59 protein-coding genes, 1 tRNA gene and 1 pseudogene (2 of these 61 only partly in view) are annotated in these 56,388 nt (G+C 50.5%); 30 read left to right on the forward strand and 31 right to left on the reverse strand.

All coding sequences use genetic code 11. The features are described from left to right. The 10 genes from atpD to DBY95_RS06745 form a co-directional block, all read right to left on the reverse strand. Positions 1–339, reverse strand: partial view of a F0F1 ATP synthase subunit beta gene (gene atpD, locus DBY95_RS06700; RefSeq protein WP_003683789.1) — the beginning only. The gene continues 1,059 nt to the left of window position 1, outside the view; the window shows 339 of its 1,398 coding nt (coding positions 1–339); it begins with the start codon at positions 337–339; the stop codon falls past the left edge of the window. A gap of 38 nt (positions 340–377) precedes the next feature. Next, positions 378–1,253, reverse strand: coding sequence for a F0F1 ATP synthase subunit gamma (atpG, locus tag DBY95_RS06705; protein WP_004519003.1), 876 nt, complete (start codon positions 1,251–1,253; stop codon positions 378–380). 24 nt (positions 1,254–1,277) lie between these two features. After that, positions 1,278–2,825: a F0F1 ATP synthase subunit alpha gene (atpA, locus tag DBY95_RS06710; protein ID WP_107723812.1), complete on the reverse strand. Its 1,548-nt coding sequence runs from the start codon at positions 2,823–2,825 to the stop codon at positions 1,278–1,280. 10 nt (positions 2,826–2,835) lie between these two features. Continuing rightward, positions 2,836–3,369, reverse strand: coding sequence for a F0F1 ATP synthase subunit delta (locus DBY95_RS06715; protein WP_107723813.1), 534 nt, complete (start codon positions 3,367–3,369; stop codon positions 2,836–2,838). A 4-nt stretch (positions 3,370–3,373) separates the two neighbouring features. Next, entirely contained in the window at positions 3,374–3,844 is a 471-nt protein-coding gene (locus DBY95_RS06720) for a F0F1 ATP synthase subunit B (protein WP_003708446.1), read from the reverse strand. Positions 3,845–3,917: 73 nt separating this feature from the next. After that, positions 3,918–4,154: a F0F1 ATP synthase subunit C gene (gene atpE / locus DBY95_RS06725; protein ID WP_004519005.1), complete on the reverse strand. Its 237-nt coding sequence runs from the start codon at positions 4,152–4,154 to the stop codon at positions 3,918–3,920. A gap of 50 nt (positions 4,155–4,204) precedes the next feature. Then, positions 4,205–5,071 carry a F0F1 ATP synthase subunit A gene (gene atpB / locus DBY95_RS06730; protein WP_003748099.1) on the reverse strand — a complete coding sequence of 289 codons (867 nt, stop codon included), beginning with the start codon at positions 5,069–5,071 and terminating at the stop codon, positions 4,205–4,207. Beyond that, positions 5,061–5,414 carry an ATP synthase subunit I gene (locus DBY95_RS06735; RefSeq protein WP_049331704.1) on the reverse strand — a complete coding sequence of 118 codons (354 nt, stop codon included), beginning with the start codon at positions 5,412–5,414 and terminating at the stop codon, positions 5,061–5,063. The genes atpB and DBY95_RS06735 overlap by 11 nt, the downstream gene beginning before the upstream one ends. Positions 5,415–5,694: 280 nt before the next feature. Further along, positions 5,695–6,555 carry a ParB/RepB/Spo0J family partition protein gene (locus tag DBY95_RS06740; RefSeq protein WP_049323106.1) on the reverse strand — a complete coding sequence of 287 codons (861 nt, stop codon included), beginning with the start codon at positions 6,553–6,555 and terminating at the stop codon, positions 5,695–5,697. 101 nt (positions 6,556–6,656) lie between these two features. Next, entirely contained in the window at positions 6,657–8,441 is a 1,785-nt protein-coding gene (locus tag DBY95_RS06745; RefSeq protein ID WP_107723814.1) for a bifunctional chorismate-binding protein/class IV aminotransferase, read from the reverse strand. 166 nt (positions 8,442–8,607) lie between these two features. Between DBY95_RS06745 and ppk2 the strand changes: the two genes are divergently transcribed. Then, on the forward strand, positions 8,608–9,537 hold the full coding sequence (gene ppk2 / locus DBY95_RS06750; protein ID WP_004519010.1) for a polyphosphate kinase 2: 930 nt from the start codon (positions 8,608–8,610) through the stop codon (positions 9,535–9,537). 53 nt (positions 9,538–9,590) lie between these two features. Here ppk2 and DBY95_RS06755 read toward each other — a convergent pair whose 3' ends face one another. The 5 genes from DBY95_RS06755 to tpiA all read right to left on the reverse strand — a co-directional run bounded on the left by DBY95_RS06755 (position 9,591) and on the right by tpiA (position 11,969). Further along, positions 9,591–10,025: a pyridoxamine 5'-phosphate oxidase family protein gene (locus DBY95_RS06755; protein ID WP_101755788.1), complete on the reverse strand. Its 435-nt coding sequence runs from the start codon at positions 10,023–10,025 to the stop codon at positions 9,591–9,593. A gap of 54 nt (positions 10,026–10,079) precedes the next feature. After that, positions 10,080–10,637 (reverse strand): UbiX family flavin prenyltransferase, encoded by a 558-nt coding sequence (locus DBY95_RS06760; protein WP_107723815.1) that lies wholly within the window; start codon positions 10,635–10,637, stop codon positions 10,080–10,082. Between the two features lie 90 nt (positions 10,638–10,727). Next, positions 10,728–10,813 (reverse strand) — tRNA-Leu (locus DBY95_RS06765). 15 nt (positions 10,814–10,828) lie between these two features. Continuing rightward, entirely contained in the window at positions 10,829–11,188 is a 360-nt protein-coding gene (secG, locus tag DBY95_RS06770) for a preprotein translocase subunit SecG (protein WP_036492092.1), read from the reverse strand. A 7-nt stretch (positions 11,189–11,195) separates the two neighbouring features. Further along, positions 11,196–11,969: a triose-phosphate isomerase gene (gene tpiA / locus DBY95_RS06775; RefSeq protein WP_004519014.1), complete on the reverse strand. Its 774-nt coding sequence runs from the start codon at positions 11,967–11,969 to the stop codon at positions 11,196–11,198. A 184-nt stretch (positions 11,970–12,153) separates the two neighbouring features. Between tpiA and DBY95_RS06780 the strand changes: the two genes are divergently transcribed. Together DBY95_RS06780 and DBY95_RS06785 are read left to right on the forward strand one after the other, a co-directional pair. After that, positions 12,154–12,810: a protein-L-isoaspartate O-methyltransferase family protein gene (locus DBY95_RS06780; protein WP_101755786.1), complete on the forward strand. Its 657-nt coding sequence runs from the start codon at positions 12,154–12,156 to the stop codon at positions 12,808–12,810. A gap of 50 nt (positions 12,811–12,860) precedes the next feature. Next, on the forward strand, positions 12,861–13,190 hold the full coding sequence (locus DBY95_RS06785) for a rhodanese-like domain-containing protein (RefSeq protein ID WP_107723816.1): 330 nt from the start codon (positions 12,861–12,863) through the stop codon (positions 13,188–13,190). Between the two features lie 66 nt (positions 13,191–13,256). Here DBY95_RS06785 and DBY95_RS06790 read toward each other — a convergent pair whose 3' ends face one another. From DBY95_RS06790 to acpP, 5 genes are all read right to left on the reverse strand, one after another. Next, complete coding sequence (locus tag DBY95_RS06790) at positions 13,257–14,687, reverse strand: basic amino acid/polyamine antiporter (RefSeq protein ID WP_107723817.1); 1,431 nt, start codon at positions 14,685–14,687, stop codon at positions 13,257–13,259. A gap of 98 nt (positions 14,688–14,785) precedes the next feature. Next, positions 14,786–15,673 (reverse strand): homocysteine S-methyltransferase family protein, encoded by an 888-nt coding sequence (locus tag DBY95_RS06795; protein ID WP_107723958.1) that lies wholly within the window; start codon positions 15,671–15,673, stop codon positions 14,786–14,788. A 141-nt stretch (positions 15,674–15,814) separates the two neighbouring features. Next, positions 15,815–16,507 (reverse strand): hypothetical protein, encoded by a 693-nt coding sequence (locus tag DBY95_RS06800; protein ID WP_107723818.1) that lies wholly within the window; start codon positions 16,505–16,507, stop codon positions 15,815–15,817. Positions 16,508–16,689: 182 nt separating this feature from the next. Continuing rightward, positions 16,690–17,937 carry a beta-ketoacyl-ACP synthase II gene (gene fabF, locus DBY95_RS06805; protein WP_039861923.1) on the reverse strand — a complete coding sequence of 416 codons (1,248 nt, stop codon included), beginning with the start codon at positions 17,935–17,937 and terminating at the stop codon, positions 16,690–16,692. 162 nt (positions 17,938–18,099) lie between these two features. Further along, positions 18,100–18,336, reverse strand: coding sequence for an acyl carrier protein (acpP, locus tag DBY95_RS06810; RefSeq protein ID WP_003679644.1), 237 nt, complete (start codon positions 18,334–18,336; stop codon positions 18,100–18,102). Between the two features lie 584 nt (positions 18,337–18,920). Here acpP and DBY95_RS06820 point away from each other — a divergent pair. Continuing rightward, positions 18,921–20,378 (forward strand): DUF389 domain-containing protein, encoded by a 1,458-nt coding sequence (locus tag DBY95_RS06820; RefSeq protein WP_107723819.1) that lies wholly within the window; start codon positions 18,921–18,923, stop codon positions 20,376–20,378. 44 nt (positions 20,379–20,422) lie between these two features. Here DBY95_RS06820 and DBY95_RS06825 read toward each other — a convergent pair. The 3 genes and pseudogenes from DBY95_RS06825 to ppk1 form a co-directional block, all read right to left on the reverse strand. After that, positions 20,423–20,614: pseudogene (locus DBY95_RS06825) on the reverse strand (aminotransferase class IV); the annotation flags it as partial. Between the two features lie 444 nt (positions 20,615–21,058). After that, positions 21,059–23,074, reverse strand: a complete 2,016-nt coding sequence (locus tag DBY95_RS06835; protein WP_107723821.1) for a prolyl oligopeptidase family serine peptidase — start codon at positions 23,072–23,074, stop codon at positions 21,059–21,061. Positions 23,075–23,174: 100 nt separating this feature from the next. Beyond that, positions 23,175–25,232, reverse strand: coding sequence for a polyphosphate kinase 1 (gene ppk1, locus DBY95_RS06840; RefSeq protein WP_107723822.1), 2,058 nt, complete (start codon positions 25,230–25,232; stop codon positions 23,175–23,177). 208 nt (positions 25,233–25,440) lie between these two features. Between ppk1 and fabI the strand changes: the two genes are divergently transcribed. Both fabI and mscL read left to right on the forward strand, forming a co-directional pair. Next, positions 25,441–26,229, forward strand: a complete 789-nt coding sequence (gene fabI, locus DBY95_RS06850) for an enoyl-ACP reductase FabI (RefSeq protein ID WP_003748060.1) — start codon at positions 25,441–25,443, stop codon at positions 26,227–26,229. A 448-nt stretch (positions 26,230–26,677) separates the two neighbouring features. Further along, positions 26,678–27,121, forward strand: a complete 444-nt coding sequence (gene mscL, locus DBY95_RS06855) for a large conductance mechanosensitive channel protein MscL (RefSeq protein ID WP_107723824.1) — start codon at positions 26,678–26,680, stop codon at positions 27,119–27,121. A 259-nt stretch (positions 27,122–27,380) separates the two neighbouring features. Here the strand turns inward: mscL and DBY95_RS06860 are convergent, their stop codons facing one another. Then, positions 27,381–30,266 carry an Rne/Rng family ribonuclease gene (locus DBY95_RS06860; protein ID WP_107723825.1) on the reverse strand — a complete coding sequence of 962 codons (2,886 nt, stop codon included), beginning with the start codon at positions 30,264–30,266 and terminating at the stop codon, positions 27,381–27,383. Positions 30,267–30,781: 515 nt separating this feature from the next. Between DBY95_RS06860 and DBY95_RS06870 the strand changes: the two genes are divergently transcribed. From DBY95_RS06870 to DBY95_RS06905, 8 genes are all read left to right on the forward strand, one after another. Next, positions 30,782–31,768, forward strand: coding sequence for an RluA family pseudouridine synthase (locus DBY95_RS06870; RefSeq protein ID WP_107723826.1), 987 nt, complete (start codon positions 30,782–30,784; stop codon positions 31,766–31,768). 10 nt (positions 31,769–31,778) lie between these two features. Continuing rightward, positions 31,779–32,429 carry an HAD-IA family hydrolase gene (locus tag DBY95_RS06875; protein WP_107723827.1) on the forward strand — a complete coding sequence of 217 codons (651 nt, stop codon included), beginning with the start codon at positions 31,779–31,781 and terminating at the stop codon, positions 32,427–32,429. A 55-nt stretch (positions 32,430–32,484) separates the two neighbouring features. Beyond that, the gene (locus DBY95_RS06880) at positions 32,485–33,012 is read left to right on the forward strand and encodes a DUF4189 domain-containing protein (protein ID WP_107723828.1); all 528 of its coding nucleotides are present in this window, start codon (positions 32,485–32,487) and stop codon (positions 33,010–33,012) included. 70 nt (positions 33,013–33,082) lie between these two features. After that, a complete protein-coding gene (locus tag DBY95_RS06885; RefSeq protein WP_107723829.1) occupies positions 33,083–33,721 on the forward strand; it encodes an MBL fold metallo-hydrolase in 639 nt (212 codons plus the stop codon). A 459-nt stretch (positions 33,722–34,180) separates the two neighbouring features. Further along, the gene (locus DBY95_RS06890) at positions 34,181–34,696 is read left to right on the forward strand and encodes an outer membrane protein assembly factor BamE (protein ID WP_070587953.1); all 516 of its coding nucleotides are present in this window, start codon (positions 34,181–34,183) and stop codon (positions 34,694–34,696) included. 8 nt (positions 34,697–34,704) lie between these two features. Beyond that, entirely contained in the window at positions 34,705–35,133 is a 429-nt protein-coding gene (locus tag DBY95_RS06895) for a L,D-transpeptidase (protein WP_107723830.1), read from the forward strand. 301 nt (positions 35,134–35,434) lie between these two features. Beyond that, positions 35,435–36,652 (forward strand): MFS transporter, encoded by a 1,218-nt coding sequence (locus DBY95_RS06900; protein WP_107723831.1) that lies wholly within the window; start codon positions 35,435–35,437, stop codon positions 36,650–36,652. 150 nt (positions 36,653–36,802) lie between these two features. Then, positions 36,803–37,267 (forward strand): four-helix bundle copper-binding protein, encoded by a 465-nt coding sequence (locus DBY95_RS06905; protein WP_107723832.1) that lies wholly within the window; start codon positions 36,803–36,805, stop codon positions 37,265–37,267. Between the two features lie 61 nt (positions 37,268–37,328). On the opposite strand, the gene DBY95_RS06910 is transcribed toward DBY95_RS06905, so the two are convergent. Then, positions 37,329–37,862 carry an acyltransferase gene (locus DBY95_RS06910; RefSeq protein WP_107723833.1) on the reverse strand — a complete coding sequence of 178 codons (534 nt, stop codon included), beginning with the start codon at positions 37,860–37,862 and terminating at the stop codon, positions 37,329–37,331. Between the two features lie 281 nt (positions 37,863–38,143). Here DBY95_RS06910 and rpmE point away from each other — a divergent pair, with 281 nt between their 5' ends. The 15 genes from rpmE (at position 38,144) to cysS (ending at position 50,257) form a co-directional block, all read left to right on the forward strand. Beyond that, a complete protein-coding gene (gene rpmE, locus DBY95_RS06915; protein ID WP_003681847.1) occupies positions 38,144–38,359 on the forward strand; it encodes a 50S ribosomal protein L31 in 216 nt (71 codons plus the stop codon). Positions 38,360–38,594: 235 nt separating this feature from the next. Continuing rightward, positions 38,595–40,253 (forward strand): ArnT family glycosyltransferase, encoded by a 1,659-nt coding sequence (locus DBY95_RS06920; RefSeq protein ID WP_107723834.1) that lies wholly within the window; start codon positions 38,595–38,597, stop codon positions 40,251–40,253. Between the two features lie 138 nt (positions 40,254–40,391). Further along, positions 40,392–41,279 carry a hypothetical protein gene (locus DBY95_RS06925; protein WP_234394601.1) on the forward strand — a complete coding sequence of 296 codons (888 nt, stop codon included), beginning with the start codon at positions 40,392–40,394 and terminating at the stop codon, positions 41,277–41,279. Between the two features lie 222 nt (positions 41,280–41,501). Next, complete coding sequence (locus DBY95_RS06930; RefSeq protein ID WP_049329453.1) at positions 41,502–42,302, forward strand: ABC transporter ATP-binding protein; 801 nt, start codon at positions 41,502–41,504, stop codon at positions 42,300–42,302. A 65-nt stretch (positions 42,303–42,367) separates the two neighbouring features. Beyond that, complete coding sequence (gene mlaE, locus DBY95_RS06935) at positions 42,368–43,144, forward strand: lipid asymmetry maintenance ABC transporter permease subunit MlaE (protein WP_070606268.1); 777 nt, start codon at positions 42,368–42,370, stop codon at positions 43,142–43,144. Positions 43,145–43,193: 49 nt separating this feature from the next. Beyond that, positions 43,194–43,688 carry an outer membrane lipid asymmetry maintenance protein MlaD gene (gene mlaD, locus DBY95_RS06940; protein WP_003681819.1) on the forward strand — a complete coding sequence of 165 codons (495 nt, stop codon included), beginning with the start codon at positions 43,194–43,196 and terminating at the stop codon, positions 43,686–43,688. Positions 43,689–43,720: 32 nt separating this feature from the next. Further along, complete coding sequence (locus tag DBY95_RS06945) at positions 43,721–44,311, forward strand: MlaC/ttg2D family ABC transporter substrate-binding protein (RefSeq protein ID WP_003681817.1); 591 nt, start codon at positions 43,721–43,723, stop codon at positions 44,309–44,311. A 63-nt stretch (positions 44,312–44,374) separates the two neighbouring features. Continuing rightward, positions 44,375–44,653: an STAS domain-containing protein gene (locus DBY95_RS06950; protein ID WP_159068472.1), complete on the forward strand. Its 279-nt coding sequence runs from the start codon at positions 44,375–44,377 to the stop codon at positions 44,651–44,653. Beyond that, complete coding sequence (locus DBY95_RS06955; protein WP_049335811.1) at positions 44,650–45,477, forward strand: MlaA family lipoprotein; 828 nt, start codon at positions 44,650–44,652, stop codon at positions 45,475–45,477. Before DBY95_RS06950 ends, DBY95_RS06955 begins: the two co-directional genes overlap by 4 nt. Before the next feature lie 114 nt (positions 45,478–45,591). Beyond that, a complete protein-coding gene (locus tag DBY95_RS06960) occupies positions 45,592–45,954 on the forward strand; it encodes a hypothetical protein (RefSeq protein ID WP_003681812.1) in 363 nt (120 codons plus the stop codon). Then, positions 45,954–46,337, forward strand: a complete 384-nt coding sequence (locus DBY95_RS06965) for an acyl-CoA thioesterase (RefSeq protein WP_049335809.1) — start codon at positions 45,954–45,956, stop codon at positions 46,335–46,337. The genes DBY95_RS06960 and DBY95_RS06965 overlap by 1 nt, the downstream gene beginning before the upstream one ends. Then, a complete protein-coding gene (locus DBY95_RS06970) occupies positions 46,334–46,822 on the forward strand; it encodes a peroxiredoxin family protein (RefSeq protein ID WP_107723837.1) in 489 nt (162 codons plus the stop codon). The genes DBY95_RS06965 and DBY95_RS06970 overlap by 4 nt, the downstream gene beginning before the upstream one ends. Before the next feature lie 143 nt (positions 46,823–46,965). Then, on the forward strand, positions 46,966–48,120 hold the full coding sequence (gene obgE / locus DBY95_RS06975; protein ID WP_107723838.1) for a GTPase ObgE: 1,155 nt from the start codon (positions 46,966–46,968) through the stop codon (positions 48,118–48,120). A 145-nt stretch (positions 48,121–48,265) separates the two neighbouring features. Beyond that, positions 48,266–48,757 carry a hypothetical protein gene (locus DBY95_RS06980; protein ID WP_107723839.1) on the forward strand — a complete coding sequence of 164 codons (492 nt, stop codon included), beginning with the start codon at positions 48,266–48,268 and terminating at the stop codon, positions 48,755–48,757. A 78-nt stretch (positions 48,758–48,835) separates the two neighbouring features. Beyond that, positions 48,836–50,257 (forward strand): cysteine--tRNA ligase, encoded by a 1,422-nt coding sequence (gene cysS / locus DBY95_RS06985; protein ID WP_107723840.1) that lies wholly within the window; start codon positions 48,836–48,838, stop codon positions 50,255–50,257. A 113-nt stretch (positions 50,258–50,370) separates the two neighbouring features. On the opposite strand, the gene DBY95_RS06990 is transcribed toward cysS, so the two are convergent. Further along, entirely contained in the window at positions 50,371–50,976 is a 606-nt protein-coding gene (locus DBY95_RS06990) for a nitroreductase family protein (protein ID WP_107723841.1), read from the reverse strand. Between the two features lie 15 nt (positions 50,977–50,991). Continuing rightward, positions 50,992–51,387 carry a DoxX family protein gene (locus DBY95_RS06995; RefSeq protein WP_036492177.1) on the reverse strand — a complete coding sequence of 132 codons (396 nt, stop codon included), beginning with the start codon at positions 51,385–51,387 and terminating at the stop codon, positions 50,992–50,994. A 129-nt stretch (positions 51,388–51,516) separates the two neighbouring features. On the opposite strand from DBY95_RS06995, the gene DBY95_RS07000 reads away from it, so the two are divergent. Next, positions 51,517–52,407 (forward strand): LysR family transcriptional regulator, encoded by an 891-nt coding sequence (locus DBY95_RS07000; RefSeq protein ID WP_036492180.1) that lies wholly within the window; start codon positions 51,517–51,519, stop codon positions 52,405–52,407. 57 nt (positions 52,408–52,464) lie between these two features. On the opposite strand, the gene DBY95_RS07005 is transcribed toward DBY95_RS07000, so the two are convergent. The 4 genes from DBY95_RS07005 to DBY95_RS07020 all read right to left on the reverse strand — a co-directional run. Then, entirely contained in the window at positions 52,465–52,806 is a 342-nt protein-coding gene (locus DBY95_RS07005; protein ID WP_036492182.1) for a hypothetical protein, read from the reverse strand. Between the two features lie 200 nt (positions 52,807–53,006). Then, a complete protein-coding gene (locus tag DBY95_RS07010) occupies positions 53,007–55,280 on the reverse strand; it encodes a Tex family protein (RefSeq protein WP_107723842.1) in 2,274 nt (757 codons plus the stop codon). A gap of 63 nt (positions 55,281–55,343) precedes the next feature. Then, positions 55,344–55,994 (reverse strand): ABC transporter ATP-binding protein, encoded by a 651-nt coding sequence (locus DBY95_RS07015; RefSeq protein ID WP_003747991.1) that lies wholly within the window; start codon positions 55,992–55,994, stop codon positions 55,344–55,346. Beyond that, positions 55,991–56,388, reverse strand: the end of a protein-coding gene (locus DBY95_RS07020; protein WP_049323612.1) for an ABC transporter permease. Its footprint extends 400 nt past the window's final position; the window shows 398 of its 798 coding nt (coding positions 401–798); its start codon lies beyond the right edge, outside the window; its stop codon occupies positions 55,991–55,993. Before DBY95_RS07020 ends, DBY95_RS07015 begins: the two co-directional genes overlap by 4 nt.

Genomic DNA, 56,388 nt, shown 5'->3' on the forward strand with positions numbered 1-56,388 from the left:
CGGAGCAGTTTGGTGAATGGCGCGGCTCTTGTCGGTATCGATCGGACCTGCTTCATCAACAGGCGTACCCAATACGTCGACAATACGACCCAATGTACCTTTACCTACCGGCACAGTGATTGGCGCACCAGTATTGCTTACAGACATGCCACGTTTCAGGCCGTCTGAACTACCCATTGCAATAGTACGGACAACGCCGTCACCCAGAAGCTGTTGAACTTCCAGAGTCAGACCGTTCTCGTCCAATTTCAGGGCATCGTAAACATGCGGGATAGCGTCGCGTGGAAATTCCACGTCAACCACCGCACCAATAACTTGTACGATTTTGCCTTGGCTCATTATCGTATCCTAATTTCCTGTTCAGGCTTCAGACGGCATTAAACTGCCGCTGCACCTGCTACAATTTCTGACAATTCTGTGGTAATCGCGGCTTGACGCGATTTGTTGTACACCAAGCGCAATTCTTTGATGGCATTGCCTGCGTTGTCGGTTGCGGCTTTCATCGCTACCATACGCGCGGCTTGTTCAGATGCCATGTTGTCGCTCAATGCCTGATAAACCACAGACTCTAAATAGCGGCGAACCAAATATTCCAATACGGCGATAGGACTCGGCTCATAGAGGTATTCCCAAGTAAATGAAGAATGACCTGTTCCGTCGTCAATAACGTTTTCACCGATAGGCAGCAAAACTTCCATACGCGGCTCTTGGCGCATTGTATTGACGAAACGTGAGTAAACCATATGGATACGGTCTAATTCATGCTTCTCATAACGTTGGAAGATTTCGGTCAGAGGGCCGAGCAGCAATTCCATTTTTGGGGTATCACCCAAATTGGTTGCGCTAGCAATAACATTCAAACCGATGCTTTGGCATGCAGCCAAACCTTTACTACCCAGGCACACGACTTCGACTTCGATACCTTGTTCCTGATACTCTTGAACTTGCGCCAAAAACTTTTTCAGTACGTTTGCGTTCAAGCCACCGCACAAACCTTTATCCGAGGTAATCAAAATGAAACCGGCACGACGCACTTCGCGGTGCGGCTCCAACAATTTGATACCATGATCGGCATTAGTCTGTGCAAGATGGCTCATCACTGTACGCACTTTTTCGGCGTACGGACGCGCTAAGCGCATCCGGTCTTGAGTCTTCCGCATTTTAGAGGTCGACACCATTTGCATCGCTTTAGTGATCTTTTGGGTATTTTGAACACTACGGATTTTGGTGAGAATCTCTTTTCCGACTGCCATTTCAGACTCCTTTCATCTCAATACTTATGCTTGATAAGCGTAAGAAGATTTGAAAGATTTCATGGCTTCGGTCAATGCTTTTTCGCTTTCGTCAGACATTGCGCCTGATGCATTAATCGCTTCCAGAACCTCAGGATGTTGCGTACGTACGAAACTCAAGAATTCTGCTTCGAAAGCCAAGGCTTTGGATACCAGAACATCTGCGTAAGAACCGTTGTTGATCGCCCACAAAGTCAATGCCATTTCGGCAGTGTTCAATGTGCTGAATTGTTTTTGTTTCATCAATTCAGTAACCACTTCACCGTGTTGCAGCTGTTTGCGTGTTGCTTCGTCCAAATCGGAAGCAAATTGCGAGAACGCCGCTAATTCACGGTACTGTGCCAACGCCAAACGGATACCGCCACCCAGTTTTTTGATGACTTTGGTTTGTGCTGCACCACCTACGCGCGATACGGAAATACCGGCATTGATTGCAGGACGGATACCGGCGTTGAACAAGTCGGTTTCCAAGAAGATTTGTCCGTCTGTAATCGAAATTACGTTGGTTGGTACGAATGCTGATACGTCACCGGCCTGGGTTTCAATAATTGGCAACGCAGTCAGAGAACCAGTTTTGCCTTTTACTTCGCCATTAGTCAGTTTTTCAACTTCGTTTTCGCTGACGCGGGCTGCACGTTCCAACAGACGGGAGTGCAGGTAGAATACGTCGCCAGGATAGGCTTCACGGCCAGGAGGACGGCGCAACAGCAGGGAAATTTGACGATATGCAACGGCTTGTTTAGATAAGTCATCGTATACAATCAACGCATCTTCACCACGGTCACGGAAGAATTCACCCATGGTACAACCGGAGTAAGGAGCGATGTATTGCAGTGCAGCGGCTTCAGAAGCAGTCGCAGCAACCACGATAGTATGCTCCATCGCGCCATGCTCTTCCAATTTGCGTACTACGTTGGCAATAGAAGATGCTTTTTGACCGATAGCCACATAAATACAGATTACGCCTGTACCTTTTTGGTTAACGATGGCATCCAGTGCTACGGCAGTTTTACCGGTTTGACGGTCACCAATGATCAACTCACGTTGGCCACGACCAACCGGAACCATAGAGTCAATAGCTTTCAGGCCGGTTTGCATTGGTTGGTCAACCGATTTACGCGCAATCACACCTGGTGCAATTTTCTCGATTGGAGCAGTCAATGTTGTGTTGATTGGACCTTTACCATCGATAGGACGACCCAATGCATCAACCACGCGGCCAACCAGTTCGCGACCAATCGGCACTTCCAAAATACGGCCGGTACAGGTAACTGTATCGCCTTCTTTAATGTGTTCGTACTCACCCAACACTACGGCACCGACGGAGTCGCGCTCCAAGTTCATGGCTAGACCGAAAGTGTTACCGGGGAATTCGAGCATCTCACCTTGCATCGCGTCTGACAAGCCATGAATGCGCACAATGCCGTCTGTAACAGAAACAACGGTACCACGGGTACGCACTTCTGCATTGACGGACAGATTTTCGATTTTGGCTTTAATCAAATCGCTAATTTCAGCAGGATTAAGCTGCATGAAAACTCTCCTAATTTGTCATAGTCGCATACAAAGCATTCAGTTTGCCTTGTACGGACAAATCCAAGACCTGATCACCCACTTCTACTTTGATGCCGCCGATTAATTCAGGGGCAACTTTAGCTACCACATCCAATTTGCTGTTAAAGCGTTTTGTCAGGATATCGGCAACATCGGCCAGCTGCTGAGAACTGAGCTCATACGCGCTGTAAATTACTGCCGATTTCGTATTGTTGTGTATCAAGGTCAAATCTTGATATTGGGCATAAATTTCCGGCAATACCAGCAAACGCTTTTGCTCGGCCAAAACGGTAATGAAATTTGCCAATTCGACATTTTTGATACCGACAAGACCTTTGAGCGTTTCTGCTTTTTCGGAAGCTCCCGTTTCCGGTTGCTCGATGAAAGCAATGACTTTCTCATCTTGAACAACCGCTGCGAGTTCTTTCAGTTCGCCCAACCAAGACTCGATTTGGTTTTTTTCCTGAGCCAGACTAAACAATGCTTTCGCATAAGGTCTGGCAATCGTTGCGAACTCTGCCATAAGATTACAGCTCCTGTTTTAAGGCACTGAGCAGATCTGCATGTTTGGAAGCATCGACTTCTTTACGCAGGATAGATTCCGCACCTTTAACAGCCAATGAAGCGACCTGTTCGCGCAACACTTCGCGTGCACGGTTAACTTCTTGCTCTACATCAGCTTTTGCTTGGGCTGCAATGCGTGCTGCTTCATGAGAAGCTTGCTCTTTGGCTTCTTCTACAATTTTTGCAGCACGTTTTTCGGCGTTGGCAACCATTTCGGTTACCTGATTACGCCCTTCGGCCATAAGTTCTGCAACTTTTTTCTCTGCCTGCTCAAAATCGCTCTTACCGCGCTCGGCAGCAGCCAAGCCTTCGGCGATTTTTGCGGCACGCTCATCCAATGCTTTGGCGATCGGAGGCCATACGAATTTCATCGTAAACCATACCAAGCCAAAGAAAACTAGGATTTGCGCAAATAAGGTTGCATTAATATTCACGTTACTTAACCTTCGTATCTGGGTTAATCAAACAGACGGCAAGCCTGTATCTGAACGGATCGCTCCGTCTTGATTACGCACCACTAAACGGGTTAACGAAGGCGAACAACAGGGCAATAGCCACACCGATCAAGAAAGCCGCGTCGATCAGACCAGCGATCAAGAACAGTTTGGTTTGCAGAGGACCGATCAGCTCAGGTTGGCGAGCAGAAGATTCCAAGTATTTAGAACCAACCATTGCGATACCGATAGAGGCACCCAATGCGCCCAAGGCAACGATCAAACCACATGCGATAGCAATCAAACCCATTTTTAAACTCCTTAAAATAGTAAAGGTTAAACTACAAAAAAACTACTTGATTAGTGTGCATCATGCGCCTGTCCGATATATACGAACGCCAACGCCATGAAAATAAATGCCTGCAAGGTGATGACCAAAATGTGGAAAATCGCCCAAGCCAAACCGGCAATCAGGTGGAACACAAATAAAATCGGATCCAAAGTTTCGACACTGCCGGTTGACGCCCATGCACCGCCCAACAGAGCGATCAACAGGAACACCAGCTCGCCGGCATACATATTACCAAACAACCGCATACCGTGGGATACGGTTTTGGACAAAAACTCTACCAAGTTCAGCAGGAAGTTGGCCGGAGCAAGCCACGGACCGAAAGGTGCGCAGAACAACTCGTGAATCCAACCGCCAAGGCCTTTGATTTTGACATTGTAGTAAATACAGATCAGCAATACGCCAATCGCCAGAGCCAAAGTCGTATTCAAGTCAGCTGTCGGCACGACGCGCAACAGGGCATGATGATTACCGGTAATGCCTTGCCATGCCATCGGCAGCAAATCAACCGGCAGCATATCCATGGCGTTCATCAAGAGAATCCAGACAAACAAGGTCAGACCCAATGGGGCAACGGCTTTACGCGATTGTTCGTTATGGATAATGCTCTTACACATGTCATCCACGAATTCGAACAGAATTTCAACAGCCGCTTGGAAACGACCGGGAACACCGGCCGTCGCTTTTTTGGCACCGCGCCACAAAAGGAAGCTGCCGATTACGCCCAACAGAACAGCAAAAAAGATTGCATCAAGGTTAATGAACGAAAAATCAGCAATGTTTTTCAGTCCTTGACCCTGAGTAACATCCGACATACTGGTCAAGCTTTGCAAGTGGTGCTTGATGTAGTCGGCAGCGGTCATAGTTTCACCTGCCATAGTGTTTTACTCTCAACAATACTAAAAAAACCAAATGACTGACGCCAAGAAACGCCAATAAAAATGGGTAAAATACCAGTGATCGATGCCATATCGCAAAAACGACCAACATAGATACCAGCGACAGCACTACTTTTAAAACCTCTCCGCCGATAAACATCGAACTTTGCAGATCGGGATTTCGTCGGGAAAACTTTAAAAGTAAAACTGCAACTAGGGTAGGCAAAATGTACGAAAATCCTCCCGCCAAAGCAGAGAGGAAGCCGGGCAATCCGGAAAATAACGCACAAACAACTGAAATTATTAATAATACAATCACTTGCAATGGGACTATCTGATTCATTGTACTTTGTACCCCAAAAAGCAAGGCAGGCTAATATAATCAAGAAGTTTGTTAACGTCAAGCAATATGTTAATCTTTGTGAACCTTTCACAAATAAATGATTAACACATATAAAACAAATCTTTGCTGGAACGGAGTTTAACACAAATTACATGTTGTTACATAGATTTTACAGAAGATTTTGATTTGTATTGTAAACATTTATACGCTCTACGCTTTTTCAAAAATTCAGGCCGTCTGAAAAACTTTTTTCAGACGGCCCGTTCTGTTTATAAAGCCGTTAGAACGCTTGATTGATGCCCAACTGCTTCAGCAAATATTCGAATGTTTCCGGCGTATCAAAATGCAGCACGATTTTGCCTTTTTTCTGATTACTGGTTTTGACTTCGGCATTAACGCCCAAATGCTCGGTCAATGCATCATTGATGCGGCGGATATCCGGGCTGATGGTTTTGGCTGCTTCGGGCTTGGCTTTTTGATGCGCCAATTGGCTGCGACGTTCTACCTCACGCACTGACCAACCGTTTTTTACAGCTTTCTGCGCCAACTCCAATTGGTCAACCACATGCAAGGTCAACAACGCACGGGCATGACCCATTTCCAGACGGCGTTGGTAAAGCATTTCCTGAACTGGCTCAGGCAGGCTCAACAGGCGCAGGCTGTTGGAGATGGCACTACGGCTTTTACCGACGGCTTTTGCGATGGTTTCATGAGTCAGGCCGAATTCGTCGGCAAGGCGTTTCAAACCTTGCGCTTCTTCAATCGGATTCAGGTTTTCACGTTGCAAGTTTTCAATCAAACCCATGGCCAACGCAGTTTCGTCGCTGATGGTTTTAATGACGACGGGAATTTCGGTCAAACCGGCCAACTGGGAAGCGCGCCAACGGCGTTCGCCGGCAATCAATTCATATTGAGACAGACCACGTTCGCGTACGATAACCGGCTGGATAATGCCTTGCGCTTTAATGGAGTCAGCCAGTTCCTGCAAGGCTTCGTCATCCATTTGCACGCGCGCCTGATAACGGCCGGGCTGAATATCGGCGATGGCAACCGTTGTCAGGCGGTCGCTACTGCTGCTGTCCACTGCATTGGAAATCAGCGAATCCAAACCGCGCCCCAATCCACCTTTTGCTTTTGCCATATTGTTTTCCCTTTCAGACGGCCTCATTGTTGAAATGACGTATTCTATCGGATATTGCCGCTTTACGACAATTTGAATCACTATGATTTGACTATTGCCATTTATTTACGGAGCGAAACCGCAAACATGCCCCTTAAAGCGTTACTCAAACGGATTTCTTCCGCATTTTCCAACATCGCGCGCGTGATGTGGGTTTCCTTGATTGTATCCACACCTAAATATAGCTGCGGCTGCTTCAATACCGCTTGGCGCATTACCCCGTTCAAAATATCCAAATCCAAAGACGGCGTGAGCCATTGTCCTTGATATTTGACAAACACATTGCTTCTTCCACCCTCTAACAAAAGGCCGTCTGAATTGAAAAACAGGCTGTCAAATGCACCCTGCCCTTCTGCCGTTTTCCATGCTTGGTCAAAAATTTCACGGCGCGTGGTTTTGAAGCGGCGCAGATAATCGCGTTGACTTAATGTGTGCTCACTCAAGATGACGTATTGCTGCCCATCCAATTCAGAAACAGCCCCATGGCTCAATGAAAGGCCGTCTGAAAACAAAGCTGCTTTGACTCTAAATAACCCACTTGGCAACGTATCTATATAGTGTTGAATTTGCTCTATTGTATTTTCAGGCCAAGTCAGATTGAGCGCTTGTGCCGAGCTATTCAGACGGCCTAAGTGCAAATCAAGCAAACGACATTGTTTGTCTTGCACGCGCATGGTTTCAAAAATACCGAAATCAGGCCGCAAGTCATTCAGAAAACGCGCCTTCCAACCGCACTCGCGATATTCGGCTTCAGGGTCGCTATCAATCACAATCCCCGAACCCACGCCATAAACACCTTGATAAAGGCCGTCTGAAACGGGCTTCAGGGATAAGGTGCGGATCACAACATTAAACACACCTTCAAACCCCAAACCTGTATCGCACGGATGCAAAAAGCCAATGCTGCCTGTGTACAAACCACGCGGTTCGGACTCAAGAGACTCAATAATGTGCATACTCATGCGTTTGGGCGCACCAGTAATACTGCCGCACGGGAAGGCTGCGCGGAGAATATCGGCAACCGAAACATCAGGCAGCGCCTGCGCTTCGATGGCACTGGTCATCTGCCAAACACTGCCGAAACGGGAAACTTTAAACGGTTCAGGCACGCGTACTTTGCCTGTTTGCGCGATTTTACCGAGGTCATTGCGCAACAAATCGACAATCATCACATTTTCGGCGCGGTTTTTCGGGTCGTTTTGCAATTCAACGGCGCGGCGTTCATCTTTCCCATCGTGAAGAATCGGCGCAGTGCCCTTCATCGGCTCGGTTGTAATCAGGCCGTTTGAATCGATTTTGAGGAAAAGTTCGGGAGAAAAACACAAAGTCCACGCTTCCTGCCCTGCCCCGTCGGGCAGACAAGACAAAACAGCATACGGCACAGGCTGGCGCAAACGGCGGTAAAGCTGAATCGGATTGCCGTAAGTTTGCAGGTGCAGGCGTGCGGTGTAATTGATTTGATAGGTATCGCCACGGCGGATGGCCTCGTGGATTTGGCGGATATGCTCGAGATAATCGGCTTCGGATATGGAGAATCGGGGAGTGGAGATGCCTGCCGCCAGGCCGTCTAAATGATTGGCCAGCCAGCTTTCGGCATCGATTTCGGAACAATCGGCAAACCAGTGCAAACGCAAATTGCCACTGTGCGCGGATGAAATATCCATCAGTGGCAATCCGAATTCGTAGTCTGCAAACAACACTGCATGCAAACCCTTTTTCCAGCCGGCTTGCAAAATACTTGTTAACGAATCCAGTTCGTTATGATAAAACCGATGGCTTTCTACATGATTTTGATAGAGTTTTGCTCGGCCGCTCACGGCATCGTCAAACAGGGCGAAATAAGGCATGATTGCTGTACAAATAGGCTGATTATACGCTGCTTTTACATAAGTTAGCAGACAAATTCAAAAAAAGCACTCGAATGTAATTTTATGTAGTCGAACGAAGTATAAAAGGGTAGAATCAAACCATACCACACCATATCATTTAAAACTTAATCGATAAGGAGACTTTATGGCAGACCACCAATTAGAACCGTTCGAGAATGTTGAACTGGGCGAGAAACAAGACCAGCTGCAAGTATTCGAAAAGGCTGTTTTGGAACACGAAGGACGCGGCACTGACGAAGATTCCAGCAGCGCACCGCTTCCTGCCAACTACCCATACAAACAACGTATGCGCCGCTCTGTTTACGAAAAAGAAAAACAGAAGCTGCAAATCGAATTGTTGAAAGTACAAAGCTGGGTTAAAGATTCCGGTCAGCGTATTGTCAGCCTGTTTGAAGGCCGCGACGCAGCCGGTAAAGGCGGTACCATCAAACGCTTCATGGAACACCTGAATCCGCGTGGCGCGCGCGTGGTTGCTTTGGAAAAACCAACCACTACCGAACGCGGCCAATGGTATTTCCAACGCTACATCCAAAACCTGCCGACCGCAGGCGAAATGGTATTCTTCGACCGCTCATGGTACAACCGTGCCGGCGTAGAACGCGTAATGGGCTTCTGCGAACCTAACGAATACCTGCTCTTCATGCGTCAAACCCCTGAATTGGAACGTATGCTTGTTGCCAGCGGCATCCATCTGTTCAAATTCTGGTTCTCCGTATCCCGTGAAGAACAACTCCGTCGCTTCATCTCTCGCCGTGACGATCCACTGAAACACTGGAAACTGTCCCCTGTGGACATCCAGTCGCTCGACCGCTGGGACGACTACACCGAAGCCAAAAACGCCATGTTCTTCCACACCCATACCGGCGACGCGCCTTGGGTCATCATCCGCTCCGACGACAAAAAACGTGCACGTTTGAACTGTATCCGCTACTTCCTGCACCAGCTGGACTATCCGGGCAAAGACGTGAAAGCCATCGGCAAAGTGGACGAGAAAATCGTTTTGGTTCCTGATACACGTTACAAAGACAAAACTGTCGAGCTCGGACACGATTAATTTGTAACATTACCAAAGGCCGTCTGAAATTTCATCTTTCAGACGGCCTTTTCTTAATCCTCGCGATTCCAGTACGTTTTTTGTGCGAATACCAATTTATTGTCAGTGAATTTTACATTATCTAAATTCAACGCCCAGACATCACTTTTCATCACTCGAGCAGCAGGATGCGCTTTGTAAAATAAAGACTGCGCCGCCTTCAAATCCGCTTCATCTTCAATCAAAGCGGCAGTCGCCGCAAACTGAACACCGTTGATTTTCGTGATACTGTCAGGCTGACCGGCGATGGTGCCGGCTACTTTGGCAGAACGGCTCATCAGTCCGCCATGCTTTGTTTTCAAAGAAGTCAGCACAATTAGGCGGGCATTGGCTTCATCAAACACATAAAAACAGCAAGCCGCCCAAACTTCGCCGTCTGCCGCAGCGGCAATACTGACGACATGATGATTGCTCAAAAATTTAACGATATTGGCAGGAATCGCTTGCATGATTTTTATCCTCTTTCTCAGTGTATTAAATTTATTTTCAGGCCGTCTGAAACATCAGCCCTGCCAGCGCGGCGCATCGGTTTGAAAAATACCGAACAAGTCCAAAGCATGAGAGACGCTGTGTGTAATCATATCTTCGATGGATTCAGGCTTCTGATATAAAGCCGGAACGGGAGGAAACACAATACCGCCCATCTCTGTTACACGGCGCATATTGTCGATGTGTGCCAAGTTTAACGGCGCTTCACGCACCATCAACACCAGCCTGCGCCGCTCTTTCAACGTTACATCCGCCGCACGGCTGAGCAAATTATCGGCAAACCCGTGAGCAACCGAAGCCAAAGTTTTCATTGAACACGGCGCAATCAACATTCCATCCGTCAAAAACGAACCGCTGGCAATACTTGCCCCGACATTACGGATAGAATGCACGACATCCGCCAAAGCATAAACGTCTTCTTTAGTGTAATCCGTTTCCAAAGCACGGGTCATCTCCGCCCCTTGCGAAACCACCAAATGCGTTTCTACCTGATGCTCACGCAAAAGCTGCAAAGCCTTCACGCCATACTGAAAACCGCTGGCACCGCTGATGCCGACAACCAAACGCTTCATTGTATTTCCCTGTCTCGGCCTAAAAATAAAGGAAAAGCAGATTCTCAAGACGAAAAAATAACCGCTAAAAAGCGGTTAGATTTTCTAATGTGGTGCCGACAGCGAGATTTGAACTCGCACAGCCTACGGCCACTACCCCCTCAAGATAGCGTGTCTACCAATTCCACCATGTCGGCATAAATCAAATTGTCTTACTGCTGCTGAGGATTCGGAGCAACAGGAGTTGTATTGTTTTGTGCAGGCGTTGCAGGCTTAGGAGCTTGCTGGGTCTGCTTCACATCGCTGAAGTCTAAACCGTGCTTATTGGAGTGGGTGTGAATATACACCATTGCCATGCAGGTCGCAAAGAAAAATGTTGCAGCAACGGCAGTCGAGCGGCTGAGGAAGTTGGCATTACCGGCAGAACCGAATACGCCTTGCGCGCTACCGCTGCCGGAACCGAATGTTGCGCCGGCATCCGCACCTTTACCGTGTTGCAGCAATACTAACACGATTACAAATAGAGCGGAAATAATATTAATAATCCAGATAAGGGTTTTAAAGGCTTCCATATGTTTTCTACGAGGCTTGTGCTGCGTTGATGATGGCGGTAAAGGAGTCATATGATAATGACGCGCCCCCAACCAATGCGCCGTCTACATGAGGTACTGCGAAGATGTCGGCCGCGTTATCCGCTTTCACACTTCCGCCGTAAAGAACGCGGATTTTAACATCGCTTCCGCACAAAGACAAGATTTCTTTGTAGATAAATGCGTGCATGTCGGCGATTTGTTCGACGGTGGCGACTTTGCCTGTACCGATCGCCCAAACCGGCTCGTAGGCAACGGCGATGTTTTTGGTGTTCAAACCTTGCAGGATGGAAAGCTGGTGGGCAATGACTTCGTGTTCTTTACCGGCTTCGCGTTCTTCCAAGCTTTCGCCGACGCACAACAATGGAATCAGGCCGACGTTGAGGACGTTTTCCATTTTGCGGCGTTGGATTTCGTTTTTCTCGCCGAAATAAAGGCTGCGCTCGGAGTGGCCGATGAGGACGATGTCTGTACCGATGTCGGCAAGCATTTCGGCGGACACTTCGCCGGTGTATGCGCCGTTATTCGGGAAACGGCTCACGTCTTGCGCACAGGTCAAGATGCGGTTGTTCAAAACAATCTGCATGGCGTTGTGCAGTTGCAACAGATAAACGGTCGGAGCGGCCAGGCCGATTAACACGCGTTCTGCGGTTGGCATGACACGGAAGCGGTGCATAAGTGCATTGTTGTTTTGGAGTCGGCCGTTCATTTTCCAGTTGCCGATAACCCATTTTTGGTCCCACATTCCGATTTGGTGATACATCTTTATTGCTCCGTGTGTTGGTTGTTGCTTGCTTGTAGCGTCGTGTAATGTGAAAGTTTAGTGGATATATGTGCGCTTGGCAATTATTAACGGGCCTCCGGGGCCGTCTGAAAGATGGCACACTCTCCGACAAGGATTTATAATGTATGCTTCGATAAAATTAAGAATTGAACGGAGCACAAATATGGACTTTGAAAAAGCGCGTTTCAATATGGTTGAACAGCAGATTCGTCCGTGGGATGTCTTGGACTTCGACATTTTGGATGCTTTGGAGGAGATCGAGCGCGAACATTTCGTCGGCGAGGCTTTTCAAGGCTTAGCCTATGCGGATATGGGGCTGCCGCTGGCCAACGGCCATAAGATGTTGGAACCCAAAGTCGTTGCCCGCCTGGCTCAAGGCTTGAAACTGAAAAAAGATGAAACCGTCTTAGAAATCGGTACAGGCTCAGGCTATGCAACCGCCCTGCTGTCCAAACTGGCCGGCACAGTCGTGACCGACGACATCGACGCCGAGCAGCAGCAACGCGCCAAAAAAGTTTTGGACGAATTGGGCTTTACCAACGTCGATTATGTGCAAAACAACGGCCTGACCGAAGCATCGCAAGGCGCTCCTTTTGATGCGATTTATGTGGGCGGCGCAGTAGACAGTGTACCTGAAATTCTGAAAGAGCAACTGAAAGACGGCGGCCGTATGGTGGTCATCATCGGCCGCAAACCGGTACAACACGCGCTTTTGCTTACGCGCAACGGCAACGAGTTTTCCGAAAAGGTATTGTTCGACACCGTCGTGGCACACTTGGAAGACAAATCGGCCAATCCGTTCGGCGATTTCGATTTTTAAACAACAGGCCGTCTGAAAGTTCAGACGGCCTCATACTTTTACCCAACCCTATGACCGACATCATCCAACTCTCGCCCACCGAATTGAAACAATGGCAGGACGAAGGCCGCACATTTCATCTGCTCGACGTCCGCACCGATGAAGAACGTGCCATCTGCACCCTACCCGCCGCCATTCATATCCCGATGAACCTCATCCCCCTGCGTCAAAATGAGCTGCCCGACGATGATTTACCCATCGTCGTTTACTGCCACCATGGCATCCGCAGCCTGCACACGGCAATGTATTTGGAAGACGCCGGATTTGAAAACCTTTACAACCTGCAAGGCGGGATTGATGCTTGGGCAATGCAGGTGGACAACAAAATGATGCGGTATTGAATCGGTTTTATCAATAAAAGGCCGTCTGAAACTGGATTTCAGACGGCCTTTTTCAAACCTTTCTGTTTACGCTTGTAAGCTAGCGACAAACTGCTGTACGGCCGGCACAGCCAAAATCAACAGCAATACCAATACGGCTTTTTCCATACGGTTGAACTGACAACTTCCGTAGTGTTTCTTTTGCGAATAGAGAAACAGCAATACGCCGGGCAAATAGAGCAAGACTGACAGCAGCAAATATTCCGTGCCTGCCGCATAGACAATCCAAGCCGCATAAAGCGTTGCTGCCGCGCCGATAAGACGGTATTTTGCTGCAGCCTTTTGTGTCAGCGATAATTTGAGCAGATATGCACCAATTAACAGATACGGTATCAAAATCATGGAAGTCGATACCATCAGCAAAGCAGAATAATCCTCGCCTTTTAACCACACCAGCAATAGGCAAAACTGCACGGTCAAGGTGGTAAACATCAACGAACCCTGCGGCACTTCGTTTTTATTCAACGGGATAAACGATTTTGGAAATGCGCCGTTTCTCGCACCCATGTGCGGAATCTCGGTCGCATACAGCGTCCAGCTTAAATAAGACGACAGCACAGACACAATCAGGCAGGAAGAAATCAACACTTTACCCCAAGAGCCCACCATGTGCGCCAACACGCCCGCCATAGACGGATTAGCCATTGCAGCAATATCCGCACGAGGTAAAATGCCTTGAGCCAAGACGGTAATTGCCACATACATTGCCAGCGTCAAGCTGACTCCGATAATGGTCGCTCGACCAACATCAGCACGACTTCGCGCATGCTTGGACAAAACCGCCGCACCCTCAATACCGGTAAACACCCACAGCGTAATCAGCATTGTGTTTTTCACCTGCGTCATCAGGCTGACATCAGGATTTTCAGGCGTAGCAAGGCTCGCCCCTGTCCAATCGGACATAAACACTTCGGTTTGAAAGAAATAGGCTGCCATACCAATAAATAAAATCAGCGGAAATACTTTGACTGCCGTCGCAATCAGGTTCACTCCTGCCGCTTCTTTAATACCGCGCACTACCAACCAGTAAATCAGCCACACAATTACTGATTCTCCAACAAAAGCAGCAAATGTGTTGCCTTTGCCGAAAATCACGTTGTCCGGCGTATCGACAAATCCGCCTACTGCTTCAAACGCAACCACCAAATAGCCGACAATACCGACCGTGGTGCAAAGCCAATAGCCCCACGCCGAGAAAAAACCCATCAAATCGCCGAAGCCGTTGCGGGCGTACGTATAAATACCACCGTCCAATTCGGGCTTAAGTTTGGACAAGGCCGAAAATGATAGGCCGAGAAAGATAATGCCCACACCGGTAATCAGCCAACCCAACAGCAAAGCCTGCGAACCTGCAACGGCAGCCATATTCTGCGGCAGGCTGAAAATACCCGAACCAATCATGGAACTGATAACCAAGGCCGTCAGTGCAACCAAGCCGATTTGAGATTTTTGCGACATGTTTATTCCTGATTTTTATAATTATGTGTTTGTGAAGCGACGGCATTACCGGCTTTTTTAGCCTGTTCTAACCGTATCAAAATATTATGCAGCCGCTTTCAGACGGCCTTAAATCCTTGCGCCAACGCACGGATATGTTCAGGTGCGATACCGCAGCACCCGCCGATGATTTCCGCGCCCAAATCCGCCCATTGTCTCGCCCACGCCAAATAATTTTCCGGAGTGGCATCGGCGCGAATCGGGTCCAAACCGTCGTTGGCCTCGTTCATCTGTCCTTTTACCGGTTCAAATGCATTGGCGTAAACACCCAGTTTCAGACGGCCTTGGGCTTCATGTGCCACTTTCAAAGCTTCCGCCATCACTTCAGGCTGACTGCAATTGAACAACATTGCCGCCGCACCTATTTCTACCGCGAAATCCGCCGCCTCGTGCACGTTTTCCCCCGAACGCAACACCGGTACATCATGCGGCATCGTATCTTCCAAAGTAAACGATACCCAAAACGGCTTACCGTCATCAGGCAGACTGCTGCGCCAGAAACGCGCTTCTTCCAAGCTGGATACGGTTTCTGCCAACCAAATATCAGCAAACGGCATCAAACCCGATATTAAAGGGCGAGCCAAAGCAGGTGCGACTTGTTTGTCAAACAAGTCAGGACGGTAAGAACCGAATAATGGCGGCAGGCTTGCGGCTACTTTTGCAGTAGTCCCGCTTTGTTCCACCGCTTCACGCGCCAAACGGCCGGCCTGCCTTGCCCATTCGGCAGCTTGAGCATCAAAGCGCTCCTGCCCGATATGAAATGGAACAAGCGCATAGCTGTTGGTCGTAATCACCTGTGCGCCTGCGCGAAGAAAGTCCAAATGCGTTTCGCGTACAATATCCGGCGCTTCCATCAAAGCCAAAGCAGACCATTCCGGCTGACGAAACGGTGCGCCGCGCCGATGCAGTTCACGCCCCATTCCACCGTCTAAAATCGTTACCGTCATGATCGACCTCCAATGATGAATTTTTAAAATCGCCATTCTACGCTTTTTTAACTCCTTACCTTTAATTTATACAGAACTAAACTTATGCAGTTTCGTTATATAAAAGGCCGTCTGAAACTGGATTTCAGACGGCCTTTACGATTATTTCACAAACCGTGCATCTGCCATAAACGGCCGTGTAGCGGCTGGTTTAGCGGAATAGAAGCGGGAGAAAGTGCTGTCGATTTTAGTCTGTATCGGCTTACCGTCCAATGTTGCTGATGCTTCCAATTTCACACCACCGCCACTGGTTTCGCCCAATTTCATATTTGGCAACGTCAGTTTGGCAATATTGAGTTTCGCATTTTCCACTTTGGTATCCGGAGACATCAGCTGTTTGCCGACCGGACGGATTTTTTCACCCTCATCATGAGGCGCAGCACCACCGTTATCGTCAACCACGCCGATATTAATCAATCTGGCAGACGCCAAATCCATCTTAGCGTTTTTGACCGGAATACCGACAAACAGTTTTACGCCGCGATGAATGAACGTATTGTCCCGCCACTGAGTTTGGCCCTCTTTCGGCGGTTTGGTTTCTGCCGCCACCGAATAAGTGCGGCCCATAATCATCAATTTATAACCTGGAATTTTTTTCGAACCGAATCCATCAGTGATATCTTCGACCAGTTGCGGCGCAGTCAGGGTTTCGTTTGCCAAAATACGGGCTGAAGTTTCTGCCAAATGGGCAGGCTTGCCGTCTATGGTCAATGCCTGTTCATGGCCGAAATCAGATGCAAATGCAGGCACGGCGGCCAGCGCGGCGGCCAATGCCAGAATACGGATGGTTTTCATTGCAGACTCCTGATAAAAATGTAATTGGGTTGATTACCCGATAAAATCCGGGCAATATTAATAGGAATCGGTATTTTCATACAAATGATACAGATTATCAAGAATATTTGGCCTTTAAAATAAAAAAGGCCGTCTGAAAACCAAGTTTCAGACGGCCTTTCAAATTTGCTTAAAACCTTCTATCAGTCTTTGAAGCGTTTGAATACCAATGTGCCGTTGGTACCGCCAAAGCCAAAGGAATTGGAGATGGCAACGTCGATTTTCGCGTCACGCGCTTCGTTGGCACAGTAGTCCAAATCGCAACCGGCTTCAACGTCTTGTTCAAAGATGTTGATGGTTGGTGGAGATTTTTGCTCATGTACTGCCAATACACTGTACAACGCTTCCACACCGCCGGCCGCGCCGAGCAAGTGGCCGGTCATGGATTTGGTAGAGTTAACGATGACTTTGCGCGCATGATCGCCTAAAGCGCGTTTGATGGCTTTGGTTTCGTTGGCATCGCCCAAAGGAGTCGATGTACCGTGTGCGTTGACGTAATCAACGTCTTCAGGATTCAGGCCGGCATCTTTCAGGGCGCGGGTAACGGCCAATGCAGGGCCTTCTTCGTTAGGCGCGGTAATGTGGTAGGCATCAGAGCTCATACCGAAGCCGACGATTTCGGCGTAAATTTTCGCACCGCGTTTTTTCGCATGTTCCAATTCTTCCAACACCAGCACGCCAGCGCCTTCGCCGATAACGAAACCGTCACGGCCTTTGTCCCACGGACGGGAAGCGGTAGCAGGATCATCGTTGCGGGTGGAAAGTGCCTTCATGGCGGCAAAACCGCCAACGCCCAAAGTGCTGATCGCGCCTTCTGCACCGCCGGCAATCATCACGTCTGCGTCGCCGTATTTAATCAGTCGCGCAGAGTCGCCGATGGAGTGTGCGCCGGTTGTACAGGCAGAAACCATGCCGTAGCTCGGGCCGCGGTAGCCTTTGAGAATGGTGACGTGGCCAGAAATCAGGTTGATCAGCGAGCCTGGGATAAAGAAAGGATTGATTTTGCGCGCGCCGCCTTCGATAACGGCTTTGCCGGTCGCTTCGATGCTGGGCAGGCCGCCGATACCGGAGCCGATGTTGACACCGACGCGGTCTTTGTCGAGGGTTTCCAAATCGTCCAAGCCTGAATCATTGATGGCTTGCAGGGCGGCGGCGATACCGTAATGGATAAACACGTCCATGCGGCGCGCTTCTTTCGCGCTGATGTATTGGCCGATGTCGAAATCACGCACTTCGCCGGCGATTTGGCTGTTGATGTCGGATGCGTCAAAGCGGGTAATCCGTCCGATGCCGCTTTTGCCTGCGAGCAGATTGCTCCATGCGGTGGCGACGTCGTTGCCGACCGGTGATACTTGGCCAAGACCTGTGATGACTACTCTTCTCTGACTCATGATAATCTCGCTGTTGGTTGTCGGGATTTTCGCGGCAGCCTTGCTCTTTTTCTTCGTGAAAACGGGCAAAACTCATGCCGTCTGAAATTTCAGGGGTTTAATAATAAGGTAAAAGCCTCTATTGCGATGGCGCAGCAGAGGCTGGATGTTTGGTGCGACCGATTAGCCTTGGTGGGCGTTGATGTAGTCGATAGCCAATTGTACGGTAGTGATTTTTTCAGCGTCTTCGTCAGGGATTTCGCAGCCGAAAGCTTCTTCCAAAGCCATCACCAGTTCTACGGTGTCCAGAGAGTCAGCACCCAAATCGTCTTGGAAAGAAGATTCGTTTTTCACTTCGGCTTCGTTTACGCCCAGTTGTTCAGCAACAATTTTTTTAACTTGTTGTTCGATGTTTGACATGTCAGTCGTTCCTTTTCGCCTTGCGGCAGGTTGTTTAAGGGAAATAATTCGTCGGTATTGTACCGAATTCGGATAGAGTTTTCCATCTAATCCTGCATTTTAGCACAGATTATTCTGGAAAAACCTGTTGTTGCGCATATTAGCATATGCTGATTTTAACCTACAAGCGGGAATTTGTTTTTCCTTGGTATCAATAAGTTAATAAGCGGAAAGGTCGTCTGAAAACTGATTTCCCCGTTTTCAGACGACCTTTTATTCAATCAAGGCAGATTTGGGATAACCCAAGTAGCGTGGGCTTTCCCCACGAAATCCACCATCCAACAACTAAATCCGACAACAGTCACATAGACTTTCATTTTGGCATTCATCTCGTGGGTAAAGCCCACATTACGGCTTGCTGTAACGGCAACTTTGCCCTTCCTTCATCTAACGGAGGGAAAGTTTGCGGACGTATGCTAATATAGTATATTGCGGGAAGTGTGCCTGTCAGATTTAGCCGTAATGGCAAGGCATTATTTCATTACTCAAAAATTCTTTATGAATTAGATGCTTAAAATAAACTATTAAAACTTTAGGATACGCATATGCAAGATCAGGAAGAAAGTAAAAATCAGGAAATACAAGAAAAGCAGAAACAAGAAGACAATGGTGCCATGACCAAGTTGCAAGATGTGTTCAATCTTGCGCATGACCAAGCTCATCCCGATAAGATCGATGCCACCATCCGCGCCAATACTCGGGTGACCGGAACCAGTATGTGGGTATTGATGTTTGCCATTGCCGTGTCGAGTATCGGTCTGAATGTAAACAGCACGGCAGTAGTGATCGGAGCGATGTTGATTTCGCCGTTGATGGGGCCGATAGTCGGTATGGGTTACGGTTTGGCGGTAGGGGATACTGCGCTGATCCGTCAAGCCGTGCGCAATATTATTATATTCGTCGTCATCAGCTTGATTACCGCTACGTTGTATTTCCTGTTAACCCCGCTTAAAGAGGCGCAAAGCGAGATTTTGGCGCGTACTCAGCCGACCCTTTGGGATGTGTTGATTGCCTTCTTCGGCGGTAGTGCGGGTATTGTGGCGCTGACCCGAAAAGAGGGAGGCAATGCCATACCGGGTGTGGCGATTGCTACCGCATTGATGCCGCCCCTGTGTACTGCGGGCTACGGACTGGCACATGGCAACTGGCACTACTTTCTCGGTGCTTCATATCTTTTTGCCATCAACTGCGTGTTCATCGCTTTTGCGACCTTGTTGTTTTCCAAGCTGCTCAAGCTGCCGCGCAGGGGGTTGGTAAAGGAATCCAAACGCCGGTTGCACAGCATCATTATTACTGCCGTCGTACTTGCTGTCATGATTCCGAGCGGCTATATGGCATCAGGACTGGTGCGTCAGGAAATCTTCAACACCAGAGCCAATGCTGCCATTGCCACTGCGAAGCAACAGGAAGGTTTTTTCGTGCTGCGTAAGATGTTGAACCATAGAGAAAATAAAGTCAGTCTGGTTGTCAATGGAACGGGCAATGCCGAGAAAATTTCCGCCTTGCTGGTGAAAAGCCTTGAAGCGTCAGGTGTGAAAGAGCCGAAGGTCAACGTGGTCTATGCGGGAGGGGACAATGCCAAAATCGAAGAATTGCTGGCAAGCCAAAACAACCCGGTTCAGCAGCAAAATGAGCTGAAAGAGCAACAGGCCTATATCGATACCGTACTGGCAGGCAAAGCCTCCGATATCGACGATGCAGCGGTACTTAAGGAATTAAAAGCCCAATATCCGGAAGCGGAAAAAATCGTTGTCGGACGCGGCTTGGCTTGGGATAAAGCGCAAACAATGCCTGTTTCCGAACAGTCTGAAAGCCAAAAAAACGCAGAACCGAAGACAGATACATATGACGATATCGTCGTTGTCTCTCTCGAATTGGAGCAGCCACTACCTGCCAAAGATCACGAGCGGATACAGGCGTGGTTAAACCAGCGTTATGAGGGTAAGGTAGTGCGCATATTGCAAACGCACAAGTCTCAGACAGATAAACCGTCTAACGAATAATCGCCTTCAGGCTTTATCCATTTCCGAGAGATCATTGATTGTTCCTAGTACACCAAATCCGCCTCAAACACGCCTCTCAAGGCGTTGGAGAGGCGGATTTTTTCTGTGCGTTCGAGCATATCGCGGGTGATGTGTGTTTCGATGATGGTGTCCGCGCCCAAGTAGGTTTGCAGCTGCTGCAACACGGCTTGGCGCATGATGCCGTTGAGGATATCCAAATCCAGAGACGGGGTGAGACGGGTGTTTTTGTGCATGTTCATGTTTCAGTATTCTCCTGGAAATACTGTAAACAACGCTACTAGTTTCTACAGCATCGAGTTGATAACGTTCGCCCACACCGGCAAGGTTTTCTGCGCCAAGGACGAGTTTGAGTTTCTCAAAGTCGATTTGGTCTTCGCAAAAGACTTCGGGAAAGATTTGTTTGAGTTTTAATATATTGTTTTGTTTGAAATTATTTTCTAAATCGTGTATAATTTTTCAGTTCGGTTGCCATAATTGCGTCTTCCATCAATGATTACTTACAAAGTGTCCATTTTATCGGGATATGTTGAAAGTTAAAAGAAAAGAAGGCCGTCTGAAAAACTTTAATATTCGTTTTTCAGACGGCCTTCTTTTCACTTGCCGAAACAAGAGTATTTTGTTTCTCAACTTTACAAAACGGTCAGTCCTGCTGCTTACTTCTACCCTAAAAACTCTTTCAAAAACAGCAAGACGCAGGTAAGTTCGTCGGCGGATTCGCGTTGCGTGCCGTTGCCGGTATGGCCGCCGCCGTCAGGCGAGTAGAGCCAAGATTGCGGCGAGGTTTCACGCAGTTTGGCGTAGAACTTGAGCGCGTGGGCGGGATGGACGCGATCGTCGCTGAGGCTGGTGGTGATGAGCGCTGGCGGATAATCGATGCCGTCTGAAAGATTGTGATACGGCGACAATTCGCCCAGCCAGCGTTTGCAGACTTCGTATTTTTGCGGATTGCCGTATTCGTCCGTCCAGCTTGAACCGGCGGACAGCAGCGGATAACGGATCATGTCGGTCAGCGGTACTTCGCACACCAGCGCGCCTATGCTTTGCGGCTCGCGCACGAAGGCGGCGGCGGTAATCAAACCGCCGTTGCTGCCGCCCTGCAAACCGATGTGTTTGGGCGAACTCATGCCGCGTTCGGACAAATCGCGCACGACTGCCAATAAATCATCAACGCTTTTGTGTTTACTGATTCCCTGCGCCGCCTGATGCCAGCGTGGGCCGAATTCGCCGCCGCCGCGGATGTTTGCCAATACAAAGGCATTGCCCTCTTTCAGCCAATATTTGCCGACGCTGCCCAGATAATGCGGCAATTCGGGAATGCCGAAACCGCCGTAGGCATAAACCAAGGTCGGCGTGTCGGGCGTGGCGTTTTTGCCGACGTGGAAATAAGGAATGCGCTCGCCATCGGCCGAAATCGTCCAAAACTGCTGCACGTTGATGCCGTCTGAATCAAACTGCTGCGGCTGACGGCGCATGACGGTCAGTTCCATCACGTTCAAATCTAGCGCAAACAGCGTCAGCGGCGTAGTGAAATCGCTGGCGGCAAGGTAAACCACGTCGCCGCCCCACGGTTGGTCGGTCATTTCCAACGCACCCGAAGGCAGGCGCGGCAATTCGACTTCCTGCCATTTGCCATCGCTAAAGCGCCATGCTTTCAGACGGCCTTGTACGTTCTCCAGCAGGCTCGCTACGACAAAACGCTTGGTCGTTTCCACGCTTTCCAATGCCTGCGTTTCATCGGGCGCAAACAAAAGCTGCGCCGCACCCAATTCACCGCGGTTTAATTTTACTGCCACCAATGCGCCGCTCGGATAGCTCTGGTTCGCGCGATTCCAGTCTTTGCGCAGCGTCAGCAAAAGATGTCCCGCCAGATAGCCGACCACGTCGCAATCATTAGGCAGGTTTAACGGTTTCGCCTCGCCTTCGGCCGACACCTGCAAATAGGTTTTGGTATAAAAACCGTCCGACGCTTCAATCAAATCAATCGGCGAACCCTGCGGGTCAAGGTAACGCCACGCGTTCACCATCATTGCGCCTTTATCGATTTGATACACCGACAGGCTTTCCTCGAAACTCTTGCCGCGCTCCACCAGCCACACTTCGCGCGGATAGCCCGATTCGGTCAACTGGCGTTCGTCCCAGGCCGGACATACCCACACGCTGTTTTCATCGCGCCACGACACATGGTTCTTACCTGCAGGAAAGTGAAAGCCGCCTTCTACCAATTCCCCTGCTTCCAAATCCACTTCCAGCGTGTACGCCGTATCGCCGCCCGATTTGCTCAAGGTCAACAGCGCGCGGTTGGGCTTTTCCACCAAGTGCGACACCCCGCCCAAATACACATCGTCGCCGAGCAACTCGTCGAAATCCGCCACTGAAAACAGGATTTTCCACTCGGGATAGCCGGAACGGTAAGTCGCCGCGGTACACACGCGGTACACACCCTTCGGATATTCCGCGTCCTGATGGAAATGGTACATCCGCGCGCGGTGTTCCTGACAAAACGGAATCTGCCGCGTGTCCTGCAACTGCGCCAAAATGCCGTCAGACAATTCGCGCGCCTTGTCGTTTTCTAAAAAACGCGCACGCGTTTCGGCATGCGCCGCGGCGGCGAAATTTTGCGTTTCGGGAGATTCGAGGTTTTCAAAATGGAGATAGGAATCGGGGTAGGATTTCATAGAAAAGGCCGTCTGAAAGATTGGGAAATGGGATTATAACGGCAAAATCAAAAAAGGCCGTCTGAAACCTGCGTTTCAGACGGCTTAAGCATGATTCAACTTAACGCCCGTATATTTTCCACAAACCTTCCTGCAAACCAAACGCAGGCTCGCTGTCTTGCGGCTGGGTACGGACGTAACTGCCGTCAGGCTGCATCAGCCAAGCCTGGGTATTGTCTTCCAAAGCCATTTCCAAACCTTCGCGGATCACGCGTTCTTTGAGTTCGGGCGTGGTAATCGGCGTGGCGACTTCAATGCGGCGGAAGAAGTTGCGCCCCATCCAGTCGGCGCTGGAGATAAAGGTATCGTCTGCACCGTTGTTATGGAAGCAATACACGCGCGAGTGTTCGAGTTGGCGGCCGATGATGGAACGGACGCGGATGTTTTCGGACAAGCCTTTGACATCCGGGCGCAAAGTACACATACCGCGCACAATCAGGTCGATTTGTACGCCTGCCGCGCTAGCTTGATACAGCGCATCAATCACGCTCGGCTCGATGAGGGAATTCATCTTGGCGGTAATCCGCGCCGGTTTGCCGGCTTTGGCGTGGTCGGTTTCCTGCTTGATGCGGTCGATGACCATTTTGTGCAGGGTAAACGGGCTTTGATAGAGCTTGTTCAGACGGCCCGGCTTACCCAAGCCTGTGATTTCCATAAACAAAGTGTTCACATCGGCAGTGATTTGGTCGTCGGCGGTGATGATGCCGAAGTCGGTGTAGATGCGCGATGTGCCTTGGTGGTAGTTGCCGGTACCGAGATGGGCATAACGCTTGAGCACGCCGTCTTCGCGGCGGATAACCAAAGCCATTTTGGCGTGAACTTTGTAGCCGAATACGCCGTACACGACGTGCGCACCCGCCTCTTCCAGCTGTTTCGCCCAGTTGACGTTGTTGGCTTCATCAAAACGCGCCATCAGTTCGACCACGACGGTTACTTGCTTGCCCGCCAGTGCGGCCTTCATCAATGCGCGCACAAGCTCGGAATTGCTGCCGGTGCGGTAGATGGTCATTTTAACGGCCAACACATCCGGATCGGCAGCGGCCTCGCGTATCATTTGGACAACCGGATCGAAAGACTGATACGGGTGGTGCAGCAAAATCGGCGACTGTTTGACCAGCTTGAATACGGAGCCGTTTTTGCGCAAGGCTTTCAGACGGCCTGCATTGTGCGGCGGAAACTTCAAATCCGGCCTGTCCACCAAATCGGGGACGGCATTGAGGCGCACCAAATTGACCGGCCCTTTGACTTGATACAGCTCGGCAGAAGTCAGCTTGAACTGGGCAAGCAGGAAGTCGTGAATGTGCGCCGGACAAGTGTCCGCCACTTCCAAGCGCACGCCGTCGCCGTATTCGCGGTCGTGCAATTCGTTTTGAATCGCGGCACGCAGGTTTTTCAAATCTTCTTCATCGACCGTCAAATCGCTATCACGCGTGAGACGGAACTGATGGCAGTCTTTAACCTTCATGCCGGGAAAGAGTTTGCCGACATGGGCGTGCAAAATCGAAGACAAGAACACAAAACCTGCATCGCCGCCGCAAATTTCAGACGGCATAGGGACGACACGCGGCAAAATGCGCGGAGCCTGTACAATCGCCATTCCTGACGGACGGCCGAACGCATCCGTGCCTTCGAGTTCGACGGCAAAGTTGAGCGATTTGTTTAACGGGCGCGGGAACGGGTGTGACGGATCAAGGCCGATGGGCGTGAGAATGGGCAACAGCTCGTTGTCAAAATAGTTTTCGATCCATTTTTTCTGCGCGGCCGTCCATTTGTGGCGGCGATAGAAATGAATGCCGGCGCGGCTGAGTGCAGGCTGCAATACTTTGTTAAACAGGTCGTACTGCTCGCGAATCAAGGCCTGTGCCTCTTTCGCCACCGCTTCGATGGTTTCGGCCGCGGTTTTGCCGTTGTCGAGCAGCTGATGCGGGCGCAATTTGTTTTCGCGTTTCAACCACGCCATGCGCACTTCAAAAAATTCGTCCAAATTGGAAGACACGATGCACAGGAAACGCAAACGTTCCAACAAAGGAACTTTCGTATCCTGCGCCTGAGCCAGTACACGGCGGTTGAACGCCAACAGGCTGAGTTCTCGGCAAAGAATGCGGTTTTGCTCGGGCATGGTTTACTCCTGAAACATCAGTCATTAACACCATCAAGTATAACGTTTTGCCGCCGTTCCGTCAGGTTTCAGACGGCCTCGGCAGACAACCTCATCCCTATTTGAGGCAAGACAAAGGGTTATCCGTTTTTTTCTATACCGAAACAGCGGTTTTTGCTATAATGCGCCGTTTAATGCAACCGCAATACCACTGCTAAAGGATAAGAAAATGGGCTTTTTGCAAGGCAAAAAAATTCTGATTACCGGCATGATCTCCGAGCGTTCCATCGCTTACGGCATCGCCAAAGCCTGCCGCGAACAAGGCGCGGAATTGGCATTCACTTATGTTGTCGACAAACTGGAAGAGCGCGTCCGTAAAATGGCGGCCGAACTCGGCTCCGAACTCGTGTTCCGCTGCGACGTTGCCAGCGACGACGAAATCAACCAAGTTTTCGTTGACTTGGGCAAACACTGGGACGGCTTGGACGGCTTGGTTCACTCCATCGGCTTCGCCCCTAAAGAAGCTTTGAGCGGCGACTTCCTCGACAGCATCAGCCGCGAAGCGTTCAACACCGCTCACGAAATCTCCGCATACAGCCTGCCTGCGCTGGCCAAAGCCGCCCGTCCGATGATGCAGGGCCGCAACGCTGCAATCGTTGCCCTGAGCTACTTGGGCGCCGTTCGTGCCATTCCTAACTACAACGTTATGGGCATGGCCAAAGCCAGCCTCGAAGCCGGCATCCGCTTCACTGCCGCCTGCCTGGGCAAAGAAGGCATCCGCTGCAACGGTATCTCCGCAGGCCCGATCAAAACCTTGGCCGCTTCCGGCATCGCCGATTTAAGCAAACTCTTGGGCCACGTCGCTTCCCACAACCCATTGGGTCGCAACGTTACCACCGAAGAAGTCGGCAACACAGCCGCCTTCCTGCTGTCTGACCTCGCTTCCGGCATCACCGGCGAGATTACCTACGTTGACGGCGGTTACAGCATCAACGCGCTGAACGACGAAGAGAACTAAACAGTTTTTACGCAAAACGCACTTTCATCATGAAAGTGCGTTTTTTATGGCCATTACATTATGGTTTGAATGACTGCATAATCGATAAGGCCGTCTGAAAGTCAAATACGAATACGAAACATTACCTTTACAGACTTTCAATGATTATGTTTTCAACATTATTATATTATCATTCTACCTCAATTTGAAATTCCGATAGAGCATTGATTCTAAAGATAACATTCATGTTATCTGATACTTAGCCACGGATAAAAAGTGGTGCAAAAAAGTAACAAAAAAAATTCAGACGGCCTGTTTTTCATACAAAAGGCATAGAAGCCGGACATTTTTAGCATGAAATACAAAATTTAACATTATTGAAATTTTCTTAACTAATAAAGCGTTAAGATGCCTGCCGATTAATTGAATCACATCTGATTTTGACTCAAACACATACAGGAGATTAATTATGTCAATCGCTTCAGAATTTAAAGAATTTATTATGCGTGGCAACGTTGTCGACCTCGCAGTCGGTATGGTTGTCGGTACAGCATTCAGCGGCATCGTCAAATCATTGGTTGACGATATAATCATGCCTCCTATCGGTCTGCTGATCGGCGGCGTTGATTTCTCCAACCTGTTCATTACCCTGAAAGACGGCGCACAAGCCGCTCCTGCTGAAGGTTACGCCAACCTGGCAGCCGCTCAAGCAGCCGGTGCCGTTACCCTGAACATCGGTCTGTTCATCAACACTGTGATCAGCTTCCTGATCGTTGCCGCTGCCATCTTCTGCGTGGTTAAAGCCATCAACTCTGTGAAAAAAACCGAAGCTCCTGCTGAAGAAGCACCGGCAGAGCCTAGCGAAGAAGTTCTGTTGTTGCGCGAAATCCGTGACTCTTTGAACAAAAAATAATCATAATACCCAAACATATACACACAAACCAAGGCCGTCTGAAACCATTTCAGACGGCCTTTTCTCATACTAATCTGGTATAACCTTTAAGTCCTTCCCATTAAAAGAATAACGCCCTTCCCTTTCTCAGCAAGTTATTCTGCTTTTTTAACCATGAAGCAACCCTCATAGCAAACACAAAGCAAATGAGCAGTGCATCTCCTTGCTAATAAAAAAGCCCGATGCGTTCAACATCGGGCTTTTAACTGGAAAACCAATCTTAGTCTTTGCGTGTTTCCACCAAAATCATTTCGACTGCTACGTCTTCCACTTCTACTTTAGGCACATCCGAACGGCGTGTTTTAGCAACCGGTTCTGGTTGTGGCTGCGCGGAAAAAGCGGCAACGGCTTGCGGATCGGTTTCAACGAAGATCAAATCGCCTAAGCTCTCAGGTACAACGATTGCGACAGGCGCTGCTTCAGCGACGGCTTCAGTTTGTGTGGCAACAGCTTCGGCTGGTGCTTCAACCGGTGCAACAGTAGCCGTTGCTTTCGGAGACAATACCGCAGAAATAGCTTCTTTGACGTTGTTGACCGCAGATGCAAGCAGGGCTTGTTCGGCATCAGCGCCTTCAGTTTGCGCTACGGCAGGCTCGTCTTCGCTTTCAATGGCAAATACGAATGGCTCTGCGCTGGTAACTTCAGGCTCGGATACCACAATCACCAGCGGCTCGGCTTGGTCGCTTTCAGAAGACAACGTCGCATTTGCAGCTTCAACCGTTTCGTTCAAACCCAAAACATGCGCTACGGCAAAGAGGACTTTGTCGGCGGTATCGGTAATGTTCAGGTATTGCTCGATTTTTGCTGAAGACGGGATATTGCGTTTTTTGCTGTTGGAACGGCGGTCGTTTCGGTTGTTACGCTGACGGTTGTTGCGGTCGCGTCCTTGACGGCCATTGTTTTTCACGCCCTCTTCGTTGCGAGCGTTGTCGTCCGCTTCGACTTGTGCCTGTTCGCCATCGGTTTGAACGTTCACGTCCTCAACACGGTTTTCCGCAGATTGATGACGGTTGCGCTCGTTACGGCCGTTATTGCGGCGGCGTTTATTGCCGTTTTGTTCCGCTTGGTTTTCAGACGGCATCTCAGCCAGTGCAGCCACTTCTTGAACGTTTACGTCCTCAACCACTTCCTCAACACGGTTGCGCTCGTTGTTGCGATCATCGCGGCGGTTGTTGTTACGGTTGCGGTTGCGGCGGCTGTCTTTACGCTCGTCGTTGCGGCTTTCGCTTGATTTGTTTTCTTCAAACTTGCTGTCGGCAGCTTCGGCATTCACTTCGCGCACTTCGACTTTGCTGCCGTCGTGTTTGTTGTTGCGGCGTGGATTTTGACGGCGGCTGTTTGAACGGCGGTTACTGTTTTGGCTGCGGTTGGTTGTAGTGCGTTTTTCGGCAGGCTCTTGAGCAACTGCGGCAGGTGCAGGCTCACCGCCGAAAATGCGTTTCAACCAAGCTTTGAAGCTGTCCCACCAAGAGGCTTTTTTCTCAGGGGCGACAGTCGGTGCAGGCTGTGTATGGCGCACGCCTTTGACAGCTGGCTCAGGACGGGAAGCTTTGGCTTTTTCGCTGCCAAAAGGTTTGGCGGATTCGTCTTCTTCCGGCTCAGCGACGCGTTTGTAGCTCGGTTCGCCGTCTTCTTCTACGTCATCGATGCGGATGCGGTTGATTTCGTAATGCGGATTTTCCAAGTGGATATTTGGAATCAGGACGACGTTCACATCCAAGCGCTCTTCCATCGCAAACAGCTCGGCGCGTTTTTCGTTCAACAGGAAGGTGGCAACATCGACAGGCACTTGTGCGTGTACTTCGCCGGTGTTGTCTTTCATTGCTTCTTCTTGAATGATGCGCAAAACGTGCAGGGCGGTGGATTCGATGCCGCGGATGACGCCTGTACCGGCACAGCGCGGACACGCAACATGGCTGCTTTCGCCCAGAGCCGGTTTCAAACGTTGGCGGCTCAACTCCAAAAGGCCGAACCGCGAAAGTTTGCCCATTTGCACGCGGGCGCGGTCTTTTTTGAGCGCGTCGCGCAGGACGTTTTCAACATCGCGTTGGTGTTTCGGATTTTCCATGTCGATGAAGTCGATGACGACCAAACCGCCCAAGTCACGCAGGCGCATTTGACGGGCAACCTCTTCGGCGGCTTCCATATTAGTTTTAAACGCAGTGTCTTCAATGTCAGAGCCTCGTGTGGCACGCGCAGAGTTGACGTCGATGGAAACCAAGGCTTCGGTGTGGTCGATCACAATCGCGCCGCCTGACGGCAGGCTGACACTGCGTGAGAACGCACTTTCGATTTGGTGTTCGATTTGGAAACGGGAGAACAGCGGCGTGTGGTCTTGATAGAGTTTCAGACGGCCTACATTGCTCGGCATGACATAGCTCATGAACTCGGCAACTTGGTCGTAAACTTCTTGATTATCCACCAGAATCTCGCCGATGTCGGGACGGAAATAGTCGCGAATCGCACGAATCAGCAGCGAGCTTTCCATAAAGAGAAGGTAAGGGTCATGATGCGCTTTGCCTGCTTCTTCAATGGCTTGCCAGAGTTGCTTGAGGTAATTTAAGTCCCATTCCAACTCTTCCGCGCTGCGGCCGATGCCGGCTGTACGGGCAATGATGCTCATGCCGCTTGGAATGTCGAGTTCGGCCATGGCGGCTTTCAACTCTTGACGCTCTTCGCCTTCGATACGGCGGGATACGCCGCCGCCACGCGGGTTGTTCGGCATCAATACCAAATAGCGGCCGGCCAGGCTGATGAACGTGGTCAGTGCCGCGCCTTTGTTGCCTCGCTCGTCTTTTTCGACTTGGACGATGACTTCCATGCCCTCTTTGAGCACGTCCTGAATACGCGCCCTGCCGCCTTCGTAGTCGCGGAAATATGAACGCGATACTTCCTTAAACGGCAAAAAGCCGTGGCGGTCGGTTCCGTAATCGACGAAACACGCTTCCAGCGACGGCTCGATGCGGGTAATGATACCTTTGTAGATATTGCCTTTACGCTGTTCTTTGCCCAGCGTTTCGATGTCCAAGTCCAAAAGGTTTTGGCCATCGACAATGGCAACGCGCAGCTCTTCGGCCTGCGTTGCGTTGAATAACATTCTTTTCATAGTCACCTCGTGAACAGCGGCCGTTTGATTTGTGAATATCTTTTTCAGACGGCCTGTCTGTCCGGTTGGCACTCTTCAAAGGCAAGATGGGAAAATCCCCGTGTAACCAGTATTTGATTTGAAATCCGCAAGGTTGCATGCTTGAGCTCAAGCCATGTGCGGACGGATTCGGATAAAGAAGGAAATAAAGAACAATGCGGCGGAAAGGTTGATGGTTCCGCTGCCGTCCGAATGCTGATGCTTCGGACAAAATTAAGGCAGCCTACATCTTCTTATTATCGTAGCGCCGGTAATTTCGGACGGTGCTGCGCGGACTGCGTCTTACGCCCGGCCGGACGGCAGGTTCAATTCAAACTTAATTACGGGATTGCGTTTGCCGGCTTTGAACAAACACAAGGAAATGCTTTGCGGAGTGCGTTTTTAATATAAAATCTCGTTTTAACAATAAATCCGTTTCAGACGGCCTGCGACGGCAGGTTCGGGGCCCGAAACGGACGTTTGGGATTATAGAGAAAATGCACGCAATACGCAAAGATTCAGTCAGCCTGATTGCCGTTGCCGAACACGAGGAAGGCCAACGCCTTGATAACTATCTGATAAAAATCCTCAAAGGCGTCCCGAAAAGCCATATCCACCGCATTATCCGCGCCGGAGAAGTGCGGCTGAACAAAAAACGCTGCAAACCCGACAACCGCATTCAGGCAGGCGATACCGTCCGCATTCCGCCGATACGCATCGCCGAAAAACAAAGGCCGTCTGAAAGCCAGGCCGCGCCTGCGCGCGAATTTGACATCGTTTACGAAGACGATGCGCTTTTGGTCATCAACAAACCGTCCGGCGTTGCCGTCCACGGCGGCAGCGGCGTGAGCTTTGGCGTCATCGAACAAATCCGCCGCGCCCGTCCCGAAGCGCGTTATCTCGAACTCGTCCACCGCCTTGACAAAGACACCAGCGGCCTTTTGATGATAGCCAAAAAACGCAGCGCCTTGGTGAAACTGCACGAAGCCATCCGCAACGACCATCCGAAAAAAATCTATCTCGCACTGGGTGTCGGCAAGCTGCCAAACGACCGATTCCACGTCAAGCTCCCCCTGTTCAAATACACCGGCGCACAAGGCGAAAAAATGGTGCGCGTCAGCGAAGACGGTCAATCCGCCCACACCATCTTCCGCGTGTTAAACCGTTTTTCAGACGGCCTTTTGCACCAAGTCGGCCTATCCGACCTGACCTTTGTCGAAGCCACCCTAAAAACCGGCCGCACCCACCAAATCCGCGTCCACCTGCAATCGCAAGACTGCCCCATTGCCGGCGACGAACGCTACGGCGACTATCAGGCCAACAAACGCCTGCAGAAACTCGGTTTGAAAAGAATGTTCCTGCACGCCTCCGAGCTGCACCTCACCCATCCGCTGACCGGCGAAAAACTGATCCTGAAAGCCTCCCTGCCGCAAGAATTGGCGCAATTCGTTGTAATGTTGGAAAATCAGGAAAAGGCCGTCTGAAAGGAAATCCATGAAACCCAAACTCATCATTTTCGACTGGGACGGCACGCTTGCCGACACCACCAACCCCATCATCCACACCTTCCAGCAAAGCTTTGCCGATTGCGGCCTACCCGTTCCCGAAGCCGACCAAATCCGCCCGCTCATCGGATACAGCCTCTCCGGCATCATTCGCCGCCTTGCCCACAACGTCAGCGAACACGTTCAGGAAACCCTGATTGAGACCTATGCCGCGCACTACCTCAATCCCAACAATCACAACATGACCCTGTTCCCCGAGGCCCTGCCCTGCCTGCAACGCTTGAAGCAACAAGGCTATTGGCTTGCCGTAGCGACCGGCAAAGGCCGCAGCGGACTGGATAGGTCCATCGAGCAAACCGGCACCCAAGCCTTCTGGCTGGAAACCGCCTGCGCTAGCGAATATCCGTCAAAACCCGCGCCCGACATGGTACTTGCCCTCTGCGACCGACTGGGGGTTGAACCGGAAGAGGCCGTCGTCATCGGCGACACCACCCATGACCTAGAAATGGCCGCCAACGCCAAAATCCGCGCCATCGCAGTCACCACCGGCGCACATACTGCCAAACAGCTTTCCTCCATGCCCCATGTCGCCATGCTCAACAGCTTGGCCGAATTGCCTGACGTATTGGAAACCTTATAAATGACAGCGTGCGTCAACTGACAAAGATTTAGATAACTAACAAATTGGACTTGAAATGAAAAAATTGCTTTTTGTGTTATTGGGACTGGCAAGCCTTAATGTTTACGCCAATGGTTGCGGTGGAGAATACCAACCTGCGACTGGAACCTGCCGTATTATTGATAGCTCTGGCCGACAGATTCTATATAACGTTGGAAGACCCCAATCTTCCAATAACGGTTCCACTCAACCCAAAATTATCAATATTGATGTTCCTTCAAAATACGGTGCTTGGGCATTTAATCCTAAAACTGGTATTGCAGGTGGCGCACTTGATATGAATTCTCGTGAGGAAGCAGAAAGAGAAGCCATTAAAACCTGTGAGCGAGGAGGTAAAAATAAACCATGTAAGATAGGTGTTCGGGTACGGAATGGTTGTATTGCCGTTGCTCAAGGTAAATTGGGAGAAAAAGTAAAAACTTTCTATGGAATGGAACGTTTCCCCGGTGACGCCGAGCCATCTGCCTTGAGAAAATGTCAAGCATCTGGAAGCTCTCAATGTACTATTGTTGCTAACGAAGGTTGCTCATTGCCTAAATTCTAATAGAAATAGACCAAAGGCCGTCTGAAACGTAAACAAACATTAAATAAATAAGCATTTCCTAGGAACACCCATGGCACTCCAATTTGAAATCAACGCCGTTACCCCCTTCCGTCAAAACTGCACGCTGATTTGGGATGACGAAACCAAAGAAGCCGTTTTGACCGATGTCGGCGGCGACGTCCCTTATTTATTGCAACAAGTCCAAGAAAAAGGCCTCAAGCTGACTGCCATTTGGCTGACCCACGGCCATCTTGACCACGCAGGCGGCGTGGTTGAGCTTTTAAAAACCTGCGACGTACCCGTTCTCGGCCCGCACAAAGACGACGAATTCCTGCTCCAAACCCTTCCGCAAACAACGGCGCAATACGGCTTCCCCGTTTCTCCGTCATTCACGCCGACGCGCTGGCTGGAAGAAGGGGAAACGCTCAAGGTCGGCAACCATAGTTTCCAAGTCCTCCACATTCCCGGCCACACCCCCGGCCAAGTCGTTTTTTACAACGCCGAAAACGGTCTTTTAGTCGCAGGCGATGTTTTATTTTATGAAACCGTTGGTCGCACAGATTTTCCGCGCGGCAATCATGATGACCTCATAAACAATATCTGCGCTAAACTATTAACCCTGCCCGAAACCACGCAAGTTATAGCCGGACACGGCCGCATGACCAGCATCGGGCATGAGAAAAGGTACAATCCGTTTCTGGTTCGTTAATATGAATGTTGTATAAAGCCAACATTCTGGCATACGCAAATTATGCGTATAAAGGAAAACTGGCATACAATTTGCAGGGATAATACCCGAAAGATTAAGTACCTAATCTCCGGCAAATGCCAAAAAGAACTAAAGCACAAAGATAACAAGGTATTACGCAATACAACCTGATTTATCGAAAACCGGACATCTCTAAACCCCAAGCCTTACTCGCAGTGAAATTGTTACAAAGTGACAATAAATGTCAGTCAGGCCGTCTGAACGGTTCTGCCGATTCAGGCGGATACAACGGAGATGAGGCGCAATGCCCTGCCGGAATGTGCCGATGTTCTGTTTGTCAAACCGTCGGGTACATCTTTAAGAAGCACAACATTATTTGGGTAAACCGGCAAACTCGCTGCCGGCACTAACAGGCCGTCTGAAAAGTTCGGCCGGTAAAATCAATAAAAGGATTATCAAATGAAAAAAATCGCAAAAGTGGGCTTCGTCCTGCTGGCTACCGGCCTGCTGGCCGCCTGTGCTACTAAGAGCAAAATCACTCCTGAAGGCACTACAGACGAGCCACGCTTCCCTAAACCTTACTCCCTGACCTTCAACAAAGACCGTGGCACATTCCCGACTTTTGACGAGCTGGATCAAATGCGTCCTGGCCTGACCAAAGACGACATCTACAAAATCCTCGGCCGTCCTCACTACGACGAAGGCATGGTTGGCGTGCGTGAATGGGACTACCTGTTCCACTTCTACACCCCAGGCGTAGGTGTTGACCCTGAAAACACTTCCGGCGTTGAAGGCATCACTACTTGCCAATACAAAGTGATCTTCGACAAAGACAAATTTGCACGCAGCTTCTTCTGGAATCCAGTATTCCCTAAAGATGCTGTATGTCCTCCTCCAGCACCTACACCTAAACAAGAGCCTCAAGTGATCATCCGCGAGATCATTAAAGAAGCTCCTCAACGCATCCGTCAATAAGGACAAATTTGAAACGGATCCTATTAGGTATAGCCTTGGCAGCAGGCCTGAACTCTTTGGCCACTGCCGATGCTGTCAGCGACTATATCCAACGCAAAAAAGTTGTGGTCAATACAGCTAAGGCAGAGCTTTGCTTTGCCGATGACGGTCAGTGCCATCCGGTACTGATTGGCAAGACCACTCCGAAAGGCAAATTCAATATGACGCCGATGATGACCAGCAAACCGGGTTACGGTGGCGAAGTTATCGGTTTCAAAGAAGAAAATGACTTTCTGTTTGCGTTACACAGGGTATGGACGCTCAAGCCGCAGGAAAGACGCATGGAACGCATCGCTTCTCCTCATGTGGCCGACCGCATCATAACCAATGGTTGTATCAACGTACAAAATAATGTGTACGAAAAACTGCGTCAGTATTTCATTCTGGAAATCATCTGATGTAAGTCAGTCAAACAAAGGCCGTCTGAAACTTTTCAGACGGCCTTTCTTCTCAAACGAAAATTCAACGGCAATTTGCTTGCTCCGTCAGTACCAAACGAAGAATATTTAACCGCTTCATCCTCAATTCATCCTCAAACCATATCACTTTTTACCATATCCAAAGAACCAACGGTTATTTATGCCGTTTCTAGCCCAATGCTAGAATCGCGCGTTTATATATCGGCTCGCCGAGAAATCAAATAAATAATATAGTGGCAGGAGTAGCTTTTATTCTCTGCCCCTTACACACACAAACATCATGACCGATTCTTCTGCCAAATTACCCAATTTGTGGCTGCTGATTGCCGCTGCCGCCTCAATCCTGCTGATTACCATCGGAATGAGGATGACTTTAGGGCTTTTTGTCCTGCCCGTCGTCAACTCGACCGAATTGAGCATGACCCAGTTCAGCCTGATTATTGCCGTTTTCCAATTGATGTGGGGCATATCGCAACCCTTGTCCGGCGCGTTAGCCGACCGTTTCGGCGCGTTTAAGGTTTTAGCCGGCGGTACGGTTCTGTTGATTGCCGCCTGTCTAATGGTTCCGCAAATGCCGACTTATTGGGGGCTGATGCTGGGTATCGGTTTATTGTTGGCATTCGGTACGGGTTCGGGCGGATTTTCCATCATTATGGGACAGGTCGCCGCCAAAACGCCGCCTCATCGGCGCGGCTTGGCTTCCGGCCTGGTCAATGCAGGCGGGTCCACAGGGCAATTTTTGTTCGCGCCGCTGGTTCAAGGTTTGATTGCCCTCCCCCACGTCGGCTGGACGGGGACATTTTACGTTTGGGCAGTCATTGCCATCTTGATTTTGCCGATTTCTTGGTGGCTGGCCGGCGGCAAACATGCTTCTCATACCGTCCATACCGACGACGGCGGCCAAACCCTGAAGCAGGCCGTCTGCAAGGCTTTCGCCAACCGCAGCTATATCTTGCTGCATTTGGGTTTCTTTACCTGCGGTTTCCACATCGCCTTTTTGGTTACCCACCTACCGACCGAAATTTCACTTTGCGGCCTCCCCGCTACGGTCGCTTCGACCTCCATTGCCATTATTGGTTTGGCAAACATCGCCGGCTGTATTTTTTCAGGCTGGTGTACCGGCAGATTTTTGGGCAAATACGTCCTCTTCGGTTTATATGCTTCGCGTGTCGCCATGATATTGATTTATCTGGCCGCACCTAAAACCGATTTGAACTTCTATCTTTTCGCCGCCGGACTCGGTTTCACTTGGTTGGCAACCGTCGCCCCCACCGCCGCCATTACCGGCAAACTTTTCGGTACGCGCTACTTGGCCACCCTCTTCGGGTTGACCATGTTGAGCCACCAAATCGGCGGCTTTTTGGGTTCATACATCGGCGGCATCGTTATCACGCGCTTCAACGATTACGGCTGGATGTGGTACGCCGACGCAGTCTTGGCAGGCGCGGCCGCCCTGTTGAATTTACTGATTCATGAACGGAAAGAGGCTGCCGTCTGACACGGAAACTTTGACATTTCAAGGCCATCTGAACGTGTTATCGATACCTTCAGACGGCCCATTGTTTAAAAACGAATAACATGATAACCTTTTAATAACGGATGAAATAATTCGTCCGATATTTCTACAAAGCAAAAAGGACTCTATCTTATGAACCGTCGTCAATTTATCGGCAGCGCTGCTGCTGTTTCCCTCACCGCCGCCGCTTCTTTCGCCCGCGCTCACGACCATGCCGGCCATGCACACCATGCCGGTCATGCTGGTCACGCGCATTCTGCACCACGCGCCTACGAAGCTGCGCGCAAAGCGGCCGCACATTGCGTTGAAGCCGGTCAAATCTGTTTGGCACACTGCATTGCCCTGTTGAGCGAAGGCGATACCTCCATGAAAGACTGCGCAGCCGGCGTCAATCAAATGTTGGCACTGTGCGGCACCTTGCAAAACCTTGCCGCCCAAAATTCACGCTTGACTCCGTCTTTGGCAAAAGTGTGCATCGAAGCCTGCAAACAATGTGCTGCCGCCTGCAAAGAACACGCCAGCCACCACGCTGAATGCAAAGCCTGCTACGAATCTTGCTTGGCTTGCATTAAAGAATGCGAAAAAATTGCCGCTTAATCAATATTAAAAAAGACCGTCTGAATTTCAGACGGCCTTTTATTTTGCTGTTTTGTTTACGCTATTCGGCTGCAAGCTCTTGCTCATCCAGCAGTTTTTTCCGAACAATCGCAGGATTGCCCGCAGCCACGCAATAAGGCGGCACATCTTTGGTAACCACCGAACCTGCGCCGATTACCGCGCCCTTGCCGATGGTAACGCCGCCCATGATAATCGCACGCCGGCCAATCCAAACATCATCTTCAATCACAATCGGGCGGATGTCCGTATAGCCTTCAAAGCGGCGGGTTTCAGGGTTGAATTTGTGGTTGGTCGAATAAAACAGGCATTCCGGCCCCATCATCACGTTCTTGCCGAGGGTCAGGCCGTGGCAGATTTCGCAATTGACGCCGATACCCGAATTGTCGCCGATTACCGTATCCGGAAAAACATATCCGCCTTTTTCAATATTGACGTTTTTGCCGATGTTAGGGGAAATGCACGCAGCCAAAGCAGCACGGAATTTTTGCGCAATTCTGCCGAATGGTTTGCAATAAGACGGAGGCAACATTCCTCCCCAAACACGCAAAATGCACGTCAATATCCTTTTCCACATTAATTCCGTCTCCTGTTCGTACAAGCGTAAATATTATTCAGACTATTATTCTTCTTAAAGTTTCACATCTAGAGGAGGTTTTACATCCTCTTTTCAGTTAGATTACAGCCCGATTACACAACATTTGGTTTGAAACTCTATTCTAAACTGTTCTCGTCTGTTGCGAAACTGCCCTGCATACAAAATATCCTCTTGACGAAACAGCCAAAAATAGCGAAAATCCTACGCTTAACTGAAGTACAGGCAAAACCCCTGTGCCCGCTTAATCGAAAGGAAATCAAATGAAACAAGGTATTCACCCGAACTACCACGAAATCAACGTTACCTGCTCTTGCGGCAACAAATTCGTAACCAAATCCGCAATGGAGAAAGACAGCTTCAACGTTGAGGTTTGCTCTCTGTGCCACCCTTTCTACACCGGTACTCAAAAAATCGTCGACACTACCGGTCGCGTGGACAAATTCAACAACAAATTCGGCAACCTGTTCAAACGCTAATTGCCACTTTGTCAAAAAGACTGCTTCGTGCAGTCTTTTTTGCATTCAGGCCGTCTGAAACATTTCTTTCAGACGGCCTGAGCTTTTTGTCGTCAACCAAATGCCATATCCTTCCAAACACCCGATAAAAACGAGCCATAAGCATTATTTTACAAAGCTCTCCGGTCCGGCATATCGCGCAAACCCGTCAAACCCTGTACCATTGCTATTCAAACCAACCGTTTTTTGACCTTCCATGCTGACTTACACACCGCCCGATCCGCACCGCCCCCAAAAAACCCATGAAAAACCATGGCTTCTGCTGCTGATGGCCTTTGCCTGGCTGTGGCCGGGCGTGTTCTCGCATGACTTGTGGAATCCTGCCGAACCCTCCCTCTTTACCGCCTCCGAATCCATGAAAAACGGCGGCAGCCTGTTGGTTGCACAAATCTTCGGCCAACCCGATTTCACCCTCTCCCCTGCTTTTTTATGGGCGGCAACCGCATTCCAAACCCTGTTTTCGCCTTGGGCGGCCGATACCTATGATGCCGCGCGTTTTGCCGGCGTGGTATTCACTGCCATCGGACTGACCGCCTGCGGATTTGCTGGTTTCAACTTTCTCGGCAGACATCACGGCCGCAGCGTTGTCTTAATCCTTATCGGCAGCATCGGTTTGCTGCCCATCGCCCACTTCCTCAATCCCATGTCGGCCGCTTTTGCCGCATTTGGATTGATTCTGTGCGGCTTTTCACTGGCACGCCGCCGCGTCATTATTGCCATTTTGCTGTTGTGCGGCGGTTGGGTTTTACTCTCCCTTTCCTCAGGCTATCTGCTGACCGCGGCCATGATGTTTTTGGCACTTGCCCTGTCGTTCCATTCTACTTGGCAAAGCAAACGCTATCTGCTGACCCTGATTGGCGCCATCGTCGTTTCCCTGCCCCTGCTGATTCTGTATCCGCTGGTTTTATCAAAAACCAATCCCGAATGGTTTGATATTTGGTTCAACCATTATTCCTTAGGCGTATTCGGCGGTTTCCATCAGATTCAGACGGCCTTCAACCTACCCTATTATCTGAAAAACCTGCTGTGGTTTGCCTTGCCTGCTTGGCCGCTGGCGGCATGGACACTCAGCCGCACGCGTATCCACGATAAAAACTGGGGCATTCTGAGCCTGTCGTGGCTGATTATCATGACAGCCCTACTCGCCATCAATCCGCAACGCCTGCAAGACAACCTCGTTTGGCTGTTGCCGCCGCTTGCCCTGCTCGGCGCGGCAAAACTGGACGGCCTGCGTCGCGGTGCAGCGGCATTTATCAACTGGTTCGGCATCATGGCATTCGGTTTGATTGCCGTGTTCCTGTGGCTGGGCTTCTTCGCCATGAACTACGGCTGGCCTGCCAAACTGGCCGAACGCGCCGCCTATTTCAGCCCGTATTACATCCCCGACATCGATCCGATTCCGATGGCCGTCGCCCTTCTGTTTACCCCGTTATGGCTTTGGGCGATTACGCGTAAAAACATCCGTGGCCGCCAAGCCGTAACCAACTGGGCAGCCGGCGTTACCTTGGCCTGGGCCTTGCTGATGACCCTGTTTTTACCGTGGCTCAACGCCGCCAAAAGCCATGCGCCGGTGGTACACCAAATGGAAACCGCACTTTCTTCCGAATTGAAACAGCAGCTTTCAGACGGCCTCGAATGTATCAGCATCGACAGCCAAGACCAGCGCACACGAATCGCATGGACACAATACAGCCATATTAAAACCACGACCGACAACCCATCCTGCCGCTACCGCCTCATCCGCCAAGCCGCCAATGTCGGTGCACCTTCGGGTTGGCAAACCTTGTGGCAAGGCGCAAGACCGCGCAACAAAGCCGAGACTTTCCTATTACTGGAAAAAACTGCGGCGCAGTAAGCCATACCAGCCTCAAAACTGAACATTCCCAGTCCAACAAAGGCCGTCTGAAAGAACTTTTATCCTTTCAGACGGCCTTTGACTCACTTTAACACCGCTTCCCGTACAATGGCCCTTTTCCCTTATCTGCCTAAAAATATGAAACCCAACCGCCTTTTACCCCTCGTCCTCTTATTGACCGCCCTCTCCGCCCATGCCAAAGATTTCATCATCTACGACCGCATGGACTACGTCGGCAAACCCGACCTGACCGCCGACAAACTCTCCAAAGTGTTCTTGGTTTACGAAAGCGAGCTGGTCAAACCCGATCCGACGGGCAAACGCAAACACGGCGTACTCAACGAAGCGCGTATCCGCGAATTGGCCAAACAATCGCGTCGCGAAGGCTACCGTACCATTTCTACCGACATCGAAAGCTGGTTTGCCGAAAAAGACGGCCAGCTGCTGACTCCCGACGCATTAAGAACCGACTTTGCGCGGATGTACCAAATCTTCAGAGAAGAAAATCCGCGCGCCGTCATCAGCAACTACGGCATGCCCTCCGAACACCTGCACGGCATCCGCCACTACCGCCCCAACGTTGATAACGAAGCCATCTTGGCCAAATGGCGGCAAGTCAGCAAACGCCGTGCGCCCACCGCCGCCATCAGCGACTATGCCAATCCTGTGTTCTACATCACTTCCCCCGATTTGGTGCAATGGGAAAAAGACGTGAAAATCGCCGTTGACGACATTCATCAACGCTTTCCCAACAAAAAAATCATCGGCTACATCTGGCCGCAATATTATTCGGCCACCAACAGCCCTTATTTCAAGCAGTTCATCGACCCCGTCCGCTGGCGCAAAATGCTCGAAATCAGCAAAAAATACACCGACGGCGTGATTATCTGGTCGGACAAGCGCGATGAAAACAACCAAATCGTGCGCTGGAACGATCCGCGCATTCAAGCCACGATGAAAGCAACTCAAGCCTTCATCAATGCCAATGCCAAAGAAATCAAGGTAGAAGGTTTGCAGAAATATTAAAAATAAGGCGGGCATGTTTGCCCGCCTCTTTATTTACCTACACATCTGTCTGTATGTTTGACACAACATACGACAAAATGACCGTAGCACCAACGCTTCTGCATTCTTTCACACGTTTTTACCCGTTATTCCTAAGCGCAGGCCGTCTGAAAATTGCCCGAATATCCAATACCCTTTACAATACTCGTAATTAAAATACATTTTTCGACACCCCTCTCCTGCATGAGTTCCACACCCTTCATCGAAATGAAAGACGTTGCCTTCGCATATGGCGACCGTCCTATTCTGAACAACATCAACTTCAGCATTCCACAAGGCAATTTCGCCGCCGTAATGGGTGGTTCGGGCAGCGGTAAAACCACGCTGATGCGCCTGATTACGGGTCAAATCCGCCCACAATCGGGCAAAGTGCTGATTGAAGGGCGTGATTTGGCCGCATTTTCAGCGCAGGAGCTGTACGAACACCGCCGCCGCATGGGCGTTTTGTTCCAACACGGCGCATTGTTCACCGACTTATCCGTCTTCGACAACATCGCCTTCCCCATGCGCGAGCTGACGGATTTACCCGAAGCGGTCATTCGCGATTTAGTATTACTGAAACTGAATGCAGTCGGTTTGCGCGGCATTGAAAACCTGATGCCTTCCGAGCTTTCCGGCGGTATGTCACGCCGCGTCGCCCTTGCGCGTACGATTGCGCTCGACCCTGAAATCATGTTGTACGACGAGCCTTTTACCGGCCTCGACCCGATTTCGCTGGGCGTCATCGCCCACCTCATCAGCCGCGCCAACAAAGCCCTGCGCTCAACCAGCGTCATGGTAACGCATGATATTGAAAGGTCACTGGAAATTGTCGATCAAGTCATTTTCTTGGCACACGGCGAAATCATGTTCTCCGGCTCGCCCGAAGAAATGCGCGAACTCGACTCGCCTTGGGTACGCCAGTTTGTCGGCGGTTTGGCAGACGGCCCTGTCGCCTACCGCTATCCGGCGCAAACGACTTTAAAACAAGACTTGCTGGGCTGATGTTCAGACGGCCTGAAACTTAAACAAGGCCGTCTGAAAACCATTTAACCAATCAACTGAAACCTATGAATTTTATCCGTTCCGTCGGGGCAAAAACCCTCGGCTTCATCCAATCGCTGGGCAGCATTACGCTGTTTTTCCTGCATATCTTGGCCAAATCAGGTACGGCGTTTGCCCGCCCGCGCCTGAGCATCCGCCAGGTTTACTTTGCAGGCGTGTTGTCTGTCCTGATTGTTGCTGTGTCCGGGCTGTTTGTCGGCATGGTGTTGGGCTTGCAGGGCTATACGCAGCTGGCAAAATTCAAATCCGCCGATATTCTGGGCTATATGGTTGCCGCTTCCCTGTTGCGTGAATTGGGTCCCGTATTGGCGGCTATTCTGTTTGCCAGCAGCGCGGGCGGTGCCATGACCAGCGAAATCGGTTTGATGAAAACCACCGAGCAGCTTGAAGCAATGAACGTGATGGCGGTCGACCCCGTGGCACGCGTGGTTGCGCCGCGCTTTTGGGCAGGCGTGTTTTCCATGCCTTTACTGGCTTCGATTTTCAACGTTGCCGGTATTTACGGCGCGTATTTGGTCGGCGTCGAATGGCTGGGTTTGGACGGCGGTATTTTCTGGTCGCAAATGCAAAACAACATTACCTTCCATTACGACGTCCTCAACGGCTTAATCAAATCCGCCGCTTTCGGCGTAGCCGTTACGTTAATCGCCGTACATCAGGGCTTCCACTGCGTACCGACTTCCGAAGGTATTTTGCGCGCCAGTACACGCACCGTAGTGTCTTCCGCCCTGACCATCCTCGCTGTCGACTTCATGTTGACCGCGTGGATGTTTACCGACTAAAGGCCGTCTGAAACGACACTTAAAAAGAATGAAACAAGGACAATAGCACATGAAAAAAAATGCTTTGGAATTTTGGGTAGGACTGTTTGTCTTGCTGGGCGCAGCCGCTATCGGCTTTCTCGCCTTCCGCGCCGCCGGCGGACAATCGTTCGGCAAATCATCACAAACCTACACCGTCTATGCCGATTTCAGCGACATCGGCGGCTTGAAAACCAACGCGCCGGTCAAATCCGCAGGCGTACTAGTGGGCCGCGTTGCCTCCATTCAGCTCGACCCTAAATCCTATCAGGCAAAAGTTGCTCTCAATCTGGACAGCCAATATCAGTTCAGCAGCGACGTTTCCGCACAAATTCTGACTTCAGGCCTGTTGGGCGAACAATACATCGGCCTGCAACAAGGCGGCGATACTGATTCTTTGGCGGCAGGCGACACCATTACCGTCACCAGCTCCGCCATGGTTTTGGAAAACCTTATCGGCAAATTCATGACCAGCTTTGCCGAAAAAAACGCAGATAGTGAATCTGCCGGTCAAAACGAACAATAAACACATATCAACCCAATATTCAGGACACTCCCATGAAAAAAACTTCCTTCATCAGCGCATTGAGCATCGGCGTATTGAGCATCAGCATGGCATTTGCCTCTCCTGCCGATGCAGTCAACCAAGTCCGTGAAAACTCCGTTCAAGTGCTGAAAATCCTCAACAGCGGCGATGCCAACACCGCACGCCAAAAAGCTGAAGCCTACGCCATCCCTTACTTCGACTTCCAACGCATGACCGCTTTGGCCGTCGGCAACCCATGGCGCACTGCGACTGACGCACAAAAACAAGCGTTGACCAAAGAGTTCCAAACCCTGCTGATCCGCACCTACTCCGGCACCATGCTGAAATTCAAAAATGCCAAGGTCAACATCAAAGACAACCCGGTCGTAAACAAAGGCGGTAAAGAAATCGTTGTCCGCGCCGAAATCAACGTTTCCGGCCAAAAACCGGTCAACATGGACTTCACCACCTACCAAAGCGGCAGCAAATACCGCGCATACAATGTCGCAGTCGAAGGCGCAAGCTTGGTTACCGTATACCGCAACCAATTCGGCGAAACCATCAAAGCCAAAGGTATCGACGGCCTGATTGCCGACTTGAAAGCCAAAAACGGCGGTAAATAATCCACCCCCGCACCATGCCGCCTGATCTTCAGATGGCATGGTGCCTTACATCATAAAGACACCATGCAAACAGAAATCCGCAACGGCACGCTCTACATCAGCGGCGACGTTACCGTCAAAACCCTGACTGCCTCCGCCTTTGCGCGCTACGAACAACAATGCCGTCTGAAAGAAACAGACAGCATAGACTTCAGCCAAGTAGACAAAGCAGATTCCGCCTGCGTTTCCCTACTGCTCAACGCTCTACGCCGGACAGACAAAAAACCGACCATTCAAAACATTCCCGATTCCGTCCGCGCACTGGCCGAACTTTACGAAATCAAAGACTGGTTGCAATCATGAAAAAAACCACCGCTTCACTCTGCCTCCTCATCAGCATAGCCTCCGCTCCCGCACTTGCCGAACGCAATCCAGCCGACCCTTACGAAGGCTACAACCGTACCGTTTCCAAGTTCAACGACAAAGCAGACAAATACGTCCTTTCCCCTGTCGCACGCGGTTATCGCAAAATAACGCCCAAACCGGTGCGTACCGGCGTGATCAACTTCTTCAACAACCTGCGCGATGTCGTCAGCTTCGGCAGCAACGTTCTGCGCCTTGACGTCAAACGCGCCAGCGAAGACCTCGTCCGCGTCGGCATCAACACCACCTTCGGCCTTGGCGGTTTAATCGACGTAGCCGGTGCAGGCGGTGTGCCCAGCAATAAAAACACCCTCGGCGATACCTTCGCCTCATGGGGCTGGAAAAACAGCAACTACTTCGTCGTCCCCCTACTCGGCCCGTCTACCGTACGCGATACCGTCGGCAACGCCGTCACCACCGTCTATCCGGTTAAAAACGCCGTCTTCCACACCAGAGCAGGACGCTGGGGCACAATCGGCCTGCAAGCCATCAACACCCGTGAAGAACTGCTCGACCTGACCGACAGCCTCGAAGGCGCAGCCATCGACAAATACAGCTACACACGCGACCTTTACATGAAAGTCCGCACCCAACAAACCGGCGGCACGCTCCCTCAAAGCGAAGACGACAACATCGACATTGATGACTTAGTGGACAGCAATGCCACTTCCGAACCGGTAACAGCCCCTCAAACCGCTCCGGCAGAAATTCCCGATACAGCCAATCCCCAAACCCTGTATCAAACACCATCAGAAAACCTCTGATTGTTCCCAAAAATAAAGGCCGTCTGAAATTCAGACGGCCTTTATCCCCCAAAAGATAGCCAGTCCACCACCTTTGCTATATCATTCAACTATACAGAAACCAAGGAAAACACCATGTACGAAGTCAACCGCAGCGTCTTCCTGCTTATCCCCCTCGATCCATTTTGGAACTGGCTGAAATCCCTGCCCGGCAATCACCTAGACGGCCTGACACTGGAAGACATTCAAGCCGATGCCAATTCCTACCTCGTTCGCCCATGCGAAACTGCCGACGAAGTATGGGACGAAATCGAAGCGCGTTTTGAAGATATTTTTGCTGCCGAATTGGCCGACTGGTGCGAAGACGAAAGCGAATGGCCGGATTTGGATGCCGACATTTTCAACGAATGGTTCGATATCCAACTCTCCACCGTGATTACCGACCTCGAACACGAACCAATCGCACGCGAAGAGTTCCAACCCATCAATCTCAACTGATGAAACTGACCGTCCGCAACTACCACCTTGACGGCTACGGCCACGTCAACAATGCACGCTATCTCGAATTTCTCGAAGAAGCGCGCTGGACGTTTTTTCAAGAGCATGACCTTCTGTCCGAACTCAAAGGCATCATGCTCGTTGTTGCACGCGTTGACATCCGCTATCGCCGCCCGTCGCTTGAAGGCGATGTTTTAACCTTCACAGGCCGTCTGAAAGACATCGGCACACGCCACATCATCCTCAGCCAAACCGCGACCCTGCCCAACGGCAAAGCCGCTATCGAAGCCGAAGTGACCCTTATGCCCGTCAGCAGCGAAAGCGGCCGCAGCATCAGCGTTCCCAAAACCTTAGCACACGTCATTCAAAACCTCGAATCATGAAAAAAATACTCACACTCCTCATCGTTGCCACAATTGGCGCGCTTCTTGCCTTTGTCCTTATCCCCAGCAACAAAGCCACCCCTGATTTCGCCCTGCCCGACCTGCAAGGCAAAACCATTACCAACGCCGATTTAAAAGACAAAGTTACCCTCATTAACTTCTGGTTTCCCTCCTGCCCCGGCTGCGTGAGCGAGATGCCTAAAATCATCAAAACCGCCCAAGATTATCAAGGCAAAAATTTCCAAGTCCTCGGCATTGCCCAGCCCATCGACCCTATTGAGAGCGTCCATCAGTACGTCAAAGAATACGGCCTTCCTTTCACCGTCATGTACGATGCCGACAAAACTGCCGCAAAAGCCTTTGGCACACAGGTTTACCCGACTTCCGTCCTGATCGACAAAAACGGAAACATCCTCAAAACCTACGTTGGCGAACCCAATTTCACCCAACTCTATCAAGAAATCGACCAAGCCCTCGCCCAATAAATCCAAGGCCGTCTGAAACCACATTTCAGACGGCCTAAAACCGAAATATCCTTTATAATAAGCAACATTTTATCCGTTCAGACACCAAGCTCCTCTATTAACAAAGGCCGTCTGAAACAACCGAATACCCATAAGAGAACATCATGAAATTTATCGACGAAGCAAAAATCGAAGTCGCCGCAGGCAAAGGCGGTAATGGCGCAACCAGTTTCCGCCGCGAAAAATTCGTGCCCCGCGGCGGCCCTGACGGCGGCGACGGTGGCAAAGGCGGCAGCGTTTGGGCAGAAGCCGACGAAAACACCAACACCCTCGTCGAATACCGCTTCGTCAAACGCTACCAAGCCAAAAACGGCGAAAAAGGCCACGGCTCCGACCGCTACGGCGCAGGTGCGGACGACATCGTCCTCAAAATGCCCGTCGGCACCCTTATCCGCGACCTCGACACCGACGAAATCGTCGCTGACCTCACTTATCACGGCCAGCGCGTCTGCCTCGCCAAAGGCGGCAAAGGCGGCTTGGGCAACATCCACTTCAAATCGTCCGTCAACCGCGCGCCCAAACAATCCACCCCCGGCGAAGAAGGCGAGACCCGCTCCCTGCAACTCGAGCTTAAAGTCCTCGCCGATGTCGGCTTGTTAGGCATGCCCAACGCCGGTAAATCCACCCTGATTACCGCCGTATCCGCCGCACGTCCCAAAATCGCCAACTACCCCTTCACCACTCTGCATCCAAACTTGGGCGTCGTGCGCATCGACGAAAACCACAGCTTCGTCATGGCCGACATCCCCGGCCTGATTGAAGGCGCAGCAGAAGGCTCAGGCCTTGGCCACCGCTTCCTCAAACACTTATCGCGCACCGGCCTGCTGTTGCACGTCGTCGATTTGGCTCCTTTTGACGAAACCGTCAACCCCGCCGAAGAAGCACTCGCCATCATCAACGAATTACGCAAATACGACGAAGAACTCTACGACAAACCGCGCTGGCTGGTGCTGAACAAACTCGACATGCTCGATGAAGAAGAAGCCCAAGAACGCACCACCGCCTTCCTCGAAGCCATCGGCTGGGACTATCCGAAACCAGACGACTGCTTCCAATTTGACATGGAAACCCCGCGCCTCTTCCAAATCAGCGCCCTGACCCACCAAGGTACACAGGAATTGGTACACCAAATCAACCAATACCTGACCGAGAAAAAACGCATCGAAGCCGAGAAAACCGAAGCAGAACAGGTAGCGGCAAAAGCCGAAATTGCCGAGCAGCAGCCTAAAACAGATACTGGCGTGTTTAAGCCGGAGTAAAAATTTCAGACGGTCTATTGGATAGAAAGGTCGTCTGAAAACATATCAACCGTATCGTGTGGGTGTAAACCTACCATGCAGATCAAGATACAAAAATATTACTTAATGAGGTATAACAGCCCAAGCCATTTAACAAAGGAAAACTATGTTAAAAAAAATTTCTATTTTTATTCCGATAAGCTTATTAACTGCTTGCTCAACTATCTTACAAACAAATTCATATCAAGCCAACGGCGATACTTTTGTAACGCCCAAAAACTGGATACTGATTGATACACATGACAATCTACCTGCATATTTACTCTCGGAAAGCCTAGAAAAATCCGTACTCACTCTACCAAACAATAAAACAGTTGTTTATTTAAGTGGAATAGTTATTACGCATTTTAATGAGGGAGGAAAAATCCATTCTTTATCTTCCCATATGATTATCGAAGATTGCCAACAACCACAGCTAACCTCTTTAGGAGGATTAGCTACGCAATATGAGCAACCTTTACTCAGAGGTACCTCTACGCTAACAGAATCTAAACTACCATTATCATTGAAAAAAAAATCACATGCTATTGCGTGCGAATATGCACAAAAGCATAATGTGCCGACTGAAAAAATCACATTACCAACAAAGAAACAATAAATTATCTGTTTTTCCCATTTCAATAAAGCATACTTCTAATGCCCTAATGCATAACTTTTTTATCCAATACCAAACACCATGACCACCATCTACAACACCCTTACCCGCCAAAAAGAACCCTTTACCCCCATCGACCCTAAAAACGTGCGCATGTACGTTTGCGGTATGACTGTTTACGACTATTGCCACTTAGGCCATGCCCGAGTGATGGTGGTATTCGACATGATTGCCCGCTGGCTGCGCGAGTGCGGTTATCCGCTCACTTATGTGCGCAACATCACCGACATCGACGACAAAATCATCGCCCGTGCGGCTGAAAACGGCGAAACCATCAGCGAACTGACCGCGCGTTTCATTCAGGCTATGCACGAAGATGCCGATGCTTTGGGTGTGTTGCGTCCCGACATCGAGCCGAAGGCAACGGAAAATATTCCGCAAATGATTGCCATGATTGAAACCCTGATTCAAAACGGCAAGGCATATCCTGCCGCAAACGGCGACGTTTACTACGCCGTGCGCGAGTTTTCTGCTTACGGTCAATTGTCGGGAAAATCGTTGGACGACCTGCGCGCAGGCGAACGTGTGGAAGTGGACGGTTTCAAACGTGACCCGCTGGATTTTGTGTTGTGGAAATCCGCCAAAGCAGGCGAACCTGCATGGGAAAGCCCGTGGGGCAACGGCCGTCCGGGTTGGCACATCGAATGCTCTGCCATGAGCGAAAACCTGTTCGGCGATACTTTCGACATCCACGGCGGCGGCGCGGATTTGCAGTTCCCGCACCATGAAAACGAAATTGCCCAAAGCGTCGGCGCGACGGGGCATACCTGCGGCCACGACCACGCGCAAACCCACCACGGTCAAAGCATTGCCAGCCACGTCAAATACTGGCTGCACAACGGCTTTATCCGTGTCGATGGCGAAAAAATGTCCAAATCGCTGGGCAACTTCTTCACCATCCGCGAAGTGTTGAAACAATATGACCCGGAAGTCGTGCGCTTCTTCATCCTGCGCGCCCACTACCGCAGCCCGTTGAACTACTCCGACGCACATTTGGACGACGCAAAAGGTGCGCTGACCCGTCTGTACACTACATTGAAAAACACACCAGCGGCTGAGTTTGATTTATCTGAAAACGCCAACGACTACACCCGCCGCTTCTACGCCGCCATGAACGATGATTTCGGTACGGTCGAAGCGGTTGCTGTGTTGTTTGAACTGGCAGGCGAAGTGAACAAAACCAATGATGCACACCTCGCCGGCTGCCTGAAAGCCTTGGGCGGCATCATTGGCCTGCTGCAACGCGACCCGATTGAATTCCTGCAAGGCGGTGCTGTTTCAGACGGCCTGTCCAACGAGGAAATCGACGATTTGATCGCCCGACGCAAACAGGCACGCGCGGATAAAAACTGGGCGGAATCCGACCGTATCCGCGACCTTCTGAACGAACACAAAATCATTCTGGAAGACAACGCTGGCGGTACGACTTGGCGCCGTGGTTGATTTCATGGCATAGATGAAAGGCCGTCTGAAACTGTTTTTCAGACAGCCTTTTTAATTTTGGTATTTCAAAAAGGGCGCAAACATCGCGCCCTTTGTTTAAAACATCATTTCATTTATGCGCCAAATACTTTCAGACGGCCTTCGATTGGTTGGAAGGCTTTTTCACCGGCTGAAGTCGCGATACCGCCAATCACCATTTGCGCACGCAACAACCAGCTTTCCGGCAGATTCCATTCTTTGGCAATGGCCGCATCAGGCAGCGGATTGTAGTGTTGCAGATTGGCGCCGATACCGGCAGCCGCCAATGTTGTCCACACGGCATATTGAACCATGGCATTTGCCTGATCCGCCCAGATCGGGAAGTTGGCCGCATAAGATGGGAACTGCTCTTGCAAGCCTTTAACAACATCCTGATCTTCAAAGAACAAAACTGTCGCCGCGCCTGCTTTAAACAAGTTCAGTTTTTGCGCAGTAGCTTCAAACTGCTCGGCAGGGACAATTGCACGCAAAGCTTCTTCGACAAAATGCCACACTTTGGCATGTTCTTCGCCAAACAATACGACCACTCGGGCAGATTGCGAATTGAAAGAAGACGGCGTATGCAAAACGGCGTGTTCGATAATTTTGGTTACTTCCTCATTGGACAGAGGCAGGGTGTTGTTCAATGCATAGATAGAACGACGGGTTTCAGCAGCTTGTTGCAAAACAGAATAAGTCATGATCTTTTCCTTAAATTAATCTTTATCTTTACCAAAAACGTTATCCAAAGCCCATGCTCCGCCGCCGGCTACTGCCAGGTACAAAAACACGAAGCAGAACAAAACGGCAGATTCCCCCTGATTGGCCAATGGAAACAATACATTACCAGAAGACGCGTGCGCCATAAAGTAGGCAACTGCCATCTGACCGGACAAAACAAACGCGGCCGGACGCGTAAACAGGCCCAATATCAATAAGATACCGCCGACAATTTCCAAAATACCGGCCACCAGCATCAAGCCTTCGGGCGCGCCGCCCATGGACATCGGAAAACTGAAAAACTTGGCCGTGCCATGCAGCAAAAACAGATACGCCGTCACAATGCGCAAGACAGACAATACAACAGGTTGGAATGATTTGAGGGCTGACATCTTAATAATCCTTATCTTAAATGGCTACCTGAAAGAGGTAGGGAGCAATTTCAATAAGTGCAGTATAGATAATTCCCAGTAAGAGATATATACTCGAATTATTGATATAACGTTTCCTAATAAGAAATCATGGACACCCTATTCAGCCTGAAAGTTTTCCGCCAAGTTGTGCAAAGCGGCAGTTTTACCCGTGCCGCCGATCAGCTCGACATCTCCACCGCCATGGCCAGCAAACACGTCAGCCATCTGGAAAACACCATTCAAGCCAAGCTCTTACACCGCAACAGCCGTAATCTCCACCTGACCGAATCAGGCGAAGAATACTACCGCCAATGCAGCTACGCGCTGGATACCTTGGACACCGCCGCCCAAAAAGCGGCAGGCGGTACTGACACGCCGCAAGGTATGTTGCGCGTTACCATGCCTCTGTGGTTTGCAGGCGGCAACATGAGCGCATGGTTGGCCGAATACCGCCAGCGTTATCCCAAAGTTACGCTCGACCTCGTCCTCGACAACCGCCATATCGACCTCATCGCCGAAGGTTTCGACCTCGCCCTGCGCGTTTCCAAAACCCCCTCCCCTTCACTGATCGTCAAACCACTGGCCAAAATCGAATTCGTCCTGCTTGCTGCACCCGACTATCTTGCCCGGCACGGCACACCCGATACGCCCGAAGCCGTCATGCGGCACCAAGCCATCCTGCCTTCCTATACCAGTCAACAAAACTGGGAAATTACCCACCGCCACACCGGAGAAAAAGCCATTCTCCACCTCTCCCCCGTTATCCGCAGCGACAACACGCTGATGATACGCGAGCTGATTAAAGCAGGCGCAGGCATAGGCTATCAGCCCCTTTGGGCGGTCCAGCAGGAATTGAAGGACGGCACATTGGTCCAACTCCTGCCCGATTACACCATCTGGACAGACCAACTGAATGCCACCTATGTCGACAGGGCCTTTCTCAGCGCGAAAGTGCGCAGCTTTATCGACTTTCTCAATGAAAAAATATCGGAAGGATAAACATCAAGGCCGTCTGAAACACTTTTCAGACGGCCTTTAATCAAAGCAACAATCCAATCAATAATTGGTCGAGCAGAACTGTTCGCGTTTGTCCGCATCAGCGGCATAGCATGTCAAACCCATGCCTGACGCATTGCTGTTGTTCGCTTTCGCACCCGTTTTTTTGTTCACCAAAACCTTACCGTTTTTACCGATTTCAACGGTTACGCCTTTACCGTTTTTCAACTTCCATTTCAACACTTGCGCATCAGCATTCTGACACTTATTGACTGTACAGCCGCCTTCTGTCGCAACATTGCCGTTTTTATAAATCACGCACTGCTGCTGGCTGTCGGTACAGGCAGCATAGGCCGCAACGGAGAAACAGGAAATCAGCGCGGCAAACAAAACAGGTTTCATGGTTTGAACTCCTAAGGTTGTGATGATGGGTTTGTAATATTTGGAACTATACGCTTGTTTGCATATACCTACTACAAAATGTATCGGTAAGATTCAATAGACGCATCACTATATCCATTCCACCAATTATCTAATTCGCCCCATATGATAAAGGCCGTCTGAACATCACTTTTCAGACGGCCTTCAATTGGTTTTCTACCTTACCGCTTCAACTTCGCAAACGCATCCGCCATCGCCGAATTGGTCAGGGCGCGGTCGTTGCGTTGGGTTTTTCGGTCGCGGCGTTCCTGATGTCGGGTTTCAGACGGCCTGTTGCCTTTGGTTGCGCCGCCCGCTTCGTCATCCAGCCGCATAGTCAGCGCGATGCGTTTACGCGCGGCATCGACTTCCAGCACTCTCACTTTCACCACGTCGCCGGCTTTCACCACTTCGCGCGGGTCTTGGACGAAACGATTGGACAACGCGGAGATGTGCACCAAGCCGTCCTGATGGACGCCGATGTCTACGAACGCGCCGAAGTTGGCGACGTTGGAGACCACGCCTTCGAGTATCATGCCGACTTGCAAGTCGCTGATTTCGTGGATGCCTTCGGCGAAGGAGGCCGTCTGAAACTCACCGCGCGGGTCGCGGCCGGGTTTTTCCAACTCAGACAGGATGTCCAGAATAGTCGGCAGGCCGAAGCGCTCGTCGGTGAAATCGGACGCTTTGATTTGCTTCACGCGCTCGCGGTTGCCGATGAGTTCGGCGGCGGTAATGCCTTGTTGCGCCAGCATTTTGGCGACGACGGGATAGGCTTCGGGGTGGACGGCGCTCGCGTCCAGCGGCTCTTTGCCGCCGTTAATCCGCAAAAATCCCGCCGCCTGCTCGAAGGTTTTTTCACCCAAACGCGGCACTTTCAGCAATTTTTTGCGGCTGTCGAACGCGCCGTTTTCATCGCGGTAGGCGACGATGTTTTGGGCAAGGGTTTGATTCAAACCGGAAATCCGCGCCAAGAGCGGGGCGGACGCGGTGTTCACGTCCACGCCGACGGCGTTCACGCAGTCTTCGACCACCGCGTCCAGCGATTTGGCGAGCTGGCTTTGGTTCACGTCGTGCTGATACTGCCCCACGCCGATGGATTTGGGGTCGATTTTGACCAACTCGGCGAGCGGGTCTTGCAGCCTGCGAGCGATAGACACTGCGCCGCGCAGGGAAACGTCCAAGTCGGGGAACTCGCGCGCCGCCAGTTCGGACGCGGAATAAATCGACGCGCCGGCTTCGGAAACGACGATTTTGTGCAGCCCCATTTCTGGCATTCCGCGCACCAATTCGCCCGCGATTTTGTCGGTTTCACGGCTGGCGGTGCCGTTGCCGATGGCGATGAGCTTCACGCCGTGCTGTTTAATCAGGCGCGACAGCGTTGCCAACATGTTGTTTTCTTGATGCAAATAGACGATGACGGTATCCAGCAGCTTGCCTGTGTCGTCCACCACGGCGCATTTCACGCCGTTCTTGTAACCGGGGTCGAGACCCAAAGTCGTCAGCCGTCCGGCGGGCGCGGCGAGCAGTAAGTCTTTGAGATTGCGGGCGAACACGGTAATCGCATCGGTATCGGCGGCTTCTTTCAAACGATTTAGGGCTTCAAGTTCCAACGACAAAAAGATTTTTGCGCGCCAAGTCAGGCGAACGGTGTCGCGTAGCCATTTGTGGCCGTCTGAAACCTTGAAGCGGCGGGCGATGATTTGCTCGTATTCGCTTTGCTGCGTAATCGGCGTGTCATCGGGCTGGTATTTGAGCGCGATATTCAAAATGCCTTCGTTGCGGCCGCGCAATACCGCCAGCGCGCGGTGGCTGGGCATAGTGCGGATGGGTTCGCGATGGTCGAAATAATCGCTGAATTTTTCGCCTTCTGTTTCTTTGCCTTCAACGACTTGCGCGTGGATTTCGGCTTCATTCCACAGCTTGTCACGCAGCGTACCGATGAGTTCCGCGTCTTCAGCAAACTGTTCCATCAGAATCGTGCGCGCACCGTCCAGCGCGGCTTTGGCGTCGGGGACATTTTCGTTCAGGTAGCCCTGCGCGGCGGCTTCCACGTCCTGCGGCTGCTCGGCAAGCAACGCATCCGCCAGCGGCTGCAAACCGTGTTCGCGTGCGATTTGTGCTTTGGTGCGGCGTTTGGGTTTGTAGGGCAGATACAGGTCTTCCAGCGCGGTTTTGTTGTCGGCGGCTTCGATTTGCGCCCTGAGGTCGTCTGAAAGCTTGCCTTGCTCTTCAATACTTTTTAACACAACGGCTTTGCGCTCTTCCAATTCGCGCAGGTATTGCAGCCGCTCGGCAAGCTGGCGCAACTGCGTATCGTCCAACCCGCCCGTGGCTTCTTTACGGTAACGCGCGATAAAGGGGACGGTCGCGCCATCATCTAAAAGCTCAATGGCGGCACTGATTTGCGCGGCAGTGGCGGAGAGTTCTTGGGAAAGAATTTGAGTAATGTTCATCAATAGAATTCCAACGGACAGGCCGTCTGAAATTTCAGACGGCCTGATTTAAAAACAATCGCTTTAAGGCAGCGAATTATAATATTCGTAGGCTTTGTCCATGTCTTCAAACTGGTACATATGCCCTTTTTCCAGCACCATCGCATTATCACAATATTGCTTCATGGCGCTGTGGCTATGCGATACCAAGATGATGGAACGGTCTTTGCGCTTTTCAAACAACTCGTACTTACATTTATCGGCAAAGCGCGAGTCGCCAACTGCAATCACTTCGTCAATCAGATAGCAGTCAAACTCTACCGCCAACGACAAAGCAAATGCCAAACGTGCCTTCATACCTGAAGAATAACGCTTGACCGGCTCATAAAGATATTGACCCAGCTCGGAAAACTCTTCGGTAAAGTTCTTCACATAATCGATGTCGACGTTGTAAATCCGACAGATGAAACGCAAATTGTCCATACCGGTCAGACTGCCTTGAAACGCACCGGAGAATGCCAAAGGCCAAGAAATACTCATCGTACGTTTGATTTCTCCCGTGGTCGGCGGTTCAACGCCACTAATCAAACGGATGAGCGTCGATTTACCTGCACCGTTGCGGCCAAGAATACCGATTTTCTCGCCCTTCTCCATTTTGAAGTTGATATCGTGCAAGACTGTCCGCCAACCTTGGCGGGTCAGATACCGTTTGGAAACGTGTTCAACTGAAATCATTGCGGCTCAACCCCTTTGCTGAATCTCGCCACCATCGCCAAACCAAGCAGCAGCAAAACCAAGTTACACAACAAAATATACCAAGGATTTTCGTAAGTCGTGACGCTGTCGCCAAAATATCCGGCACGGAACATTTCTGTACCATGCACCATCGGAATCATCAGCACATAGTGTTGTAACTGCTGAGGCAGGTTGTGTACGAAGAAAAACACGCCGGATAAAGGCATCATCACAAAACTGATGGTACTCCAAACCTTACCAAACGGTTCAAAGTGAAACGCCACCGAACAAATGACCAGCCCCAATCCAACGGCAAACATTGCCATCAAAAGCCAAGCCAACAACATATAGAAAATATCTGCCGGTACATCAATCCAACCGATGATGACCAATG

The sequence above is a fragment of the Neisseria subflava genome, assembly GCF_003044935.1.
Taxonomy (GTDB): Bacteria; Pseudomonadota; Gammaproteobacteria; order Burkholderiales; family Neisseriaceae; genus Neisseria; species Neisseria subflava_E.

What these genes read in the sequence shown, in the direction of transcription:
- atpG (WP_004519003.1), bottom strand. Translation starts at nt 1,253, where the DNA reads ATGGCAGTCGGAAAAGAGATTCTCACCAAAATCCGTAGTGTTCAAAAT.
- atpA (WP_107723812.1), bottom strand. Translation starts at nt 2,825, where the DNA reads ATGCAGCTTAATCCTGCTGAAATTAGCGATTTGATTAAAGCCAAAATC.
- DBY95_RS06715 (WP_107723813.1), bottom strand. Translation starts at nt 3,369, where the DNA reads ATGGCAGAGTTCGCAACGATTGCCAGACCTTATGCGAAAGCATTGTTT.
- atpE (WP_004519005.1), bottom strand. Translation starts at nt 4,154, where the DNA reads ATGGGTTTGATTGCTATCGCATGTGGTTTGATCGTTGCCTTGGGCGCA.
- atpB (WP_003748099.1), bottom strand. Translation starts at nt 5,071, where the DNA reads ATGGCAGGTGAAACTATGACCGCTGCCGACTACATCAAGCACCACTTG.
- DBY95_RS06735 (WP_049331704.1), bottom strand. Translation starts at nt 5,414, where the DNA reads ATGAATCAGATAGTCCCATTGCAAGTGATTGTATTATTAATAATTTCA.
- DBY95_RS06740 (WP_049323106.1), bottom strand. Translation starts at nt 6,555, where the DNA reads ATGGCAAAAGCAAAAGGTGGATTGGGGCGCGGTTTGGATTCGCTGATT.
- DBY95_RS06745 (WP_107723814.1), bottom strand. Translation starts at nt 8,441, where the DNA reads ATGCCTTATTTCGCCCTGTTTGACGATGCCGTGAGCGGCCGAGCAAAA.
- ppk2 (WP_004519010.1), top strand. Translation starts at nt 8,608, where the DNA reads ATGGCAGACCACCAATTAGAACCGTTCGAGAATGTTGAACTGGGCGAG.
- DBY95_RS06755 (WP_101755788.1), bottom strand. Translation starts at nt 10,025, where the DNA reads ATGCAAGCGATTCCTGCCAATATCGTTAAATTTTTGAGCAATCATCAT.
- DBY95_RS06760 (WP_107723815.1), bottom strand. Translation starts at nt 10,637, where the DNA reads ATGAAGCGTTTGGTTGTCGGCATCAGCGGTGCCAGCGGTTTTCAGTAT.
- secG (WP_036492092.1), bottom strand. Translation starts at nt 11,188, where the DNA reads ATGGAAGCCTTTAAAACCCTTATCTGGATTATTAATATTATTTCCGCT.
- tpiA (WP_004519014.1), bottom strand. Translation starts at nt 11,969, where the DNA reads ATGTATCACCAAATCGGAATGTGGGACCAAAAATGGGTTATCGGCAAC.
- DBY95_RS06780 (WP_101755786.1), top strand. Translation starts at nt 12,154, where the DNA reads ATGGACTTTGAAAAAGCGCGTTTCAATATGGTTGAACAGCAGATTCGT.
- DBY95_RS06785 (WP_107723816.1), top strand. Translation starts at nt 12,861, where the DNA reads ATGACCGACATCATCCAACTCTCGCCCACCGAATTGAAACAATGGCAG.
- DBY95_RS06790 (WP_107723817.1), bottom strand. Translation starts at nt 14,687, where the DNA reads ATGTCGCAAAAATCTCAAATCGGCTTGGTTGCACTGACGGCCTTGGTT.
- DBY95_RS06795 (WP_107723958.1), bottom strand. Translation starts at nt 15,673, where the DNA reads ATGACGGTAACGATTTTAGACGGTGGAATGGGGCGTGAACTGCATCGG.
- DBY95_RS06800 (WP_107723818.1), bottom strand. Translation starts at nt 16,507, where the DNA reads ATGAAAACCATCCGTATTCTGGCATTGGCCGCCGCGCTGGCCGCCGTG.
- fabF (WP_039861923.1), bottom strand. Translation starts at nt 17,937, where the DNA reads ATGAGTCAGAGAAGAGTAGTCATCACAGGTCTTGGCCAAGTATCACCG.
- acpP (WP_003679644.1), bottom strand. Translation starts at nt 18,336, where the DNA reads ATGTCAAACATCGAACAACAAGTTAAAAAAATTGTTGCTGAACAACTG.
- DBY95_RS06820 (WP_107723819.1), top strand. Translation starts at nt 18,921, where the DNA reads ATGCAAGATCAGGAAGAAAGTAAAAATCAGGAAATACAAGAAAAGCAG.
- DBY95_RS06835 (WP_107723821.1), bottom strand. Translation starts at nt 23,074, where the DNA reads ATGAAATCCTACCCCGATTCCTATCTCCATTTTGAAAACCTCGAATCT.
- ppk1 (WP_107723822.1), bottom strand. Translation starts at nt 25,232, where the DNA reads ATGCCCGAGCAAAACCGCATTCTTTGCCGAGAACTCAGCCTGTTGGCG.
- fabI (WP_003748060.1), top strand. Translation starts at nt 25,441, where the DNA reads ATGGGCTTTTTGCAAGGCAAAAAAATTCTGATTACCGGCATGATCTCC.
- mscL (WP_107723824.1), top strand. Translation starts at nt 26,678, where the DNA reads ATGTCAATCGCTTCAGAATTTAAAGAATTTATTATGCGTGGCAACGTT.
- DBY95_RS06860 (WP_107723825.1), bottom strand. Translation starts at nt 30,266, where the DNA reads ATGAAAAGAATGTTATTCAACGCAACGCAGGCCGAAGAGCTGCGCGTT.
- DBY95_RS06870 (WP_107723826.1), top strand. Translation starts at nt 30,782, where the DNA reads ATGCACGCAATACGCAAAGATTCAGTCAGCCTGATTGCCGTTGCCGAA.
- DBY95_RS06875 (WP_107723827.1), top strand. Translation starts at nt 31,779, where the DNA reads ATGAAACCCAAACTCATCATTTTCGACTGGGACGGCACGCTTGCCGAC.
- DBY95_RS06880 (WP_107723828.1), top strand. Translation starts at nt 32,485, where the DNA reads ATGAAAAAATTGCTTTTTGTGTTATTGGGACTGGCAAGCCTTAATGTT.
- DBY95_RS06885 (WP_107723829.1), top strand. Translation starts at nt 33,083, where the DNA reads ATGGCACTCCAATTTGAAATCAACGCCGTTACCCCCTTCCGTCAAAAC.
- DBY95_RS06890 (WP_070587953.1), top strand. Translation starts at nt 34,181, where the DNA reads ATGAAAAAAATCGCAAAAGTGGGCTTCGTCCTGCTGGCTACCGGCCTG.
- DBY95_RS06900 (WP_107723831.1), top strand. Translation starts at nt 35,435, where the DNA reads ATGACCGATTCTTCTGCCAAATTACCCAATTTGTGGCTGCTGATTGCC.
- DBY95_RS06905 (WP_107723832.1), top strand. Translation starts at nt 36,803, where the DNA reads ATGAACCGTCGTCAATTTATCGGCAGCGCTGCTGCTGTTTCCCTCACC.
- DBY95_RS06910 (WP_107723833.1), bottom strand. Translation starts at nt 37,862, where the DNA reads ATGTGGAAAAGGATATTGACGTGCATTTTGCGTGTTTGGGGAGGAATG.
- rpmE (WP_003681847.1), top strand. Translation starts at nt 38,144, where the DNA reads ATGAAACAAGGTATTCACCCGAACTACCACGAAATCAACGTTACCTGC.
- DBY95_RS06920 (WP_107723834.1), top strand. Translation starts at nt 38,595, where the DNA reads ATGCTGACTTACACACCGCCCGATCCGCACCGCCCCCAAAAAACCCAT.
- DBY95_RS06925 (WP_234394601.1), top strand. Translation starts at nt 40,392, where the DNA reads ATGAAACCCAACCGCCTTTTACCCCTCGTCCTCTTATTGACCGCCCTC.
- DBY95_RS06930 (WP_049329453.1), top strand. Translation starts at nt 41,502, where the DNA reads ATGAGTTCCACACCCTTCATCGAAATGAAAGACGTTGCCTTCGCATAT.
- mlaE (WP_070606268.1), top strand. Translation starts at nt 42,368, where the DNA reads ATGAATTTTATCCGTTCCGTCGGGGCAAAAACCCTCGGCTTCATCCAA.
- mlaD (WP_003681819.1), top strand. Translation starts at nt 43,194, where the DNA reads ATGAAAAAAAATGCTTTGGAATTTTGGGTAGGACTGTTTGTCTTGCTG.
- DBY95_RS06945 (WP_003681817.1), top strand. Translation starts at nt 43,721, where the DNA reads ATGAAAAAAACTTCCTTCATCAGCGCATTGAGCATCGGCGTATTGAGC.
- DBY95_RS06950 (WP_159068472.1), top strand. Translation starts at nt 44,375, where the DNA reads ATGCAAACAGAAATCCGCAACGGCACGCTCTACATCAGCGGCGACGTT.
- DBY95_RS06955 (WP_049335811.1), top strand. Translation starts at nt 44,650, where the DNA reads ATGAAAAAAACCACCGCTTCACTCTGCCTCCTCATCAGCATAGCCTCC.
- DBY95_RS06960 (WP_003681812.1), top strand. Translation starts at nt 45,592, where the DNA reads ATGTACGAAGTCAACCGCAGCGTCTTCCTGCTTATCCCCCTCGATCCA.
- DBY95_RS06965 (WP_049335809.1), top strand. Translation starts at nt 45,954, where the DNA reads ATGAAACTGACCGTCCGCAACTACCACCTTGACGGCTACGGCCACGTC.
- DBY95_RS06970 (WP_107723837.1), top strand. Translation starts at nt 46,334, where the DNA reads ATGAAAAAAATACTCACACTCCTCATCGTTGCCACAATTGGCGCGCTT.
- obgE (WP_107723838.1), top strand. Translation starts at nt 46,966, where the DNA reads ATGAAATTTATCGACGAAGCAAAAATCGAAGTCGCCGCAGGCAAAGGC.
- DBY95_RS06980 (WP_107723839.1), top strand. Translation starts at nt 48,266, where the DNA reads ATGTTAAAAAAAATTTCTATTTTTATTCCGATAAGCTTATTAACTGCT.
- cysS (WP_107723840.1), top strand. Translation starts at nt 48,836, where the DNA reads ATGACCACCATCTACAACACCCTTACCCGCCAAAAAGAACCCTTTACC.
- DBY95_RS06990 (WP_107723841.1), bottom strand. Translation starts at nt 50,976, where the DNA reads ATGACTTATTCTGTTTTGCAACAAGCTGCTGAAACCCGTCGTTCTATC.
- DBY95_RS06995 (WP_036492177.1), bottom strand. Translation starts at nt 51,387, where the DNA reads ATGTCAGCCCTCAAATCATTCCAACCTGTTGTATTGTCTGTCTTGCGC.
- DBY95_RS07000 (WP_036492180.1), top strand. Translation starts at nt 51,517, where the DNA reads ATGGACACCCTATTCAGCCTGAAAGTTTTCCGCCAAGTTGTGCAAAGC.
- DBY95_RS07005 (WP_036492182.1), bottom strand. Translation starts at nt 52,806, where the DNA reads ATGAAACCTGTTTTGTTTGCCGCGCTGATTTCCTGTTTCTCCGTTGCG.
- DBY95_RS07010 (WP_107723842.1), bottom strand. Translation starts at nt 55,280, where the DNA reads ATGAACATTACTCAAATTCTTTCCCAAGAACTCTCCGCCACTGCCGCG.
- DBY95_RS07015 (WP_003747991.1), bottom strand. Translation starts at nt 55,994, where the DNA reads ATGATTTCAGTTGAACACGTTTCCAAACGGTATCTGACCCGCCAAGGT.